51 protein-coding genes (2 of these 51 running past the window's edge) are annotated in these 57,671 nt (G+C 62.5%); 32 read left to right on the top strand and 19 right to left on the bottom strand.

What is annotated here, in order from left to right; all coding sequences use genetic code 11:
* On the bottom strand, positions 1–892 hold the 5' portion of the coding sequence (locus NN662_RS19070) for a LysR substrate-binding domain-containing protein (protein WP_261931782.1). It extends 38 nt beyond the left edge of the window; 892 of the gene's 930 nt are visible here — the first part of the coding sequence; it begins with the start codon at positions 890–892; the stop codon falls past the left edge of the window.
* 122 nt (positions 893–1,014) lie between these two features.
* On the opposite strand from NN662_RS19070, the gene NN662_RS19065 reads away from it, so the two are divergent.
* The 3 genes from NN662_RS19065 to NN662_RS19055 are packed head-to-tail and all read left to right on the top strand — an operon-like array spanning position 1,015 to position 4,570.
* Positions 1,015–2,055, top strand: coding sequence for an aromatic ring-hydroxylating dioxygenase subunit alpha (locus NN662_RS19065; RefSeq protein WP_261931781.1), 1,041 nt, complete (start codon positions 1,015–1,017; stop codon positions 2,053–2,055).
* Positions 2,052–3,131 carry a 2Fe-2S iron-sulfur cluster-binding protein gene (locus NN662_RS19060; protein WP_261931780.1) on the top strand — a complete coding sequence of 360 codons (1,080 nt, stop codon included), beginning with the start codon at positions 2,052–2,054 and terminating at the stop codon, positions 3,129–3,131. The genes NN662_RS19065 and NN662_RS19060 overlap by 4 nt, the downstream gene beginning before the upstream one ends.
* A 23-nt stretch (positions 3,132–3,154) precedes the next feature.
* Positions 3,155–4,570 carry an FAD-binding oxidoreductase gene (locus NN662_RS19055; RefSeq protein WP_261931779.1) on the top strand — a complete coding sequence of 472 codons (1,416 nt, stop codon included), beginning with the start codon at positions 3,155–3,157 and terminating at the stop codon, positions 4,568–4,570.
* A 10-nt stretch (positions 4,571–4,580) separates the two neighbouring features.
* On the opposite strand, the gene NN662_RS19050 is transcribed toward NN662_RS19055, so the two are convergent.
* The 8 genes from NN662_RS19050 to NN662_RS19015 all read right to left on the bottom strand — a co-directional run bounded on the left by NN662_RS19050 (position 4,581) and on the right by NN662_RS19015 (position 11,199).
* The gene (locus tag NN662_RS19050; RefSeq protein ID WP_261931778.1) at positions 4,581–5,273 is read right to left on the bottom strand and encodes an amino acid ABC transporter permease; all 693 of its coding nucleotides are present in this window, start codon (positions 5,271–5,273) and stop codon (positions 4,581–4,583) included.
* 15 nt (positions 5,274–5,288) lie between these two features.
* A complete protein-coding gene (locus NN662_RS19045) occupies positions 5,289–5,996 on the bottom strand; it encodes an amino acid ABC transporter permease (RefSeq protein ID WP_261931777.1) in 708 nt (235 codons plus the stop codon).
* A gap of 67 nt (positions 5,997–6,063) precedes the next feature.
* On the bottom strand, positions 6,064–6,891 hold the full coding sequence (locus NN662_RS19040; protein WP_261931776.1) for a transporter substrate-binding domain-containing protein: 828 nt from the start codon (positions 6,889–6,891) through the stop codon (positions 6,064–6,066).
* A gap of 15 nt (positions 6,892–6,906) precedes the next feature.
* A complete protein-coding gene (locus NN662_RS19035; RefSeq protein ID WP_261931775.1) occupies positions 6,907–7,647 on the bottom strand; it encodes an amino acid ABC transporter ATP-binding protein in 741 nt (246 codons plus the stop codon).
* 72 nt (positions 7,648–7,719) lie between these two features.
* Positions 7,720–8,283 (bottom strand): peroxidase-related enzyme, encoded by a 564-nt coding sequence (locus NN662_RS19030; RefSeq protein WP_261931774.1) that lies wholly within the window; start codon positions 8,281–8,283, stop codon positions 7,720–7,722.
* Positions 8,283–8,765, bottom strand: a complete 483-nt coding sequence (locus NN662_RS19025; RefSeq protein ID WP_261931773.1) for a CMD domain-containing protein — start codon at positions 8,763–8,765, stop codon at positions 8,283–8,285. Before NN662_RS19025 ends, NN662_RS19030 begins: the two co-directional genes overlap by 1 nt.
* Positions 8,762–10,231, bottom strand: coding sequence for an NAD(P)-binding domain-containing protein (locus tag NN662_RS19020; RefSeq protein WP_261931772.1), 1,470 nt, complete (start codon positions 10,229–10,231; stop codon positions 8,762–8,764). Before NN662_RS19020 ends, NN662_RS19025 begins: the two co-directional genes overlap by 4 nt.
* The gene (locus tag NN662_RS19015; protein WP_261931771.1) at positions 10,228–11,199 is read right to left on the bottom strand and encodes a LysR family transcriptional regulator; all 972 of its coding nucleotides are present in this window, start codon (positions 11,197–11,199) and stop codon (positions 10,228–10,230) included. Before NN662_RS19015 ends, NN662_RS19020 begins: the two co-directional genes overlap by 4 nt.
* A 224-nt stretch (positions 11,200–11,423) precedes the next feature.
* Here NN662_RS19015 and NN662_RS19010 point away from each other — a divergent pair, with 224 nt between their 5' ends.
* The 3 genes from NN662_RS19010 to NN662_RS19000 are packed head-to-tail and all read left to right on the top strand — an operon-like array spanning position 11,424 to position 14,163.
* Positions 11,424–12,416: a sugar phosphate isomerase/epimerase family protein gene (locus NN662_RS19010; RefSeq protein ID WP_261931770.1), complete on the top strand. Its 993-nt coding sequence runs from the start codon at positions 11,424–11,426 to the stop codon at positions 12,414–12,416.
* Positions 12,413–13,288, top strand: coding sequence for a MurR/RpiR family transcriptional regulator (locus NN662_RS19005; protein WP_261931769.1), 876 nt, complete (start codon positions 12,413–12,415; stop codon positions 13,286–13,288). The genes NN662_RS19010 and NN662_RS19005 overlap by 4 nt, the downstream gene beginning before the upstream one ends.
* The gene (locus NN662_RS19000; protein WP_261931768.1) at positions 13,285–14,163 is read left to right on the top strand and encodes a ribokinase; all 879 of its coding nucleotides are present in this window, start codon (positions 13,285–13,287) and stop codon (positions 14,161–14,163) included. The genes NN662_RS19005 and NN662_RS19000 overlap by 4 nt, the downstream gene beginning before the upstream one ends.
* Before the next feature lie 28 nt (positions 14,164–14,191).
* Here NN662_RS19000 and NN662_RS18995 read toward each other — a convergent pair whose 3' ends face one another.
* Positions 14,192–15,034, bottom strand: coding sequence for an AraC family transcriptional regulator (locus tag NN662_RS18995; protein ID WP_315972614.1), 843 nt, complete (start codon positions 15,032–15,034; stop codon positions 14,192–14,194).
* 205 nt (positions 15,035–15,239) lie between these two features.
* Here NN662_RS18995 and NN662_RS18990 point away from each other — a divergent pair, with 205 nt between their 5' ends.
* The 6 genes from NN662_RS18990 (at position 15,240) to NN662_RS18965 (ending at position 24,186) form a co-directional block, all read left to right on the top strand.
* A complete protein-coding gene (locus NN662_RS18990; RefSeq protein WP_261931766.1) occupies positions 15,240–16,700 on the top strand; it encodes an alpha-glucosidase/alpha-galactosidase in 1,461 nt (486 codons plus the stop codon).
* A gap of 148 nt (positions 16,701–16,848) precedes the next feature.
* Positions 16,849–18,894, top strand: coding sequence for an ABC transporter substrate-binding protein (locus tag NN662_RS18985; RefSeq protein ID WP_261932037.1), 2,046 nt, complete (start codon positions 16,849–16,851; stop codon positions 18,892–18,894).
* A gap of 116 nt (positions 18,895–19,010) precedes the next feature.
* A complete protein-coding gene (locus tag NN662_RS18980; protein WP_261931765.1) occupies positions 19,011–20,018 on the top strand; it encodes an ABC transporter permease in 1,008 nt (335 codons plus the stop codon).
* On the top strand, positions 20,018–21,139 hold the full coding sequence (locus NN662_RS18975) for an ABC transporter permease (RefSeq protein ID WP_261931764.1): 1,122 nt from the start codon (positions 20,018–20,020) through the stop codon (positions 21,137–21,139). The genes NN662_RS18980 and NN662_RS18975 overlap by 1 nt, the downstream gene beginning before the upstream one ends.
* A gap of 19 nt (positions 21,140–21,158) precedes the next feature.
* The gene (locus NN662_RS18970; protein WP_261931763.1) at positions 21,159–22,817 is read left to right on the top strand and encodes an ABC transporter ATP-binding protein; all 1,659 of its coding nucleotides are present in this window, start codon (positions 21,159–21,161) and stop codon (positions 22,815–22,817) included.
* Between the two features lie 16 nt (positions 22,818–22,833).
* Positions 22,834–24,186 (top strand): alpha-glucosidase/alpha-galactosidase, encoded by a 1,353-nt coding sequence (locus NN662_RS18965; RefSeq protein ID WP_261931762.1) that lies wholly within the window; start codon positions 22,834–22,836, stop codon positions 24,184–24,186.
* Between the two features lie 87 nt (positions 24,187–24,273).
* Here NN662_RS18965 and NN662_RS18960 read toward each other — a convergent pair whose 3' ends face one another.
* Genes NN662_RS18960 through NN662_RS18940 form a run of 5 tightly spaced genes read right to left on the bottom strand, consistent with a single transcriptional unit; the run spans position 24,274 to position 28,570 of the window.
* Positions 24,274–25,215 (bottom strand): FAD:protein FMN transferase, encoded by a 942-nt coding sequence (locus tag NN662_RS18960; protein ID WP_261931761.1) that lies wholly within the window; start codon positions 25,213–25,215, stop codon positions 24,274–24,276.
* Positions 25,196–27,394, bottom strand: a complete 2,199-nt coding sequence (locus NN662_RS18955) for a PepSY domain-containing protein (RefSeq protein ID WP_261931760.1) — start codon at positions 27,392–27,394, stop codon at positions 25,196–25,198. The genes NN662_RS18960 and NN662_RS18955 overlap by 20 nt, the downstream gene beginning before the upstream one ends.
* 18 nt (positions 27,395–27,412) lie before the next feature.
* Positions 27,413–27,883, bottom strand: coding sequence for a DUF2271 domain-containing protein (locus NN662_RS18950; RefSeq protein ID WP_261932036.1), 471 nt, complete (start codon positions 27,881–27,883; stop codon positions 27,413–27,415).
* 32 nt (positions 27,884–27,915) lie between these two features.
* Positions 27,916–28,251, bottom strand: coding sequence for a hypothetical protein (locus tag NN662_RS18945; protein WP_261931759.1), 336 nt, complete (start codon positions 28,249–28,251; stop codon positions 27,916–27,918).
* Positions 28,252–28,291: 40 nt separating this feature from the next.
* Entirely contained in the window at positions 28,292–28,570 is a 279-nt protein-coding gene (locus NN662_RS18940; RefSeq protein WP_261931758.1) for a PepSY domain-containing protein, read from the bottom strand.
* Between the two features lie 137 nt (positions 28,571–28,707).
* On the opposite strand from NN662_RS18940, the gene NN662_RS18935 reads away from it, so the two are divergent.
* From NN662_RS18935 to NN662_RS18915, 5 genes are all read left to right on the top strand, one after another.
* Positions 28,708–29,367 (top strand): response regulator transcription factor, encoded by a 660-nt coding sequence (locus tag NN662_RS18935; protein ID WP_261931757.1) that lies wholly within the window; start codon positions 28,708–28,710, stop codon positions 29,365–29,367.
* A complete protein-coding gene (locus NN662_RS18930) occupies positions 29,364–30,725 on the top strand; it encodes a sensor histidine kinase (RefSeq protein ID WP_261931756.1) in 1,362 nt (453 codons plus the stop codon). Before NN662_RS18935 ends, NN662_RS18930 begins: the two co-directional genes overlap by 4 nt.
* Before the next feature lie 92 nt (positions 30,726–30,817).
* Positions 30,818–31,876: a LacI family DNA-binding transcriptional regulator gene (locus NN662_RS18925; RefSeq protein ID WP_261931755.1), complete on the top strand. Its 1,059-nt coding sequence runs from the start codon at positions 30,818–30,820 to the stop codon at positions 31,874–31,876.
* Between the two features lie 225 nt (positions 31,877–32,101).
* Positions 32,102–34,597 (top strand): hypothetical protein, encoded by a 2,496-nt coding sequence (locus tag NN662_RS18920; protein WP_261931754.1) that lies wholly within the window; start codon positions 32,102–32,104, stop codon positions 34,595–34,597.
* 26 nt (positions 34,598–34,623) lie between these two features.
* A complete protein-coding gene (locus NN662_RS18915) occupies positions 34,624–35,712 on the top strand; it encodes a glycoside hydrolase family 105 protein (RefSeq protein ID WP_261931753.1) in 1,089 nt (362 codons plus the stop codon).
* 3 nt (positions 35,713–35,715) lie between these two features.
* On the opposite strand, the gene NN662_RS18910 is transcribed toward NN662_RS18915, so the two are convergent.
* Positions 35,716–36,783 carry a LacI family DNA-binding transcriptional regulator gene (locus NN662_RS18910; protein WP_261931752.1) on the bottom strand — a complete coding sequence of 356 codons (1,068 nt, stop codon included), beginning with the start codon at positions 36,781–36,783 and terminating at the stop codon, positions 35,716–35,718.
* Between the two features lie 245 nt (positions 36,784–37,028).
* Between NN662_RS18910 and NN662_RS18905 the strand changes: the two genes are divergently transcribed.
* The 10 genes from NN662_RS18905 (at position 37,029) to NN662_RS18855 (ending at position 48,334) form a co-directional block, all read left to right on the top strand.
* A complete protein-coding gene (locus NN662_RS18905; RefSeq protein ID WP_410010952.1) occupies positions 37,029–37,862 on the top strand; it encodes an ABC transporter substrate-binding protein in 834 nt (277 codons plus the stop codon).
* Between the two features lie 88 nt (positions 37,863–37,950).
* Complete coding sequence (locus tag NN662_RS21470; RefSeq protein WP_315972604.1) at positions 37,951–39,468, top strand: amino acid ABC transporter permease/ATP-binding protein; 1,518 nt, start codon at positions 37,951–37,953, stop codon at positions 39,466–39,468.
* Positions 39,469–39,522: 54 nt separating this feature from the next.
* Positions 39,523–40,653, top strand: coding sequence for an NAD(P)/FAD-dependent oxidoreductase (locus NN662_RS18890; RefSeq protein WP_261931751.1), 1,131 nt, complete (start codon positions 39,523–39,525; stop codon positions 40,651–40,653).
* A gap of 184 nt (positions 40,654–40,837) precedes the next feature.
* On the top strand, positions 40,838–41,866 hold the full coding sequence (locus tag NN662_RS18885; protein WP_261931750.1) for a substrate-binding domain-containing protein: 1,029 nt from the start codon (positions 40,838–40,840) through the stop codon (positions 41,864–41,866).
* 188 nt (positions 41,867–42,054) lie between these two features.
* Entirely contained in the window at positions 42,055–43,329 is a 1,275-nt protein-coding gene (locus tag NN662_RS18880; protein ID WP_261932033.1) for an ABC transporter substrate-binding protein, read from the top strand.
* 223 nt (positions 43,330–43,552) lie between these two features.
* Entirely contained in the window at positions 43,553–44,431 is an 879-nt protein-coding gene (locus NN662_RS18875) for a carbohydrate ABC transporter permease (protein ID WP_410010989.1), read from the top strand.
* A complete protein-coding gene (locus tag NN662_RS18870) occupies positions 44,428–45,258 on the top strand; it encodes a carbohydrate ABC transporter permease (RefSeq protein WP_261931748.1) in 831 nt (276 codons plus the stop codon). Before NN662_RS18875 ends, NN662_RS18870 begins: the two co-directional genes overlap by 4 nt.
* A gap of 18 nt (positions 45,259–45,276) precedes the next feature.
* Complete coding sequence (locus NN662_RS18865) at positions 45,277–46,281, top strand: ABC transporter ATP-binding protein (RefSeq protein ID WP_261931747.1); 1,005 nt, start codon at positions 45,277–45,279, stop codon at positions 46,279–46,281.
* An 82-nt stretch (positions 46,282–46,363) separates the two neighbouring features.
* Positions 46,364–47,149, top strand: a complete 786-nt coding sequence (locus NN662_RS18860; protein ID WP_261931746.1) for a ThuA domain-containing protein — start codon at positions 46,364–46,366, stop codon at positions 47,147–47,149.
* A gap of 42 nt (positions 47,150–47,191) precedes the next feature.
* On the top strand, positions 47,192–48,334 hold the full coding sequence (locus NN662_RS18855; RefSeq protein ID WP_261931745.1) for a Gfo/Idh/MocA family protein: 1,143 nt from the start codon (positions 47,192–47,194) through the stop codon (positions 48,332–48,334).
* Positions 48,335–48,419: 85 nt separating this feature from the next.
* Here NN662_RS18855 and NN662_RS18850 read toward each other — a convergent pair whose 3' ends face one another.
* The 3 genes from NN662_RS18850 to NN662_RS18840 all read right to left on the bottom strand — a co-directional run bounded on the left by NN662_RS18850 (position 48,420) and on the right by NN662_RS18840 (position 52,038).
* On the bottom strand, positions 48,420–49,364 hold the full coding sequence (locus NN662_RS18850) for a substrate-binding domain-containing protein (RefSeq protein ID WP_261931744.1): 945 nt from the start codon (positions 49,362–49,364) through the stop codon (positions 48,420–48,422).
* 72 nt (positions 49,365–49,436) lie between these two features.
* Entirely contained in the window at positions 49,437–50,447 is a 1,011-nt protein-coding gene (locus tag NN662_RS18845) for an ABC transporter permease (RefSeq protein ID WP_261932032.1), read from the bottom strand.
* A 67-nt stretch (positions 50,448–50,514) separates the two neighbouring features.
* The gene (locus NN662_RS18840; protein WP_261931743.1) at positions 50,515–52,038 is read right to left on the bottom strand and encodes a sugar ABC transporter ATP-binding protein; all 1,524 of its coding nucleotides are present in this window, start codon (positions 52,036–52,038) and stop codon (positions 50,515–50,517) included.
* Between the two features lie 164 nt (positions 52,039–52,202).
* Between NN662_RS18840 and NN662_RS18835 the strand changes: the two genes are divergently transcribed.
* The 5 genes from NN662_RS18835 to NN662_RS18815 all read left to right on the top strand — a co-directional run.
* The gene (locus NN662_RS18835; RefSeq protein WP_261931742.1) at positions 52,203–53,258 is read left to right on the top strand and encodes a LacI family DNA-binding transcriptional regulator; all 1,056 of its coding nucleotides are present in this window, start codon (positions 52,203–52,205) and stop codon (positions 53,256–53,258) included.
* Between the two features lie 91 nt (positions 53,259–53,349).
* Positions 53,350–54,831 (top strand): protein adenylyltransferase SelO, encoded by a 1,482-nt coding sequence (locus NN662_RS18830; RefSeq protein WP_261931741.1) that lies wholly within the window; start codon positions 53,350–53,352, stop codon positions 54,829–54,831.
* Positions 54,832–54,922: 91 nt separating this feature from the next.
* Positions 54,923–55,951 carry an agmatinase gene (gene speB, locus NN662_RS18825; protein WP_261931740.1) on the top strand — a complete coding sequence of 343 codons (1,029 nt, stop codon included), beginning with the start codon at positions 54,923–54,925 and terminating at the stop codon, positions 55,949–55,951.
* 673 nt (positions 55,952–56,624) lie between these two features.
* Positions 56,625–57,140 carry a response regulator transcription factor gene (locus NN662_RS18820; protein WP_261931739.1) on the top strand — a complete coding sequence of 172 codons (516 nt, stop codon included), beginning with the start codon at positions 56,625–56,627 and terminating at the stop codon, positions 57,138–57,140.
* 263 nt (positions 57,141–57,403) lie between these two features.
* Positions 57,404–57,671: the beginning of a nucleotide sugar dehydrogenase gene (locus NN662_RS18815; protein ID WP_261931738.1), read on the top strand. Its footprint extends 1,052 nt past the window's final position; only the first 268 of its 1,320 coding nucleotides appear in the window; its start codon is at positions 57,404–57,406; its stop codon lies off the right edge, out of view.

Below are 57,671 nucleotides of genomic sequence, written 5' to 3'. Positions count from 1 at the left end.
CGCGTGAAATGGCGATGAGCCAGGTCTTGAAGGCCGCTGCATGCGGCTTTTGAAGAGCGGCGCGGTCCCAGGCGAGCCAGTAGCTTTCGGTCAGCTTCAGGCGGATGTCGAAGGGAATGACCAGGCTTTTTGTCGCCAGCTCGTCGGTGATCATCGAGACCTGGGCAAGCACGATGCCGCGTCCGGCGACGGCTGCATCTATGGCGCCGCTGGACAGTGTGAAGGAGAGCCCGCTGTCCGTCCGGGTGAAGGGAGCTGAGATCAGGGACGCCCAGTCGGCCCATCGCGGCTGCGGCTTGTATCGCTGGTCCCAGGATATGAAGAGAAGCGGCAGCGAGAAGAGGTCTTCGGGACGTTCGAGCGTCTGGCCGGCCAGAAGCTTTGGCGAGCAGACCGGCACGGCCCAATCGGTGAAAAGTTCGACGAAATGCTCGTGGTTCGCGATGGACTCCCCATAGGTTATGCGGAAGTCCGCGACATCGCGGCCGAGACGGGGTTCGCTGCCTGTTCCGACGACCTTGATGTTCGAGTCCGGATGCTGTTCATGCCAGTCGAATATCCGCTGGCCGATCCATCGAGAGGCGACGGAAGGCAGCGCACTCAGGATGATCGCGTCGGCATTGCGGGCACGATCGATGACGTCCTGCGCGCCGCGGATTTGTGAAAATCCCTTGGCGATTTCCTCATAATAGAGCTTTCCCCAGGAGGTCAGCTCCACCGTCCGACCGCGCCGTTCGATCAGCTTCACTCCCAGATTTTCCTCGATCAGATGCACGTGCTGGCTGATCGCGCCGGGCGATACGCCGAGGTCGCGGGCCGCCGCCGTCACGCCGCCGCAGCGACCGATCGCTTCGAATGCCTGAAGGTTTCTGAGCGAGATCTGTTCTGACATGGGTCTCGTGGCGGATTTTCGATCAGTTTAGCTCAACTAAAATTAAAAGCAATTCAGATTGCTTGTCTCCAAGGCCGATCGCGATGAACATCGACGAGAGATAACGAATGAAAGAGGGTGACATGTTTTTGAAGAACGCCTGGTACGCCGCCGCCTGGGATAACGAGGTTGGTCGGCAGTTGACCCCGATGAAAATCCTCGGCGAGCCGATTGTGCTCTATCGCACCGCGGACGGACGCCCGGTGGCGCTCGAAGATGCCTGTCCGCACAGAAAGCTGCCGCTCTCGATGGGGCGGTTGAAGGGTGACGACGTCGAATGCGGCTATCACGGCCTGACGTTCGACTGTTCCGGCGCCTGCACCCGCGTGCCGGGTGCGGAGCGCATTCCGCATGTGGCGCGGGTACGGTCCTATCCTGTAGAGGAGCGTTACGGCCTCATCTGGATCTGGATGGGCGAGGCCGAGAAGGCCAATCCCGACGACATCTTCGAGGTCGAGCACTTTGACGACCCGACATGGGGCATCAATCGTGGCGACTCCATGCAGCTTGCCGCCAACTATCTTTATCTCACCGACAACCTGCTCGACCCCTCGCACGTCGCCTGGGTGCACCAGAGCTCGTTTGCGAGTTCCGCATGCGAGGAAACGCCGCTCCAGACGACGATCAAGGATGATGGTGTCGTCGTATGGCGGTGGATGCTCGACAGCGAGCCGGCACCCTTCTACGCGCCATTCCTGCAGTTTTCCGGCAATTGCGACCGCAAGCAGCATTACGAAGTGCGCTATCCGTCGAATGCCATCATCAAGGCCATTTTCACGCCGGTTGGCACCGGTGGTGACGAGACCAACCTGCCGGCAAATGCCTTCTGGATGGACAGCTACAATTTCATGACGCCGGTCGACGAGAACAGCACCCGGTACTTCTGGTTCCAGATGCGCAATTTCGCACCCGACGACCCGGATGTCTCGGCCCGCTTCGCCAAGTCGGTCCGCGGCGCCTTCGAAGAGGACAAGGCCGTGCTCGAAGCCGTCCATCATGGAATGGCCAACAAGCACACACCGAACCTCGACCTCAAGATCGACGTCGGCCCGCTGCGCTTCCGCCGACGCCTGGCGCAGATGATCGAGGCGGAAAACGCAGTGACGGCTGAAGCGGCGGAATGAGCGGCTTTCGCAAATTCACCGTCGTCGAGAAGGTAAGGGAAAGCGCGGTCATCACGTCTTTCCTTCTCGAGCCGTCAAAGGAAGGAGACTGGCTGCCTTTCAAGGCAGGCCAGTTCCTGACCGTCAACATTCCCGTACCCATGGGCGAAGCGGGCAGGACACTGCGCCGAACCTATACGGTGTCCTCGCCGCCGAGCCTTCAGGGACGTTACCGGATCACGGTCAAGCGCGAGAGCGCTCCCGGCACCGAGCACGCCTCGGCGCTGCTGCATGACACGGTCAATCCGGGCGACGTGCTCGAAATCGCGGGGCCGTCGGGTGATTTCACGCTCGACGCATGCAGCACGCGCGCCGTCCTCCTCTTGAGCGGAGGCGTCGGGCTGACGCCGATGATCTCGATGCTGCACGAGCTGGCGCACCAGAGCGACCGTCCGGTCTATTTCCTGCACGCCTGCGAGAATGGCGAGGTGCAGGCCCTCGGCGACGAGGTGCGTGCGCTGCAAGCCGTCAGACCCGGCATCCACAGCCACATCTGTTACCGCACGCCGACGGATGAAGACCACGCCGCGGTCCGTTTCCAGACGGCGGGTACGATCACGCGCGAGGTCCTGCAGGGCTTTCTGCCGCTTGACGATTACGACGTCTACATGTGCGGACCCGAGCCATTCATGCAGGCCATGTTCGGACTCCTGACCGGACTTGGAGTTCGCGAAGAGCGGATCGCCTACGAGTTCTTCACCAACGGGAAAAAGCTCGGCGCGCAAACTGCAGCACCGGTCCGGAAGGTGGAAGCGCCTGTACCATCGGCCGATGTGTCTTCCGGTTTGGCCATTCGTCTCTCGAAGTCGGAAAAGGACCTGATCTGGGATCCGTCCGCCTCCTCATTGCTTTCCTTCCTCGAGGACCAGGGCCTGTCGCCCGAGTTCAGCTGCCGTGCCGGAATTTGCGGGTCATGTAAGTGCAGAGTGACGGAAGGAAAGGTGGAATATTTCGAGGAGCCGCTTGACGAGCTGGACGAGAACGATGTTTTGCTTTGCTGCTCCAGGCCGCTGCAGCCAATGGTGCTGGACCTGTAACACCCCAAAGAAAGACAACCACCGTGAATGCGATCGATAACAGTGCCGTCCTGCCCGCGGGCTTCCTCTCGTCACTTGAAGAGGCGGTCGGGCCGAGGAACGTGAAGACCGGCGCGGATGTGTTGGGCGCAGATCCGGGCTGGCATCCGGACAACCTGCGCTGCGGGGTGGTCGTCTATCCGGGCTCCACCGACCAGGTCGCCGCCGTCGTCCGGCTCTGCCGGGAACACCGCATCGCCATCGTGCCGCACGGCGGCAAGACGGGGCTCGTGGGCGGCGGCATCTCGAAGGCCGGCGAGATCGTCGTCAGCCTGGAACGCATGAACCGGATCGAGCGTCTCGACCCCGTCGAGCAGGTTGCGGTCGTCGAGGCAGGCGCCATATTGCAGACCTTGCAGGAAGCCGCTGCCGTGGACGGGCTGTCGCCGGGCATCGATCTCGCCGCGCGCGGGTCGGCGACGATCGGCGGGTTGGTATCGACCAATGCCGGTGGCATCATGGCCTTCCGCAACGGCGTCATGCGGCATCGCGTTCTCGGTCTTGAGGCCGTTCTCGCAGATGGCAGCGTGTTTTCGGATCTGACCCGGGTCGTCAAGAACTCCGCCGGCTACGATCTCAAGCATCTCTTCATCGGCGCGGAAGGAACGCTCGGAATCGTGACCCGCGTCGCCGTCAAGCTGGAGCCGCTGGTGCCGGAAGGCGCAACCGCGCTCTTCGGACTTCCCTCACTTGCCGCCGTCTTCGCGCTCCTGACAGAGGCGCGTACGCTGAAGTCCGGTCAGCTTGCCGCCGCCGAAGCCATGTGGAGCGGCTTTTTCGGCTTTTCGGCCGGCAATCACGGCTGGAGCGCGCCCGGTTATCGAAATGACAATCCGGTCAATCTTCTCCTGTCGTTTGCCGGACACGACGAAGTGCGCCTCGCCGAGGATATCGCCGTGCTCTACGAGACGATGCTCGAGCGCTTCCCGGAAACCGAGGCGGTGCTTGCAAGTTCGCTCGCCCAGCGCGATGCGCTCTGGCGTCTGCGGGAAGACACCGAGCAGGTCTATCATGCCTTCCCGGCAGCCCCGTCCTACGATGTGTCGGTTCCGCTCTCCGAGACCGAAGCCTATGTGGCGCGCCTCGAAGAAGGCCTGCAGGCGGTCGATCCGGACCTGAAGCCCCTCATCTTCGGCCATATCGCCGATGGCAACCTGCACATCATCCTGAACCGGCGCGGCGGCGAGATGCCCGCCGAAACGCTCGCTGCGGCGGAAGCCGCCCTCTACAAGGATATCCGCTTCCTCGGCGGCTCGTTTTCGGCGGAACACGGCGTGGGTTCCAAACGTATCCACTCGCTTACCGAAACCGCTGACCCGGTGAAGCTGCGCTGGATCGGCGAAATGAAGCGGTTCCTCGATCCGGACAATCTCTTCAATCCCGGCAAGCTGGTCGGCTAAGTTGCCGCTATCAGCTGCGCAGCCTCAGGGCCCGTTCCGTCCGGTCGGCAATCTGGGTGACGAGGTAGGCGATCACCATGTAGATGACCACGGCGACGAGGAAGGCTTCGAGATAGTAGAAGTTCAACGCGGCGGTCAGCTGTGACTGGGCGAAGATGTCGACGACTTCGATCGCAAATCCGAGCGACAGCGCCTTCATGATCACCATGAACGAATTGGCGAGGTCCGGAATGGCGGCGACGGTGACCTGCGGCAGAAGGATGCGGCGAAACATCTGCGTGCCCCGATAGCCGAGCGAATAGGCCGCGTCGGCCTGTCCGGTGTCGAACGAGTTCAGAGCACCCTTCACGACTTCGGCCTGGAACGCCGCCACGCAGGCGGTGAGCGCGACGATGAGCGTCACCCAGTTCGGTGTCGTGTGGCCGTTGAAGTCGATGCCGAGTGTTGCGGCCAGGAAGTGCAGTGTCGCCGGCAGGCCGTAATAGGCGAGAAAGACGACGACGACCATCGGTACGCCCTTGAAGGCGATCTTGTAGGCGATGACCAGGTGCCTGAGGATCGGGATGCGGCGATATTCCGCGAGCGCGAACAGGCTGCCGATGAGGGTCGACAGGATGAAGATCGCCACCGCCATGACGAGCGTGCGCGGCACTGCGCTCATGATGCTGACGAAATCCGGCCAGAGGACGCTGATGTCGAACATGGATCTTGTCTCCGGTCAGACGCTGGGCATGGCGACGAGTTTTACCTGCGCGCCCTTGACGGTGTATTTGGCGGAACGCTGCTCGAAGAAGCGCACGATGAGCCAGGTGATCAGGCAGAGGATGGAGTAGATCACCGCCAGAATGAGATAGGTCTCGAACTGGTACTGGTTGTAATCTCGCTCCATGACGAGATGCGCCGTCGCCATGACGTCAGCCGCGCCGATGTACATGACCAGGGCGACGTTGTGGATCAGGTAGATGATCGAGTTGCCATAGCCCGGAAGCGCGATATGCACGGCCTGCGGGCCGACGATCCGGGTCACCTTCTGCCGGAAGGTGTATCCCAGGCTGTCGGCGGCATCGTGCTGGCCGCGGTCGACGGCAAGATAGGCCGGCCGCATGACCTCCGACAGATAGCCGCCGTGATAGAGGCTGAGGCCGACCATGGCTGCGACGTTGGCCGAGAAAAAGTCCTCGATGCCCATCAGGCCGACCACGAGGGGCAGACCGTAGAAGGCGACGAACAGCTGCAGGACGACCGGCACGCTGCGCGCATAGGAGACATAGAGGTCGGCTAGCTGGCTCAGGATCGGGATCCTGCGGACCCTGAGCGTCGTCGCGAGGAGCGCCAGGCAGAAGCCGGCGGCCATCGCGACGAACATGATTGCCAGCGTCAGCGGCAGTGCCGAGAGCAACTCGGGAATCATCTCGGATAGATTCACGTTGAAACACTCCTTGGTGTGTCTTCAGCCTGCCGCTGACGATATCTCAGGAAATCCGGAAGCCGGATTACTTCATGTACTCGCTGATTTCTTCGCCGAACCACTTCTGGGACAGCTTGTCGATCGTGCCGTCCTCCCGCAGTTCGCCGAGCGCCGTGTTGATGTCCTCGGCAAGCTTCTCGTTTTCCGCCGACTTGTGGATGAGGATGTAGGTGTTGTTGATCACCACCGGCTCGGAGGCCTGGATGTCGAGCTTCTGATTGTCGATCACGGTTTGCTCGCCGAGGTTGGAAGGCAGCACGAGCGCGTCGTACTTGCCGTTCTGAACCTCCTTCAGGCGGTCCGGATAGGGAATGCCGGCGCTCGAGGTCGAAACGTCGATCTTGTAGTCGGGGTTCGCTTCCTGCCACTTGGTGACGAAACGATAGACGCCGCCACCGGCCGTGACCGGCACGATCTTCTTGCCGACGAGATCCTTCATCTCCTGGATGCCGCTGTCCTTGCGGCTGTAGATCTTCATCATGCTCGCCCCTTCCGGGTTCTTCGGGATGAGGAACTGCTTCGCGCGGGCGTCGGACCAGTAATAGCCACCGGTCGCCATGTCATACTTGCCGGTCACGAGGCCGGTTTCCTGGGCGATGTCGGCAGCGCCTTCCATCTCGAACTTGTATTGCGGCAGCTTGGCGTTGATGGCCTTCAGCAGTTCGGGCTCATAGCCCTGCGGCTCCTCGCCGAGCGCACCCCAGGAGAGCGGCTTGGATTCGGCCGCCGTGGCGATCTTGATGGTACGGACGTCCTCGGCGCGGGCAGCGCCGCAGAGCGTGAGGGCCGTGAAAATACCTCCGGCTACGGCGATGCCGAGCTGGCGACGGGTCATGGAATGGATGATGGACATGTCTAAGTTCCCTTCTTATTGAAACGAGTATTCAGACTGCAGGAATTGCGCGAGGCGTGGCGTGGAGGGCTCGTCGAAGATTGCGTCCGGGCTGCCGTCGGCTGCGACGACACCGCCGTCCATGAAGACGATCCGGTTGGAAATGCTGCGCGCAAATTTCATCTCATGGGTGACGAGAAGCGACGTCATGCCGGACGACGCGACATCGCGGATCACCTTGAGGACTTCGCCGACCAGTTCGGGGTCGAGCGATGATGTGGGCTCGTCGAAGAGCATCACGTCGGGCTTGACGGCAAGCGCTCGGGCGATCCCGGTACGCTGAAGCTGGCCGCCCGAAAGCTGCGAGGGATAGTGGTTGAGCTTGTCTGAAAGACCAACGCGATCCAGCTCCTGCAGTGCGATTTCGCGCGCTTCCTCCTTGGATTTGCGCTGCACCACGACAAGCGGGTCCATGACGTTTTCGATGACCGTCATGTTCTTGAACACGTTGAACTGCTGGAACACCATTGCCGTGCGCAGCCGGATCGCCCGGATGGCGGCCTTGTCGGCGCGTTCGTAGTCCATGTGGATCTGGTCGAAGGTGATCGTGCCCGATGCCGGCTTGGCGAGGTAGTTGATGCATTTGAGCAGCGTCGTCTTGCCGGTGCCGCTGGGGCCGATGATCGAGACGACGTCACCGCGCTTTACCGACAGGTCGACACCGTTCAGGATCCGGGAGCTTCCGTAGGACAGCTTCAGGTCTTTGATTTCGAGCATTTCTGGTTGGTGTCCCCTTGGTTCGTGGCGATGGCGATCGTGTCCGGCGTGGCGATATCGGTGCCGGCACCGCTATTTTTCATTGTCGGCATAGCCGAGCACATGCATCAGGCGGTTGGCCCAGCCGAAGATCGAGATGGCATGGATGAGGTCGATGATCTCGACGTCGTTCATGCCGACCTCCCTCAGTGCCGCGATGTCCTCTGCCGTCGCCTCGGAAGGCGCCGCCGACAGACGGCTGGCAAAGGCGTGGATCGCCGCATCGCGGGGCCCGAGCTCCTCCGGCTTGTTGAGATAGAGAGCCGTGACGACGTCGTCGTTCTTCGTCAGCTCGGCGTGCCGACGGGCATGGACGACGGCGCAATACTTGCAGCCATTGACGATCGATGCGCCAAGCGCACCAAGCTCGCGGTCAGGGCGGGCAAGGCCGCCCTCGACATACATGATGGCGTTGAAGAGCACGGTGCGGGCGACATAGCTCTCCGGATCGTGCGCCAGCGTCAGCACATAGTTCGACACCTTCTTGGCGGACGGTGTCACCTTCATGGCATCCAACTGCTCGGGCGTTGCCTCCGCGAGGGCGACCGGCTCGATGTAGGGGTGCCAGTTCAGGGGCTTCAGACGGATCGAAGACATTATGCCGACCTCAGCAGTCTGAGACCTGCGGCAACACGGGTCTGGAAATTGACGAAGGCGATCAGTTCGGACAGCGCGACGATCTGGGGATTGGTCAGTCCCGCCAATTCGAGCCGTTCGATGTCGCTCCTGGCCGCCTTGCTTGGCGTCATGGTGACGAGATCGGTATGACGGGCAATCGTTGCCAGCGGCTCTTCGAGATCGGTATCGCCATGGGCGAGGGTCAGCTGTGCGGGTGTCGGTCCAAGAGAGGCAAGCTCGGCGTCATAGCCCTCGACCAGAACCTGATCCTTGTTGAGCGCGGCCATGCGGCGGGCGAGCGCCAGGCGAAGCACCGGCGGCAGGCCCTGATCGGTCTTGGGGGCCAGCACCGACAGACGGCAGAGCTCCGCGCCCTCGACGAATTCGGGGCGAAACCGCCTTGCGCCGAAAACGGCGTCGTCTGGCGAAAGGCCGGCGGCCTTGTCCATGGCGTCGATCACAATGCGGTCTCCTTCTGCAAGAGAGGGGTTGAATCGGTCCATTCGTCGCCGACCAGTTCGGGGACGTCATAGGCAACGAGATTGGCGTAATGGGTTTCGATATCCTCGGCGAAGAGCGAGGCGGCGATCCCGCGAACAAGCCTGTCCGCGCCAGCGCTGACGGCGGGAATATCGCCGGAGACCTTGCCGTGGGTCAGCATGGCTGCGTCGTTGAAGCAGTGAATGTGCCTGAGCTGCGGGCACTCCCCCGGCACCTTTTCCCGGAATTCGAAAACGGGCCCGAGATCCGGCGCCTCGACCAGCGACTCGCGCGGCGGCCCCATGTCCGGCTTGTATCTGCCGTCTGACCATTTGCGGATATGCGGCGCGATTGTCGCAAATTCCGGCCGGCCGTCGAAATTGTTGGTAAAGCCGGTCGCGGCGATCAGATAATCGTAGCGCAACCGCCCCTGTGTCGTCTCGATCAGCAGTTCCTTGCCGTCCTCGGCAACGGAGACGATGCCGCAGTCGAGGAGGAACCGGGCGTTCTCGTGGCGCGAGACGCGCAGCGTCGAGGAATGCGGCGGTGGTGTCTGCGTGGCGGCGGAATAATCGAAGAACTTCCACTTCCAGTGATCGGCAAGCGGCAGCATGCCGTGCACCATGCCTTGGCTGCCGACGCCGGTCATCTTGTTGATGCGCGGCATTTCCTTGCGCCGGATCAAAAGATCGACAGCCCCCGCGCCAGCCTCTAGCGCCGTCGCCGCATTGTCCATGGAAGAGGCGCCGGCGCCGATCACGGCAATCCTCTTGCCCTTCAGGGCATCGAAATCGATATCGTCGGCAGAATGCGCCCAGAGCGTTCGGTCGATGCCCTGGAGGAAGTCCGGGACGGCGAAGCCGCCCAGGCCGGAGCGGCCGGTGGCGAGCACGAGGCGGCGGGTGTAGACGCGGCCGGTCTCCGCGCCCTCGAGATCGATACCGATCAGGTCGCCTTCAAAGGAAATGCCGGTCATCTTCACGCCGTTGCGCACCGGCAGGTTGAGGACGTTGCGATACCAGATCAGGTAGTCCATCCACTGCGTGCGGGGGATCTTGTCCAGCGACTGCCATGCCTCCGCCCCCCATTGCGCGGTGAACCAGGCGCGAAAGGTAAGTTGCGGCAAACCGAGTGCAGGGCCGGTCAGCGACTTCGGCGAGCGGAGCGTCTCCATGCGCGCGAAGGTGACCCAGGGACCTTCGAGGCCTTCCGGCGCGGCGTCATAGGCGACAACATTGGTGATGCCGGTCAGAACCAGCTTGGCGGTCGCGGCCAGCCCGCACATGCCGGCACCGATGACGACGACGTCCCGCACGCGCTTGCCGTCCGAACAATGTTCCGGCACCCACGGCTTGGCTGGCAGTTCGAGATAGTCGAAATCCCGCGCGAGCTGCGCCTCGAGCGCGGCAAGACCTTCGGGATTAGGCACTGTTGTGGTGTCGCTCATGCGTCATTTCCGTGGTTTGTGGCCGATGTCGGGCCTGTCACCAATTGGCCGGCAAGCGCCGGGTCGAGCTTTTTGAAACCGGCGATCGAGCGTTCGGCGACGGCTTCCACCGCTTCCATCAGCGCTTCGGCCAGCGGACGGAGCGGTCGCCTTTCGGCGGCGATAACGCCCCAGTAGAACGGGACCGTCACATCGATGGGCCGGATGACGACGCCCGGCAGGCTGAGCCCATAGGCCGACACAGGCTCGATGACCGCCACGACCCCGGTCTCGCGCACCAGCTGCAGGGCGCCGTAGGAGATGTTCGTGCGGATGACCGGACCGGTCTCGATGCCCTTGGAGGCGAGCGCGCGCGCCACATGCAGCTGGAAGCGCAAGGGGTTGAGCATGGTTGCGATCCGGCGTCCGGCCAATGCGGAAAGAGGCACGACGTCAAGCGCTGCAAGCGGGTCGTCCTCACGTAGCGCCACGACGTCCGGTGCCGAGTACAGCCGCAGGACATCGAGCCCTGGCGTATCGAGCGGCAGGCTGGAAAAGCCGATCTCCGCCCGGCCGCTGCGCACTTCCTGGGCGACGACCGACGGCAGGAACTGGCCCAGATGGGTCTCGTGCGGCAAAGCCACGTTCCTGAGCTCTGCAAGTGCCGTTGGGATGAGAGCGGTGCCGATTGCCGATGTCGTTGCGATCTGCAGGATGCGGCCCTTGCCGGCAGCGATCGTCTTGGCGCGGGCGGCCAGTTCGGTAAAGGACATCAGCAGGCGCCGGGCTTCCTCTTCGAAGGCGACGCCCTCTTCGGATAGCTGCACGCGGCGTCCCACCCGCTGCAAAAGTGCAAAGCCGAGTTCCGCTTCGAGATCCTGGATGGTGCGCGTGACCGATGGCTGCGAACGCCCGAGGGCTTCGGCAGCCTTGGTTATGCTGCCGCTTTCAGCCACGGCCAGAAAGGTCTGTAGATCACGCGTTTCCATAGGGCCTTAATGCAAAATTTGTATCAGTCAAATCATTTCATCCAATTTTAGCATATGTCAATACGTCGCAGATGGCGCATGTACGATTTTTGTGCGTGCCCAATTTCTGGGCGCGAGCATCCTCGAAACCGCAGGACCGCAAGCGGCTTCCAAATCTTCTTACTTTACAAATAAAGAAAATGCTGTGAAGAAAGGGCATGAAGATATCGAAGGGATGATAGCTGATGTCCGGTCTGCGTTTTACCACGCGTTTGAACTCCTTTGCCTCGAACCCCGCCGGTGAATGGCCGGATCTGAAGGGCAAGCCGTCCATGCTGCAGATGGCGGCGCGGGCGGCAAAGGTGAAAGGGCTGACGGACCTGGATCTCAATTATCCCGATCACGTCGCCGAGAAGCCATCCGATCTACGCATCAAGCTTGATGATCTCGGCCTGCACATCAACGGCTTTGCCATGCGGTATTACACCAATCCGGCCTTCAAGCTCGGTGCCTTCACCCATCCGGATGCCGGTGTCCGTCGTGAGGCGATCGACCTCACCAAGGCAGGCATTGATGCAGCCCGCGAGGCAGGCGCAAACCTGATGACCATCTGGCTTGGTCAGGACGGGTTCGATTATGCCTTCCAGGCGGATTATGATCGCCTTTGGCAACACGAGATAGATGGAATTCGTGAAGTTTGTGCGCATGATCCCGACTGCCTGATCTCGATCGAGTACAAACCGAACGAGCCGCGCAGCTACAGTCTGCTGCCGGATTGCGCGACAACCCTGCTGGCGATCCGCGAGGTGGGCGCAGAAAATCTCGGTGTGACGCTGGATTTCGCGCATGTGCTCTATGCCGACGAACAGCCGGCCTTCGCGGCCGCGATGATCGCCCGCCACAGCCGTCTCCTCGGTGTCCATCTCAATGACGGTTACGCCAAGCGCGACGACGGATTGATGGTCGGTGCGGTCCATTCGCTGCAGACGATCGAACTGCTGCGGCAGATCCGCCGCGACGGTTACGACGGCGCCATCTATTTCGACACCTTCCCGGACATGACGGGCCTCGATCCGGTGCGCGAATGCGAGGTCAACATCGAAACGGTCAAGCGCATGCTACAGGTGGTCGACCGGATGGAGCGGGACAACCGGCTCGGCGATGCGATCGAGCGCCAGGATGCAGTGGCTGCGCAGGCCATCGTTCAGGAGCTCATGTTTGGCGGAGCCGGACGGTGAGCGCTGATCTATCCGACATCAGGAGCGTCGGGCCGCGCATCCGCATGCGCATGCCGCAGCTGACGCCGCTGGAGGCAAGCGTCGTCGAGACGGTCCTGTCGCTGCGAGACTTCAACGACGCGACGGCGCTGAAGGATATTGCCACCCAGACGGGAGTTTCGGAAGCGATGGTGGTCAAGATCACCAAGAAGCTCGGTTTTGCCGGCTATCGCGAGTTCCGGTCAGCCCTTGCGCAGTACAGGCAACTGCCGACCACGGAGATGCACCAGGAGCTTTCCCCGGGCGACACCTCCGAGCAGATCATCCGCAAGGTCTTCCAGACCGCGACGCAGGCCTTGGAGGAGACGCTGTCGATCATCGACATCGGTGCCTTCGACCGTGCCGCCGATCTCATCCATCACGCCTGGCAACGCGATTTCTACGGGATTGGCGGTTCTGCGCAGATCGCCCGCGATGTCGCGCACAAGTTCCTGAGGATCGGCGTGCGCACGAGCGTTCATGACGATGCCCACATGATGCTGATGTCGGCGGCGCTGCTTGGCGAAGGCGATGTGGCGATCGCCTTCTCGCATTCCGGCAACACGGTTGCCGTCATCGAGGCGCTTCAGCTCGCACGGCGCAATGGTGCCGGCACCATCGCCGTGACCAATTACAACAGTTCGCCGCTGGCCCAGCATGCCGACGTCGTGCTCTGCTCGACCGCTCAAGGGTCGCCGCTGATGGGCGAGAACGCCGCCGCCCGCATCGCCCAGCTCAATATATTGGATGCCGTCTTCGTTGCCGTCGCCCAGCGCGATTACGAGGCTGCGGAAGCGAACCTGCAAAAGACCATGAGTGCCGTCACGTCAAAGCGGAAGGACAAGTTTTCATGAGCGACCTCCGCCCGGCCGTCGTCGTCTTCGGCAGCCTGCATTACGATATCATCGTCAAGGGCCCCGGACGGCCGCGCAAGGGCGAGACCGTGACGGGCACCTCGTGGCACCCGGCCTGCGGTGGAAAGGGCGGCAACCAGGCGGTCGCCGCTGTCAGGCAGGGCGTTGCCTCGGCGATGATCGGCGCGGTGGCGGATGACGCGTTCGGCCACGCGCTTCTCGACCATCTCGACCGCCATGGCGTCGATCGCAGCCATGTCCGCGTGCTGGTGGGCGAGGGGTCCGGCATGAGCGTCGCCATCTTCGATGCCGAGGGCGACTATGGGGCGGTCATCGTGTCGGGCAGCAATCTGAAGCTTGGCGAGGACGACGTCGAAGCCGCATCGGCGCTGTTCGCCGCAGACAATATCCTCGTCCTGCAGAACGAGGTGCCGGATGGCGCCAATGTGCTCGCGGCCAAGGCGATGAAGAAGGCCGGAGGGCGGGTCGTTCTGAATGCCGCTCCGGCACGGGCGCTCTCTCCGGAGCTGGCGGCGCTGGTCGATATCCTCGTTGTCAACGCCCTCGAAGCGCAGGCAATTGCCGGCGGGCCGGACATCGGGACGCTCGATGAGACGCTGGCTTCCGCAAGGGTCCTGGCAGGCTCATTTCCGGTGGCCGTCGTCACTGCCGGTGGAAGCGGCGTGGCCTTCGCCAGCCGGGAGGGGCTCAGCGGCACCGTCCCGCCGATCGAGGTTGAAGTCGTCAGCACGCATGGCGCCGGCGACGAGTTCATCGGCGTCATGACCGCGCGGCTGCTGCAGGGCGACGAGATCGAAGGCGCCCTGATTGCCGCCAACAAGGCCGCCGCCGACCTCGTCGGCCGGGTCCGCTGAAGAGGCAGGGTTCAGGTCGCGCCCAGGCTCATTTGTCGGCCGAGGCATACATGCCGTTGGTGCGGAATTCGGTGGGGCTGATGCCGTAGGCCTTGCGAAAGACCTTCGAGAAGTAGTTGTTCTCCGGCATGCCGCACAGCGCCGCGATTTCCTTGATGCTCATCTCGCGGTTGGCGGTAAGCAACCGCGCGGCGCGGCGCATGCGCCGCTGCTGCACGTATTCGGCAGGCGGCAGGCCCGTCATCGACGCGAAGCTGCGGGAGAAATGCGCCCGGCTCAGCCCCGCGACCGAGGCGAGTACATCGACGCTGAGGTCGGCGCCGAGATTGGCGGCGATGTGTTCCATCGTCCGGGTGATCGAGTTCTGCTCCTTCAGCACCCGGTCCGAGGGGCCGAAGACGTCGTCGTGCAGATGCATCGCCGCTTCGTAGGCAATCGCCGAGGCGGCACCCGGCGTCTCGGCTTCGCCCTTGAGAAGCCGCAGCGTGCAGTTGGCGAGGCGATCGATCGTCTTCGACTTCAGCTTCAGAACCGGACCGTGGGCATTGAGAACGGTTTCGTGAATGCGAAGGGCATCGATGCCGTTCATCGATATCCAGAAATATTCCCACCGGTCGCCCTTCTCGAGCCAGTAGCGGTGATTGTGGGGAATGATGACCAGAAGCGTCTCACCCGCATGAATCTTTATGTCGCGGTTCTCGTAGCGCAGCGATCCGCGACCGCTGATTGTGTGCTGGAGAACGGTAAAGGGGGTGTTGCCGCGCAACCGTCCGTCCCAGGAATAGTTAGTATTTTCACGCACTTCATAGCCTGCACTGGTCGGCATGGTATGAAGATTGACGCGCGACCTGACGACGGAAAGACTCCGCATGTCCTCGCCGTGGGCGATCAATTCCTGCAGCACAATTTTACCCTCAATAGCATAATGCTCCTCTTTTCATCTCATCAAATCTTGGCATATTCAACGGCGAAGAACGAGGAGTTGCCGACAATCTGGCTCTTGAGAACCGCGTGCCGGATAGCTGGCGCCGGCGGGAGAGGCTTTGCTTTGTCGGGCTTAGAGGATGGAGAGCCCCATGAGTTTCAAGATCGCGATCATCGGCGCCGGCAGCGTCGAGTTCACGCGCAAGCTGTTTTCGGACATTTTGTCCGTTCCTGAATTTCAGGACGTCGAATTCGCGCTCACCGACATATCCGAGCATAATCTCTCCCTCATCGAGAAGGTGCTGAACACGATCAAGGAGGCGAGTGGCCTGAAGGTGCGCATCAGCGCAACGACGGACCGCCGCAAGGCGATCGAAGGCGCGCGCTATATCGTATCCTGCGTGCGTGTCGGCGGGCTTGAGGCCTATGCGGACGATATCCGCATTCCGCTGAAATACGGCATCGACCAGTGCGTCGGAGATACCATCTGCGCGGGTGGCATCCTGTACGGTCAGCGCAACATCCCGGTCATCCTCGATTTCTGCAAGGACATCCGCGAAGTCGCCGAGCCGGGCGCCCGCTTCCTGAATTACGCAAACCCGATGGTCATGAACACCTGGGCTGCGATCGAATACGGCAAGGTCGATACGATCGGCCTCTGCCACGGCGTGCAGCACGGCGGCGAGCAGATCGCCGAAGTGCTCGGCGTCAGCCATGACGATCTCGACTTCATCTGCTCGGGCATCAACCATCAGACCTGGTTCGTCGACGTTCGCGTCAAGGGTCGCAAGGTCGGCAAGGACGAACTGGTCGCGGCCTTCGAGCGCCATCCGGTGATCAGCCAGCAGGAGAAGGTCCGCATCGACGTGCTGAAGCGCTTCGGCGTCTATTCGACCGAAAGCAACGGCCATCTGTCGGAATACCTTCCGTGGTATCGCAAGCGCCCGGACGAGATCGCCAAATGGATTGACATGTCCGACTGGATTCACGGCGAGACCGGCGGCTACCTGCGTTACACGACGGAGAACCGCAACTGGTTCGAAACCGAGTTCCCGAGCGTTCTGGAAGGCGCCAAGCGTCCTTTCAGCCAGTACAAGCGTTCCAACGAGCATGCCAGCTACATTCTCGAGGCCCTGGAGACGGGCCGGGTCTATCGCGGCCACTTCAACCAGAAGAACAAAGGCGTCATCACCAACCTGCCGTCCGATGCGATCATCGAGTCGCCGGGCTTCGTCGACCGCTTCGGGATCAACATGGCGGCCGGCATCACGCTGCCCGAAGCCGCCGCCGCCACCTGCATGGCCTCGATCAATGTTCAGCGCATGTCGGTTCACGCGGCCGTCACCGGCGATGTCGAACTGCTGAAGCAAGCCGTTCTTCATGATCCGCTGGTCGGCGCGATCTGCACGCCGGAAGAGGTCTGGCAGATGGTGGACGAGATGCTCGTCGCCCAGGCGCGCTGGCTACCGCAATTTGCCGATGCCATTCCGGCGGCAAAGGAACGTTTGTCGAAGGCGACCGTGAAGACACGCGACTGGCAGGGCTCTGCCCGCCGCGAGGTGCGCTCGATCGAGGAACTGCGCGCCGCAAGGCAGGAACGCAAGGCCGGCTAGGCCGCAAAGGGATGGGCGGTTGGAGGAACCGCCCAGGCCTTCCGTTGACAATGGAAGCGCCGAACACTTGGCGACGGCAAGACCGTCAACGTCAAACAGGGGAGTGAAGATGAATAGCCGATATCTCAAGCTGACCGCGGCACTGCTTATGAGCGCCGCCGCCCTTACAGTCCAGGTTCGGGCCTCCGATCTGCAGCCAGTTCCGGCCGCGCCGGATTTCCCGGCGCAGACGAAGGTCCAGTATGTGGGCATCAATGACATCCTGGAGTTCAAGGCGCTGCCGGAATATCACGAGCCCGCATGGATGACGAAGGATTTCGTCGACACGGGCAAGCTGCCGCCGGTCAAGGATCGTCTGCCGAAGGAGCCGATGGTCTACAAGACCGGCAACATGCCGGACGGTATCGGCGTTTATGGCGGCACGCTCCGCCACGTCATCGGCGGCCGGCCTGAGGGTTGGAACTACAGCGCCGGCCAGAACCAGGGCTGGGGCGGCATCGATATCGGCATGTACGAGTGCCTGACGCGCACCGGCCCGCTGTTTGAGGTCAAGGCCGACGAACTGGAGCCGCTGCCGAACCTTGCCAAGAGCTGGGAATGGTCGTCCGACGGCCACAAGCTGACCATGCACCTGATCGAAGGGGCCAAGTGGTCGGACGGTGTCGATTTCACCTCCGATGACGTGATGTTCTACTGGAACGACAACGTTCTCGATCCGAACGTCTATCCGCTGAACGGTGCGACGCAGGAAACCTTCGGCCAGGGCACGACCCTGAAGGCGATCGACAAGTACACGATCGAGTGGACCTTCAAGGACGCCTTCCCGAAACAGTTCCTCTACAACATGGCCTACGGCACCTTCTGCCCCGGCCCGGCACACATGCTGCAGCCGCAGCATCCGAAATATTCGAAGAACACCTACGAGCAGTACAAGAACGCCTTCCCGCCGGATTACATGAACTTCCCGGTCATGGGCGCATGGGTTCCCGTCGAATACCGGCCGGACGACATCATCGTGCTGCGTCGCAACCCCTACTACTGGAAGGTCGACGAGAAGGGCAATCAGCTGCCGTATCTCGACGAGGTCCACTACAAGCTGTCGACCTGGGCGGACCGCGACGTGCAGGCCGTTGCCGGCTCGGCCGACCTGTCGAACCTCGAACAGCCGGAAAACTTCGTCTCCTCGCTGAAACGTGCGGCCGAGCCGAACGCTCCGGCGCGTCTCGCCTTCGGTCCCCGTCTCATCGGCTACAATCTGATGATGAACTTCTCGGGCAATGGCTGGGGTGATCCGGACGAGCGCGAGCAGGCCGTCCGCGAACTGAACCGCAACGAGCATTTCCGCAAGGCCGTCACCATGGCGATGGATCGCAAGAAGCTCGGCGAGGCACTGGTGAAAGGACCGTTCGTCGCCACCTATCCTGGCGGCATCCTGTCCGGCTCTAACTTCTACGACCGCGAGTCGACCATGTACTACCCCTTCGATCTCGAAGGCGCCAAGAAGGAGCTGGCGGAAGCCGGCCTGAAGGACACGGACGGCAACGGTATCGTCAACTTCCCGGCCGGTACTGCCGGCGGCAAGGACGTCGAGATCTCGCTTCTGGTCAACAACACCTACGGCACGGACAAGAACCTCGCCGAAGGCGTGATCGGCCAGATGGAGAAGCTCGGGATTCGGGTCGTTCTGAATTCCCAGGACGGCAAGAACCGCGATCAGGCAAATTATGGCGGCAAGTTCGACTGGATGGTGCTGCGCACCAATGCCGAACTGGCCTCCGTCGTCCAGAACACGCCGCAGCTGGCACCAACCGGCCCGCGTACCAGCTGGTTCCACCGTGCCAACGGCAAGGACGAGCTTGACCTGATGCCGTTCGAAAAGCAGCTGGTCGACATCGTCAACAAGTTCATCGCCTCCAGCGATCCGGAGGAGAAGGCGACGTTGATGAAGGAATACCAGAAGGTCTACACGACCAACGTCAACACCGTTGGCCTGGTCGAGTATCCCGGTGCCCTGATCATCAACAAGCGGTTCGCCAATATCCCGAACGGAGCGCCGATCTTCATGTTCAACTGGGCGGAAGGCGCGATCATGCGCGAGCGGCTCTATGTGCCGACCGACAAGCAGGGCGGCTACGAACTGCACAAGGATGCGCTTCCGGGCAAGCCCGGCGGTGCAGGCGCAATCACCGAGTAACCACTACCTCCCAGCGCCGCATCCTTTCCCGCTCCGGCGGGGAGGGGTGCGGATTGCGCAACCAGGGCGACACGATCCTTGACCATGGACAGCACCCTTCTTGCAGGAGCGCATGAATGATCCGATTTCTTATCCTCCGCATCCTGTCGGCGATACCGGTCCTCTTTGTCCTGAGCGTCGTGACGTTTGCGATCATTCAGGCCCCACCCGGCGACTACAGCGACTACATCCGCTCGCAGCTGATCAATCTCGGCGGTGCTTCCTTCGAGCAGGCGGACGCACAGGCCAAGGCCTATGCCGTCGAGCACGGCCTCGACAAGCCGATGGCGGTGCAGTACGTCAACTGGATCAAGGGCATCGTCACCCATGGCGATTTCGGTACCAGCCTCTACTACAACAAGCCGGTGGCGGACGTCGTCGCCGAGCGCCTGCCGCGCACGTTGCTGCTGGCGCTGACCTGCCACATCTTCGCATCCATCCTCGGCATCAGTTTCGGCATCATGGCCGCCACGCGCCAGTACAGCTGGGTCGACACGCTTTTGTCCGGCGTCGCCTTCCTCGGTATGACCGTGCCGCGCTTCCTGATGGCGCTGATCATGGTCTATGTCCTGGTCTTCCATTTCAATGTCAGCGAGATCGGCAGCTTCTTCTCGCCCCGCTACGGCGGCGCGCCATGGTCATGGGGAAAATTCGTCGATCTCGTCAGCCACATCTGGCCGGTGGTCGCGATCGCCACCTTTGGCGGCCTCGCCTACAACATGCGCGTCATGCGCGGCAATCTGCTCGACACGCTGAATGCGCAATATGTCGAGACGGCGCGCGCCAAGGGCCTTCGGGAAAGCGCGGTCATCATGCGCCACGCGGTTCCCAATGCCCTGCATCCGCTGGTCATGTATCAGGGCGTCGTTCTGCCCTACATGCTGACCGGCGAAATCGAGGTCGCGATCATCTTCGCCCTGCCGACCGTCGGACCGGCCATCGTCGGTTCCATGTATGTCGGCGACGTCTATGTCACGGCGACCTTCATGCTCGTTCTGTCGGCAACTCTGATCGTCGGCAACATCATCGCCGACATGTTGCTCGCCGCCCTTGATCCGCGCGTCAGACTGGGAGGCGCACGCTGATGCTCACACCCGCCGAATCCACCCTCGACAACGACGTGCCTGAGGAAGCCGGCCGCAGCGAGAGCTACGCCGCGCTCGTCTGGCGCCGTTTGCGCCATTCGCTGACCGGCATGCTCGGCCTCATCCTCGTGGCGCTGCTTCTGTTCATGGCCGTCTTTGCCGGCTTCCTGTCTCCCGTCGATCCGAAGCTGACCGACAGCGCCTACATGCCGCCGGAATCGATTGCGATCCACGACAAGGACGGCAATCTCGTCTCCCCGCGCGTCTATCCGATCGTCGATGGTGACGAGCTGGACCCGGTCACCTTCCAGCCGATCAGCGGCCCCGATTACGACAATCCGCGCATGCTCGGCTTCTTCGTTTCGGGCTTCGAATACCAGCTGCTCGGCATCATTCCGATGAAGACCCATCTCTTCGGCTCGGTCGGCGGCAAGCCTATCCATATTCTCGGCACCGACAAGTTCGGCCGCGACGTGCTGTCGCGCGCCATGTACGGCTCGCGCATCTCGCTGATGATCGCGCTGACGGTGGTTTTCGTGGTCACGGTCGTCGGCACGACGATCGGCATGATTTCCGGCTATTTCGGCGGCGCCGTCGATGCCTGGATTCAGCGCTTCGTCGAACTGGTTCTCGCCTTCCCGCAGCTGCCGCTTTACCTGGCGCTCACCTCGCTCATTCCGGTCACCGCGCCGACCAACGTGTTCCTCGCCTTCGTCATCATCGTCATGTCGGCGCTCGGCTGGGCGCAGATGTCGCGCGAGGTGCGCGGCAAGACGCTGGCGCTCGCCCGCATCGAATATGTGAAGGCGGCGATGGCGATCGGCGCGACCGACAGACGGATCATCTTCCAGCACATCTTCCCGAATGTCATGAGCCATGTGATCGTTGCCGTGACGCTCGCCATCCCGACGGTCGTGCTGCTGGAATCCTTCCTCGGTTTCCTCGGCTTTGCCGTGAAACCACCGCTCATTTCCTGGGGCCTCATGCTGCAGGATACCGCCAACTATTCGGTCATCGGCTCCTACCCATGGATCCTGACACCGGTCGGCTTCGTGCTCGTCACCGTCTTTGCGTTCAACGCGCTTGGCGATGGTCTGCGCGACGCGATCGATCCCTATTGAGCCGGAAGGAGGACGAGCCATGACCGAAGATCTGATCCCGGCAATACGTTTCGATGCGGACGAAAAAGGCGACAAGCCGATCATCGACGTGCGTAATGCGGGCGTTACATTCAAGACAGAACACGGCTCTGTGGAAGCCGTGCGTGACATATCTCTGCAGCTCTATCGCGGCGAGACGGTGGCCGTCGTCGGCGAATCCGGCTCCGGAAAGTCGGTGACGGCGCGGATGATCATGGGCCTGCTGACAAAGCGCGCGACGGTCAACCCGAATGCCTCCGTGCTTCTCGATGGCCAGAACATCCTGAAGTTTTCGAGCGAGAAGCGGCGCGCGCTTCGTGGCGGCCGCATTGCCATGATCTTCCAGGAACCGATGAGTTCGCTCAACCCGATTTACACGATCGGCAGCCAGATCGCCGAGGCCATCCGTGCGCATCAGAAAATGAGCAAGTCGGCCGCGCGCAAGCGGGTCGTCGAGCTGCTTGCCGAAGTGCAGATCCCGCAGCCGGAACTGCGTGTCGACCAGTACCCGCACCAGCTTTCCGGCGGCCAGCGCCAGCGCGTGATGATCGCCATGGCGCTCGCCAACAATCCGGACGTGCTGATAGCCGACGAGCCGACGACTGCGCTCGACGTGACCGTGCAGGCGCAGATCCTCAACCTCTTGCGCGACCTCCAGAAGAAGCACGGCATGGCGGTGATCCTGATCACCCACGACCTGACCGTGGTGCGGAAGTTCTCCGACTATGTCTATGTCATGCAGAAGGGCGAGCTGAAGGAGCACAACAGGACGGCGACGCTGTTTGAAAATCCGCGTCATGCCTACACCCGCCATCTGCTCGGCTCCGAGCCGACCGGCAAGGCCAAGCCGCTTGAGGCAGGCCAGCCAATCATCCTCGAAGGACGCGACGTCCGGGTCGCCTTCACGCTGAGGGGCGGCGGCATCTTCAAGCCGACGACGCATGACCTGATTGCCGTCAACAGCCTGTCGCTGACGCTTCGCCGCCACGAGACGCTCGGCCTCGTCGGTGAATCCGGCTCCGGCAAGACCACCTTCGGCCAGGCGCTGACCCGGTTGATCGAGAATGACGGCGGCGAAATCTTCTTCGACGGACAGCCGATCCATCAGCGCAACCGCGATGAGATGCGGCCGTTGCGCTCGCGCATGCAGATCGTCTTCCAGGATCCGTTCTCCTCGCTCAACCCGCGCATGACCATCGGCCAGATCATCGGCGAGGGCCTCGTGGTCAACAATATCGGTACGAGCCGAAAGGAGCGGCAGGACCGGGTGCGCGAGGCGCTGATCGCCTCGGGGCTGCCGGACAACATCACCAGCCGTTTCCCGCATGAATTCTCCGGCGGCCAGCGCCAGCGCATCGCGATCGCGCGTGCCATCGCGCTGGAGCCGGAATTCGTTCTCCTCGATGAACCAACCTCGGCACTCGACCTGTCGGTGCAGGCGCAGATCATCGAGCTTTTGAGAAAACTTCAGGACGAAAGAGGCTTGAGCTACCTCTTCATTTCCCACGACCTGAAGGTCGTCCGGGCGCTTTGCCACAGGGTCATTGTCATGCAGCATGGCAGGATCATGGAGGAAGGCCCGGTCGATGAAGTTCTGACCAATCCGAAAACCGAATACACAGAAAAACTCGTCAGGGCAGCCTTCGACATTGCTGCCTGATCCCGTGGAGACCCGTATGTCTAGACAACCCAAGATCACGTTCATCGGTGCCGGCTCGACGGTGTTCATGAAGAACATCATCGGCGACCTCCTGCATCGCCCGGCGCTTTCCGGCGCGACGATCGCGCTGATGGACATCAACCCGCAGCGGCTGGCCGAAAGCGAGATCGTCGCCGGCAAGCTGGCGAAGACGCTCAACACCCAGGCGAAGGTCGAGACCTATTCCGACCAGCGCAAGGCGCTTGAGGGCGCCGATTTCGTTGTCGTCGCCTTCCAGATCGGCGGCTACGAGCCCTGCACCGTCACCGATTTCGAAGTGCCGAAGAAATACGGCCTGCGCCAGACGATCGCCGATACGCTCGGCGTCGGCGGCATCATGCGCGGCCTGCGCACCGTCCCGCATCTCTGGAAGATCTGCGAAGACATGCTGGCGGTCTGCCCCGAAGCCATCATGCTGCAATACGTCAACCCGATGGCGATCAACACCTGGGCGATCGCCGAGAAATATCCGACGATAAAGCAGGTCGGCCTCTGCCACTCGGTACAGGGCACGGCCTACGAACTCGCCCGCGATCTCGACATCCCGCTCGACGAGATCCGTTACCGCGCCGCCGGCATCAATCACATGGCCTTCTATCTGAAGTTCGAGCACCGCCAGCCGGACGGTAGCTACAAGAACCTCTATCCGGACCTGCTGAAGGGCTATCGCGAAGGCCGCTTCCCGAAGCCCAGCCATTGGAACCCGCGTTGCCCCAACAAGGTGCGCTACGAGATGCTGACGCGCCTCGGCTATTTCGTCACCGAAAGCTCCGAGCATTTCGCCGAGTACACGCCATACTTCATCAAGGAGGGCCGCGAAGACCTGATCGAGAAGTTCGGCATCCCGCTCGACGAATATCCGAAGCGCTGCATCGAGCAGATCGAGCGCTGGAAATCCCAGGCGCAGGAATACAAGGATGCGGACACGATCGATGTGAAGCCGAGCCATGAATATGCCTCGTCGATCATCAACTCGGTCTGGACCGGCGAACCTTCGGTCATCTACGGCAATGTCCGCAACAATGGCTGCATCACCTCGCTGCCGGCAAACTGCGCCGCCGAAGTGCCCTGCCTGGTGGACGCGAGCGGCATCCAGCCGACCTATATCGGCGCGCTGCCGCCGCAGCTGACCGCGCTGATCCGCACCAACATCAACGTCCAGGAACTCACCGTCCAGGCGCTGATGACGGAGAACCGCGAGCATATCTACCACGCCGCGATGATGGACCCGCACACCGCCGCCGAGCTTGATCTCGACCAGATCTGGTCGCTTACGAACGATCTCCTCAAGGCGCACGGCGAATGGCTTCCGGCCTGGGCCCGCGGCTGAGCAAAGCAAAGGGAGGAGCCGGTTGCGGCTCCTCCCGATCCCGGCCCGTCACCGGAATTCCGTAAGTGAAATCTTACGAATAACGCGTCAGGCTGCGAACGCGCCGCACCCTCTGCCCTCCACCTGATCGCGATGCAGAAACAGCACCGAAAGGCCAAGCCGTTCGGCCAGTTCCCGTCCATCCTTTTCGCCGAGCACCATCATGACCGTCGCCCAGGCGTCGGCGCTCATGCAGTCCCGGGCAATCACCGTCGCGGAGGCGGGCGCGCCGGTCAGAGGCATGCCGAGGCGCGGGTCCATCGTATGCGAAAGCCGACGGTCGCCGACCTCAACCCAGTGGCGATAGTCGCCGGAGGTGGCGATTGCCGCATCGTCGAGTTCGACGATGGAGTGGGGCGTCCGCTGGCCAAGGTCGGGCCTCTCCACCGCGACCGTCCAGGGCGAGCCGTCCGGCTGAGCGCCGCGGCCGACGAGTTCGCCGTCGATGGCGAACAGGCCCGCAGTGATTCCAAGCCGGGCAGCCGCTGCCGCCAGCCGGTCGGCGCCGTACCCCTTGGCGATACCGTTGAGGTCGAAGCGCATCGGAGCGTGCTTGCGCACCTTCGCGTTTGGGATATCGAGTTCCAGTATCTCATGTGCTGAATGCCTTTCCGCAAGCCGGGCACTGCGGATCGCAGCCTCGCTTGCCCCCTCTGGCCCGAACCCCCAAGCGGTCACAGCATCGCCCATGCCGATGTCGAACGCGCCGCCGGAGGCGTGGCCGATCGCAAGGCCAGCGGCCAGAACCTCCATCATGTCTGCCGGCATTTCCAGCCAGTCGCCTGTTGGTGCCGCATTGAGCCGGTTGATGTCGCTCTCCGGCTTCCAGGTGGACATCTGCCGATCGACCGCGTTCACGGCGTCCGCCATCGCCCGTTCGGCCTCTCTGGCGTCGAAGCCGTTCGGCGTGTGGAAGAGTGCGGACCAGCGCGTTCCCATGGTCGGGCCGTTCAGCGCGTACCGGGTGAAATCAGTAAACGTCTTCGCCATAACGGCCCTCCGCCTTCAATGTCACGAGGCTCACGCCGTGCGGGGTCAGGATGTCTGCAAGAGCCGCGGCGACGCCGGCGGCCATCTCGCGGCCGCCACAGACCAGCACCTGTCCGCCGGCAGCAATCAGCTTGCCGATCCTGGCGGCGTCCCTGCGGATGAGGTCCTGCACATAGGCCGGGCTGGCCGTCCGCGAGAATGCGGTGGAAACGCCCGTCAGCCGGCCATCTTTCTGCCAGTCGGCAAGCTCTTCCTCATAAAGAGCGTCGCTCGACGGATGCCTGGTGCCGAAATAAAGGAACATCGGCTTGTGGGTGTTGTTGGCGCGGGCAAACCCGGCCAGCGGTCCGATGCCGGTGCCGGCGCCGATCAGGATGACCGGCTTGCGATTGGCTGCAGGACGGAAGCCCGGATTGGGCCGGACGAAGGCGGAGACCGTGTCGCCGGGCTCCAGCGCGGTGAGCTGTCCGGAGCAGAGGCCGCCTGGCTGTTTTCTGACGCAGATTTCCAGGAAGCCGTCCCGAGATGCGGATGCCAGCGAATAGAAGCGTGGAATGGCCGATCCCTCCGGCACGATGCCGACCAGATCGCCAGCCTCGAAATCGGGTGCGGCATTGCCGGTCAGCCGCTGCCAGAAGGAGACCTTCGGCAGATCGAAGCGTAGGATCGCCGTTGTTGCCTGGACGCTGGCGCCATAGTCACGGCGGGATGCAAGTTGAAGCCCCCAGGTCTTAGGAACCTCCGGCTGGTGATTGAGTTCGAAGTCGAGATCGAGCGCCTCCGAGAGCTGCCGGCCCCAGCGGGCGAAATCCTGCTGCGATTGCCGGTCAACCGTCTCATAGGGAATGAGCGCCGGCCAGCCATTTTCCTCCGCCGCCTCGGCGACGGTCTTCGCGTAACCGCAGAAGTGGTAGAAGCTCCGGTCGCCAAAGCCGAGAACGGCAAGCGGCAGGTGCTGCGCGGCTGGCATTGCCCGGAAGCGGTCGAGAAATCCCTTCGCGGATGCCGGTGCTTCGCCATCTCCGTAAGTGGCGGCGAACAGGATAAGGCGTTCCGCCTTGTGCCAGCGCGCCGGGTTGAAGTGCGACATGGAGCCGACATGCACCTGGCGACCGTCCCTCGTCAGTGCTTCTCTCAGCGTTTCGGCAAAGCTCCAGGTCGATCCACCTTCGCTTCCGACGAGAATGATCGTATCCGCGTGGCCGGCCGCGACTGAACTCGGACGACGCTTGGTACGCCCCCGCAGCCAGACGGCAATACCGGTCCAGCTCAGCAGCGGAACGGAGAGCGCCGACAGGCCGAGAAGCAGCCCGAGCGAGGCGAGACCCCGGCCGGTGTGCAGCATCATGACGAGCGCACTTGCCCGATCGATGAAGCTTGCGTCCTGCCAGCCGAGCAGGGCGCCGTTGCCCTGGTCGATATAGCCTTCGCCCGCATCCGTGGTCAGAGTGTAGACATCGGTCGCATCGCCGTTGGCGGGAAAGTTCAGCGATACGAGCGCATCGACAGGCGTTTCCTGCAGCCGCGCGATCGACCCGACCGGTATTCCGGTCTTGCCGCTGACATCGGCCGGGAAGGGCGGTCCGTCCGCGCCTTCCGGCAGGAGGCCGAAGGTTGCGGCCGACATCCAGAGCGCCGTCAGGGAGGAGAGCAATAGGCCGGGGAGCGCGGCGCGCGAGACGATCGCATGCAGCCTGCCATCGCCGTGCCCTTTGGCGGGCTTCAAGATATGCCGCCACCCGCCGGAGCGCCGGGCGAGAACGAACAGGCCCGAAACGGTCAGCAGCAGCATGGCGATGGCGCCAACCGCGGTCGCGATCCGTCCGTTGTCGCCGAGGAACAGCGAACGGTGCAGATTGACGAGCCAGCGCTCGACGGAAGACTGGTCCGCATTGCCGGCCGGCTGGCCGGTTGCCGGATCGATGACCGAGGAGACCGGCTGGTCACCGTTGAAATAATAGGCTGTCACGCGGCCCGAGGGTGCGCGCTTGATCTGCTCCACCGAAGGCTCAGCCGACTGGACCCGCGCCGCAAGCTCGGCGACGCTGATCTGTTGCGCGGCAGGGGTGGTGAGCGCCTCGGAGGCGGGGAAGATTGACAGCACGGCGCCGCTCGTCGCGATGACGACGAGCAGCACGGCGGCGATCAGCCCAAACCAGCGGTGGAGCGACCGGATCATGGCAATAGTCCTTCAATATCAATGCGTATACGTGAAATCGGAAATGTAGCGGGTGCCGGAAATGGCCTTGCCCGCGCCGGCGGAGGTCAGCGGCACGACAATCTCGTTGGGGCTCTCGCGCATGTCTTCGGCAGCGGCATCGATGTGCAGCTTGTAGCCGGCATCGAACAGGGCGTCGCTCAGATCGAGCGAGATCTTCAACGACTGTCCGGAACCGACGCTGGCGCCGGTGATGCCGTTGATCTCGGCCGTGTTGCCACCGGTCGCACGGTACCAGCCGCTCAAGTGCTGGTAATAGCGCGACCGGCCACCGGCCATCCAGAGACTGCCGGCATAGTTGCCCTGCGGGTCGGTCAGGTAATAGGCGAGATAGGCGCCGTTGCCGCCGTAGTCGCGCAGGTTCGTCGTCAGGGTGACCTGGCCGGCAGACGCGATGCCGGGCAGGGTGAGCGCGGTCGTGACGGCCAGAGCGGCCAGTAGCGATTTCAATCTCATTCCAGTCTCCTTCGTCTGTCGCCGGATCAGTTGATCTGCACGCGCGGCTTGCTGCCCGGCGTGAACAGGCCGTTGGCCGGCGGGTTTGCCGGCTGCATCATCGGCGTGCCCGGATTGCCGCAACCGCCGTCGCCATCGTCGTCGTCCTCGTCGCCCTCGTCGCCCTGGTAGCGGCAGTCGTTTGCCGCGTAATGATCATCGTCGCCGTCGTGATGACGGCGCCCATCGTGATCCTCCGCTTGCCAGAGGCCGGTGCGCATGCCGAGATGCTTCCATCCGTCGAAGGATTGCGCCTGGCTGGCAAAGAGGGCGATGATTCCCGCGCCGGCGAGGCCGGCAAGAACAAGTTTGGTGTGTTTCATGATCTGGTCCTCGGTGTTGAACAGGTGCCGGAAGGCGCGGTCAGCGATGACCGTGGCCTTCCTCGATTTCGATAACCTCGAGCGTGACGGGATCGATCTTCGCTTCGAAGCGGCGGCCGTCTTCATCCTGGCCGTAGACCTCGTAGCAGCCGTCATCGATCTTGATGCGCCTCAGCAGCCAGCCGCGTTCTTCCGCCAGCGCACGAACGGCGTCGCGGCCCTTCCAGTCGCGGGTCGGCTGCTCGCAATCGTCCCTTGCCTGTGCGGATGTTGCTGCCATGATCGCCATGGCGACGGCGGGCAGGATGCCGGTTTTCATCAATCACGTCCTCTCGTTGTCGGGATGATCAATCGCCGGTCAGCCTGACAGGCACCTGACGGTCGCCAACGCATTGCTTCAGCTTCCCGTAAGGTGGCGAGTGGACTAGAAAGGACGGCAAAAGGAGAAAGCGGGCGATGAGGGTTCTGTTGATCGAAGACGATGCGGCGCTGGGTGCGGCCATCCGCGACCAGATTGCGGCCGACGGTCATTCCGTCGACTGGATGACGCGTCTTGATCAGGCCCGCGATGCGCTGGCCGCCGCGACCTACGATCTCGTGCTTCTCGACCTGATGCTGCCCGACGGCCTGGGCATTCCGTTCCTGAAGACGCTGAGGGCGCGCGGCGACGTGACGCCGGTCATCATTCTGACGGCGCTGGATCAGGTCACGGACCGCATTGCCGGGCTGAATGCCGGCGCGGACGACTACATGGTCAAGCCGTTCGATCTGGCCGAACTCTCCGCCCGAATCGGCTCGGTCGCGCGCCGTTACACCGGCAATCCCAATCCCATCATTGCCCTTGGACCGATCACCATCGATCTCGCCGGTCGCAGCGTGCGGGTCGACGGCAAGCCGGTCGTGCTGACCGCGCGCGAATGGGTCCTGTTCGAAGCCTTCGTCCAGCGCCCCGGTCAGCTGCTGTCGAAAGCGCAGCTGGAGGAGCGGCTCTATTCCTTCGACGCGGAGGTGGAAAGCAATGCGATCGAGGTGCATGTCAGCCGCCTGCGCAAGAAGCTCGGCGCAAGCGTCATCGAGACCGAACGCGGTCTCGGCTACCGGCTGGGCCGCCCATGAGGCTGGTCTCGTCGCTTCAGGCCCGGTTGGCGATCGTCATCGGCATCTGCGTCACCTTGCTGTGGCTCGCCGCCGCGGCGGTCACGGCCCATCGTCTCAACGAGGAGATGGAGACGGTCTATGACGACGGGCTGAAGGCCACCGCCGAGCGCATCCTTCCGATCGCCCGCCACGACCTGCGCGAAGGGCATGCGAAGAAGTACGTGAGCGGAGACGATGATGACGGCGACGACGAGGGCGATCTGCGGGGCGCCCGCGAAGCCCGCTACGGCGAGGACGTCACCTTCGTCGTCGAGGACCGGTCGGGCCAGGTCCTGATCGCTTCGAAAGGCGCCGACCCCTCGATCTTTCCGCCGATGTCGGCGGTCGGATTCGCCAGCACCCGAACCCATCGCCTCTATTACGACGTGACCTCGGATGGCAGGCTGACGATCGCGGTTGCGGAACCGCTGGACCATCGCCGCGACCTGTCCCACCGCATGCTGATCGGCTTGCTGCTGCCGCTGCTGGTCGTCATTCCCCTGAGCCTTCTCGCGATCCTGTTTGCGGTCCGCTACTCCTTGAAGCCGGTTCGTGCCCTCCGTCAAGGTTTGGCGAGCCGCGGCGCGCAGGACCTCTCGCCCTTGCCTGACCACGGTCTGCCGACGGAACTCCTGCCGATCTCGGCCAGTGTCAACCAGCTGATGGACAGGCTGTCGGCAGCCTTCAACGCCGAGCGCGCCTTTGCCGCCAATGCCGCGCACGAGCTTCGCACGCCCGTCGCCGGCGCGATCGCCCAGGCGCAACGCATTCGCTCGGAGACGAAGGAAGAACTGACGGCGAGGCGGGTCAACGAGATCGAGACGACGCTGAAGCGCCTGATGCGGATGTCGGAAAAGCTGATGCAGCTCGCCCGCGCCGAAGGCGGGCGGCTGCGGGCGGACGAACCGTCGGACCTGCGGACGGTCGTCGCGATGATCGTCGAGGACTTCCAGCGCATGGGAGAAACGCGCATAGACCTCACCCTGCCGGAGACCCCTGTGCTCTCGCCGCTCGATCCGGACGCGGTCGGAATCCTGTCGCGCAATCTCGTGGAAAACGCATTGAAGCATGGTGCGGCGGATCGCCCGGTGGAAGTGACACTGGATACCAACGGCTTGCTGACCTTCGCCAATGACGGCGCCCCCCTGCCGCCGGAAGCGATGGACAGGCTGATGCGCCGCTTCGAGCGCGGCAATATCAGGATCGGCGGCACCGGTCTCGGGCTTGCCATCGTCAAGGCCATCGCCGACCGCGTCGGGGCGACGCTGGAGGTGATCTCGCCACGATCCGTCGGCGACGGTGGCGTGGAGGTCAAGGTCAGGCTCCCCCTCGCTTGATCGATGCCTTCATGAAATATGGCCTGTTGGTGTCTTCCCGCTTTCTCTATGATATGCAGCCGAAACTGAAGTGACGCGAGGAAACAGCGGACGTGCCATCCGAGAAACGACAGCCGCGCAAAGTCGGCATCAAGGACGTATCGCGAGAGGCAGGGGTTGCCGTCAGCACCGTCTCGCATGTCCTGAATGGCACGGCGCCGATTTCGCAGGAGGTGCGCGCCCGCGTTCTGGAGGCCGCCCGAGCGCTCGGCTACCTGGCGAAGCGCCAGCAGAAGGGCGCCATTGCCTCCCTGAGCACGCTCTATCTTGCGGTGCCGCCGGGCAATCTTCCCCACAACGACATCAATCTCGTCTCCTGGACCCTGTTGACGGCGCTTTCGCGCGAGTGCGAGGCGCGCGGCATTCGGGTCGTCGCCCATAACGGCTCGCCGCAACTCGATGCCGCGGAAATCATCGCGGGCGCTCGGGCGGCCGGTGCGGAAGGCATCGTCGTCGTCTACGATGACAGTCCGAAGCTTTTGAAAGGGCTGACGGCCAGCGAAATGGCCGTGGCGCTCCTCAACGGCGAGGATCCGTCGATGAAGGTCGATACCGTCGCCCCGGCCAACCGTTACGGTGCGAGGCTTGCCACCGAATGGCTGATCGAGCGTGGCCATCGCCGCATCCTGCACCTGACATGGCGGGGCCGCAGCACCATTCTCCGCCGCGAGGATGGCTTTCGCGATGCATTCGCGGAGAACGGATTGCCGCCCGACCAGGGCCGCGTTCTCTATACCGACGGCTATGAGCCGGCGCATGCCCGGCAGACATTGCGGGCGTTCGTCGCCGAGCATGGCGGGCTCGACGGGTTCACGGCAGTCTTCTGTGCCGCCGACAATCTGGCGATCGGCGCGCTTGGCGAATTGCAGGCGCTCGGCTTCAGCATTCCGGCAGACGTTGCCGTCGTCGGCTTCGATGGCGTTGCGCCCGTAGACCTGACCCAGCCCTCGCTCACCACCATCCGTGTGCCACTCGATGAACTGGCGGCCGCCACGATGCAGGTCCTTGAACAGCGCCTGTCGAGCGCCGGCGGCGTCAAGCCGGCCACGCGTATCGAACTCGGCTGCCGTCTTGTCGAACGGGAAAGTGCGGGCGCCCTGCATCGCGCCTGATCGAGTGAAAATAATTTTTAGTTTGCAATTCAGATTGCGATGACCAATTGTCCATCGCGAAGTATTTTCGCGTCCTTATGGTGCATTTCCCCGCGTGCATGACTTCGGCATGACGCATGTGTGAATAGAAATATTTTCACGAAGGGAGAGTGCGGCTTGGTCGGCGCGTCTTCATTCAACTGATCCAGTATCGCCGATAGAGACTTTTTCATGCCCGAGCCCCAGATGACGAAATTCGCAAAGCAAGACGCCGGTTTCGAGGTAAGCCGCGGCGAGACTGTCACGGCCTGGGCCATGTCGGCGATCGACGCATGGTATTATCCCGGCCAGCCGGCGCTTGCCGAGGATCGCGTCAATTATCGCTTCATCAACGGCTTCATCGACGTCGGCGACCTGCCGTGCCGGATTGCCCTGTGGCAGGATATCAAGACCCGCAAGGTCGAACCCAACGTCGATTTTCCCGTCGACAGCCTCTATCTCCCCGGGTTCAACCGTCGGGTCGATTTTTCAGGGTTCTGGCACAGGCCGACACGGCTGGCGCGCTGGCTGAAGACGACGATCGTTCCCGAGAAAGCCGGGGATCACGCTTTCCGGCTGGCGACCTGCGGCGGCGTGCGGATCTGGGTGGATGGCGCCGAATGCGCCGTGTTCGAGCCATTTCAGCGCAACCGCGAATCCGAAACCGTCATCCATCTGCCGTTGAAGGCGGGCGGGTCGGAGGTCCTGGTGCTGACCGAGGAGCTCGCCGAGCGTGACGCGCTCTGGTATTTCGAGCTGACCTCGCTCGAGGCGGACAGGCTGATTGTCCGCTTGCCTGTCGCGGTCTCTGGCGACACCATCGCCTTGCTGAAGGATCTCGCGACCGACGTTCATCCGGAGCCGATGCATGTGACCGACGGTCGCCTGCGGTTGAAGGTCGGTCGCCCGGCTGCCGTCGACGTGACGGTTCATGCCAAGGTTCTGCCGAGCGTGCATATGCGGCACACGCCGCCGCTTCTCGATTCGAGCGGCGTTCTGAACGCCGGCGCCACGCATGTGGACCTGCCGGGCGCCGAAGCGCTGCCGGACGGCTATCATCCGCTCGATCTGACATTTTCCGTCGGTGAATGCCGGGTGGCCCGCCACATCGCCTTTGCGACCTTCACCGAACCCTTCCTCGACATGTCGGAGCGCCCGCTTGCCGAGCGCAAGCAGGCGGCACTTCGTCACGCGGCGGCGAAAGGCGAAGCGCGGATCGGCCGGGCGCTGGCGATGATGTCGCTTGGCCAGCCGGTGGATGACGTCTTCCGAAACATTCTCGCCGATACGATTGCCGGCATCGACGAGCGGCGCGATTGCTCCGACTTTGTCATGGTCCCGCTCCTCTGGCTCTACGCGGACCACGGTCAGGTCCTGCCGCAAGATCTTCAGGACAAGGTCCGCCGTGCCATCCTCGACTACCGCTACTGGGTCGATGAACCGGGCAACGACGTCATGTGGTTCTGGAGCGAGAACCACGTGCTCTGCTTCCACGTCTCGCAATATCTTGCCGGCCGGCTTCTGCCGGACGAGACGTTCCGCTGCTCGGGCAGAAGCGGGGCCGAGCAGGCACGGCTCGGCGAGGAACGCCTCGGCAAGTGGTTCGATTCCGTCGAGCGCCACGGCCTCGCCGAATGGAACTCCGCCGCCTATTACCCGATCGATTTCATCGGCCTTCTGGCGCTGCAGCACATGGCCGGCGGCTCGATCAAGGCGCGCGCCGAAGCGCTGCTGGACCGGTTGATGGTGATGATCGGCCTTCATACGCTTGCAGGCGTGCCCGCCGGCACGATGGGACGCGCCTATGACAAGGAGCTGCGGGCCGGTCCGCTGACCGAGCTCGCCCCGTTTGCCACCGTTGCCTTCGGCAAGGGCTGGCTGAACGACGGCGTTGCCGCCTTGCCGATGTTCTGCGCCGGAGCCTACGAGCCGCCGGAGGCGGCCCTGAACGTCGTTGAACCCGATCCCGGCAAGGCGCTGACGGCGCATTACGTGCAGGGCCATGACGAGGCGGCGCGGCTGGCGCTCTACAAGTCCGCCGCCGTGCAGCTTTCGTCGATGATGGACGGCAAGCCCGGCGGACGAGGCCATCAGCAGCACATCGTCGACTTGCGCTTTGCATCCAATCCCTTCGCGCGCGCCTGGATCAACCATCCGGGCGAGGACGATCCATGGGGCGGCCAACGTCCGTCCTACTGGGCCGGCAACGGCTCGATGCCGCGCGCCGCGCAATACGAGAATGCCGCTCTTCTCCTCTTCGACCTCGGCGACGACGCCCGCCAGACCTTCACGCATGCCTATGTCGAGGCCAACGGCTTCGACAGGGTAGAGCGTCACGGCAACTGGATCGTGCTCAAGGGCGGCCGCGGCTTTGCCGCGATTGCGGCGACTGCGCCGATCGAGGCGGTCACGCAGGGTCCGGGCGCCGGCATCGAATTCCGCGCTGCCGGCCGTCGCTGCGGCTGGGTCGCGCTGATGGGCGAGGGTGACAGCGAGGCCGGCTACGCCGCCTTCATCGATCATCTGGCCGGCGTGACGCTTTCCCTGAATCAAGCCGGAAACAGCCTCGTCCTTGAGCGAAAAGGTCAGGAGAAACTTACGCTTGACTGGAGCGCCGGCCTTTCGCGCGGCGCGACGCCATACATCTTTCCCAACAGAAGCCTCGATCCCGCCGTCCGGCAGATCGACGCCTTCTCGTTTTGACCAAGTGCTTGCTGACAGGACTGCCGATGCCGATCGACCGAGACACTCTATCCGAAACCCTTTCCCGCGTGGCGACGGGCCTTGCCCGCCTGAAGGGCATGAACGAAACCGCCGCCATCGACGAGGGCATGTATGAACTGCAGTTCGATGAATGGGACTGGGAAGTCGGCGTCGGCATCTATGGCCTGATCCGGCATGCAGAAGCGGTCAAGGACAAGTCGCTGATGGCGGCGATCGCCCGCTGGTATGACTGGCAGATCGGCCGCGGCCTGCCGCCGCGCCAGGTCAACTCCTCCTCGCCGATGCTGGCGCTTTCCGTGCTGATCGACCATGTCGACCGTCCCGACTGGGAGGCTCTGGTCAAGGATTGGGCCGATTGGCTGGTCAACAGTCTCGCCCGAACCGAAGACGGCGGCTTCCAGCACGTCGTCAAGGAACGCATGAATGACGGCGAACTCTGGGACGACACGCTGTTCATGACCTGCCTGTTTCTCGCCCGCGCCGGCGAGCGCTTTGGCCGGCAGGACTGGATCGAGGAAGCCTTCTACCAGTTCATCGTCCATGAGCGCTATCTGGCCGATCCGGTGACCGGGCTCTGGTATCACGGCTGGACCTTCAATGGCCGGCACAATTTCGCCAACGCCTTCTGGGCGCGCGGCAATTCGTGGATCACCGTCGCCATTCCGGAACTCTTCAGCCTTGTGTCGAAAATACCGGATCATCTGCGCCGCCATCTCACCTTCATCCTCGCCTCCCAGGTCAGGACGCTGGTCGCCAACCAGCGCGACAACGGCATGTTCTGCACGCTGGTCTGCGATCCGGATTCCCCCCCGGAAACATCGGCCACGGCGGCGATCGCCTACGGCATCCTGCGCGGCATCGACCTCGGTCTCCTCGATGAAAGCTTCCGGCCGGCGGCCGACAAGGCGCTCGACGCCGTACTCGCCCGCATCGACGACAACGGCATCGTGCTCGAGGTTTCCGACGGCACGCCGATGGGCCATTCGCTCGACTTCTACCGACAGATCCCCAATGTTCCCGCACCCTACGGCCAGGCCTTGGTCATGCTGCTTCTGGTCCGGGTGATGATGGAAACGGAGATGGCCGGCGTCTAAACGTCAGCGTAGCGCGGCGATCGAGCTGCGCTCGATCAGCTGCGTCGGGATGATCACCCGTTTTGCCGGGCCGGTCTCACCCTTCAAGCGTTCGACGAGCAGCTCGGCTACGGTCTTTCCCAGTTCGTATACCGGCTGGTTGATGACAGTGACGGGCGGCGTCGTCACGCTCGTCCAGTCGGCGTCGTGGAAGGTGATCAGCGACAGATCATCGGGGATCGATAGTCCCATGGCTCGGGTCGCCTTGAAGACCTCCAGCGCAATCAGGCTGTCGGACGCTAGAATTGCCGTCGGCCGATCTGGGGCGCTCAGCAGTTCCTTTGCAAGCCGTCCTGCGTCTTCAGGGCCTTTGGCGCCGAGGCGGACGAGACGTTCGGGCGACGAAATGCCGAAGCCTCTGCAGGCATTCATGAAACCGGTGATACGGTCGCGGACGGACGCCGTGAAAATGTCGCTCGTCTCGTCGTAGATCCGCTCCGGCGTATCACAGGCCGTCATGTAGACGACGCGCCTGTGGCCATTTTTGAGCAGCAGTTCCGTGGCGTTCCCGGCGGCTTCGCGATCGTCGACCGTCACCGTGTCGACATCGAGTTCCGGTACGGCGCGATCGAGAAGCGCCAGCGGCCGGCCGGTGCGGACGATGTCGTTCAGATGGTCTATCTCGCTGCGGCGCGACGGCGTCACGATGAAGCCGTCGACGCGCTTGGCCAGAAGCGTTCGGACGGCTGCCTTCTCCGCTTCGATCTTCTCGCTGGAATTTGCCAGGATCACCGTGAAACCTGCAGCGCGCGCGACGTCGGCAATGCCACGCACCGCCGACGAGAAGAACGGGTTCTCGATATCGGCGACGACCACGCCTATGGCGCCGGAGCGTCCTGTCGTCATGCTACGTGCCAACTCGTTCGGCCGATAGTCGAGCTTCGCCGCCGCCTGCAGCACCTTTTGCCGTACTGCGTCGCTGACCACCCCGTACTTTCCGAGCACGCGCGCGGCGGTCGCCTTCGAGACGCCGGCCATGACGGCGACATCGGCGACGGTAACGGAAGGTTTGGCAGCGGTTTCTTCGTTCATAATACCAGCTTTACAAGACATGTTGACGACCGGTCAATCTGAATATAACAATTATCAAATCGTAATGAGACCGGTCTCAATTGGTAAAGAGACCGGTCTCACGATCAAAAAATAAAGAAACCGGTAGGCGCGGATGTGTCGGTCGGGCGGGTGGTCTCATCCGTCTTCCGATGGGCGAAGCTTTGTCTCGACGACAGCCGTCAAACCGGATCAGCAATCATGCCAACAGAGCGGAGAACGCCACAATGACAATGCAGAACGCCACGAAAGCATTTCTCAATCGATGCCGGACCATTGCTGCCGCAACGGTTCTTGCCCTTACCGGATTTGCCGCGCCCCTGGCGGCGGCCGACAACCCGTACAACCTGATCGACCCGGGTCAGATCAGCGTCGGGACGATGGGTGACGCCAAGCCCTATGCGTTCGTCACCGCCGACGGACAGTTCACCGGTTTCGACATCGAGTTTTTCCTCAATGTCGTCGAGCGCCTGGGCTTCAAGAAGGACCAGGTCGTTTTCACGGGCCAGGATTTCGCGGCGCTCATGCCGTCCGTCGCCAATAGCCGCTTCGACGTCGCCGTCGCCGCAATCGGCACGACCGCCAAGCGCAAGGAAACGGTCGACTTCTCCGATGGTTACCTTGCCGGATATCTATCCGTCCTGACGTCCGACACCGCCATCAAGGATGCCGCGACCCTGAAGGGCAAGCGCCTCGGCGTCGTCCAGGGCACGCTGCAGGAAATCTATGCAACGAAGAACTTCCCCGGCACGGACCTCGTCAAGTTCCCCGACAACAACTCCGCCATTGTCGCCCTGAACAACGGCACGATCGATGCCCACTTCCTCGATTACGAGGCGGCCAAGGATTATGCGGGCCGCTACAAGAACCTGAACATCGCCGTCAACATCCCGAGCTTCGATGCGCCGGCTGGTTTTGTGATCCGCAAGGGCAATGACGCCTTCCGCGAGGCTCTGAACAAGGGCATCCACGAGGCCATGCAGGACGGCACCTGGAAGACGCTTTACGAAAAGTGGTTCCCGGGGTCTCCGATGCCCGAAGAGTATCTTCCCAAGAAGTAAGCAGCCGACCGCCTGCGGGAAGGAGTGATCCAGCAGGCGGAACGCCTCGCCCGGAGACCGGGCATTTGACTGGGAAGGACAGTTCTAAATGACATTTCTTGAAAGCCTGCAGCGCACGTTCCTTGATTGGGACGCGATGGCAGAAGTCTTGCCGACCATGTTCGCCGTCGGCCTGAAAAACACGCTGATACTGGCCGTTGCCTCGACGATCCTCGGCGTCATCATCGGCATGGTGCTGGCAGTCATGGGCATTTCGCGGTCGCCGTGGCTGCGCATTCCGGCCCGCATCTATACCGACATCTTTCGCGGACTGCCGGCCATTCTGACGATCCTGCTCGTCGGCCAGGGCTTTGCCCGCTTCGGTCGCGAACTCTTCGGCCCGTCGCCCTTTCCGCTCGGCATCATGGCGCTGAGCCTGATCGCCGGCGCCTATATCGGCGAAATCTTCCGCGCCGGCATCCAGAGCGTCGAACGGGGACAGATGGAAGCCTGCCGTGCGCTCAGCATGAGCTACGGGCAGGGCATGCGGCTGATCGTCGTGCCGCAGGGCATCCGCCGCGTGCTCCCGGCGCTGGTCAACCAGTTCATCGGCAATGTGAAGGATTCGAGCCTCGTCTACTTTCTCGGTCTGCTGGCCTCCGAGCGCGAGATCTTCCGCGTCGGCCAGGATCAGGCGGTGGTCACCGGCAATCTCTCGCCCCTGCTGCTGGCCGGCATATTCTACCTCTCGATCACCGTGCCGTTGACGCACGTCGTCAACTACATCGACGATCGCCTGAGGAAGGGAAAGAACACGCCGACCGCCGTCACCAGCGGACTTGAGGAGATCAGCGAGCTGGACACGCCGGCCGCGCGAGGGGCCAGCGAGGCCGCTCGTTTCAAGGGCGGAAGCCTCGAGACCGACAATCTCGGCATGGCCTATGGCGCACTGCAGGTGCTGAAGGACGTGAACCTGACCATTCCGCCGGGTACCGTGACCTGCATCATCGGTCCGTCCGGCTCGGGCAAATCCACGCTTCTGCGCTGCCTCAACCGGCTGGTCGAGCCGGCCGCGGGTGACATTCGGCTCGATGGCGACAGCATCCTGAAGATGAAGCCGGAGCGGCTTCGCCGCCGGGTCGGCATGGTGTTCCAGCACTTCAATCTCTTCCCGGATCACACCGCGCTCGAGAACGTCATGCTGTCGCTGACGAAGATCAAGGGCCTGCCGAGGGAGGAGGCGCGCGCGATTGCCGCCGCAAGGTTGACCGATGTGGGTCTGGCGAACCGTCAGCATCAGCGTCCCGGCAGGCTCTCCGGCGGCCAGCAGCAGCGTGTCGCGATCGCCCGTGCTCTGGCCATGGAACCGGAAGTCATCCTGTTCGACGAGGTCACCAGTGCGCTCGATCCCGAACTGGTCAAGGGCGTCCTCAATCTGATGGCCGACCTCGGCTCGAGGGGCATGACCATGGTCGTCGTCACCCACGAGATGGGCTTTGCCCGCAGGGTCGCCGACCAGGTCGTGTTCATGGATGAAGGCCGGATCGTCGAGATCGGCGCCCCGGATGACCTCTTCGACAATCCGCAAAGCCCGCGCCTGAAGCGGTTCCTGGCCGAGGTGCTGTGAATATCTCCGTAAGCGGAGAAGAACGTGAAGATGAAAATCAGGAAAGCAGAAACAATGAAAGAGAATAAAATTGCCAGTGCAGTCGTCATCGGTGGCGGCATTTTCGGCGTGTCAACCGCGGTTCAACTCGTGAGCCGCGGCGTTAAGGTTACGCTGGTCAATGACGGGCCGGTATCCAATGGCGCGTCGGGCCGCTCGCTGTCCTGGCTGAATTCCTCACGCATGCGGTCGGATGCCTATCACAGGCTTCGCATGGCCGGCATCGACCGGTATCGCACGCTTGCAGCCCGTTTTCCCGACGCAAATTGGCTTCGCTTCGACGGCGGCCTCACCTGGGATGCGGATGACGACAGGAACGAAATCGCCAAGGCCTATGACCATGAAGTGACGCTCGGCTACGATGCAACCCATCTCGCCGCAGGCGACATTGCAGCGGTGACCCCGGGCGTCGATCCGGCAACCGTCACGCCGCAGGGTGCGATCTTCAACGCCGGCGAAGGCTGGGTCGATCTGCCCTGCCTGATCGCGGTGCTGCTTGAAGAGTTTCGCGAGCGCGGCGGCAACCTCGTCACCGATGCCGGCAAGGCGAAGCTTACCATCGAGGCCGGCCGCACGATCGGCGCCGAAATGGCCGACGGCCGGCAGATCAGGGCAGATGTGGTGCTGATGGCTACAGGCCCCTGGGTTCCGGCGATGGCCGCCAAACTTGGCCAGACAATCGGCGACGCAACGCCGATCTCGCTCCTAGTGACGACGAAGCCGACCGCGCATCCCTTAAAGGCCGTGCTCAACACGCCGCGGGTGGCGATCAGGCCGACACCGGACAATGCCTTCGCCCTTGATTCCGCCTGGTCGGAAGAAGAGGTCGAGCAACAGGCGGACGGCTCCATCAAGGTGCGGCAGGAAACGCTGGACGGACTTCTGGCCGAGGCCTCGCGCGTGCTCGAAGGAAATCCGAAGCTGGAACTGGCGGGTTATGGTGTCGGGCGCAAGCCCATCCCCGGCGATGGCGAGCCGGTCTTCGGCGAGTTCGCCGCAATTCCCGGGTGCTTTGTGGCCTTCTCTCACAGCGGCGCCACCCTCGGGCTGATTGCCGGAGAGCTTCTGTCATACGAGATGGCAACCGGCCGGCGCCACCCGATGCTTGAGCCATTCCGGCCCGAGCGCTTCAGCGCAGCCGGATGAGACACCTTTTGTTATTGTTGAGAATGGGGCCGGCCGCAGGTGATCTGCGGCCGGCCTCGTGTTTTGGATGGACGAAGGTTAGAAACATTCCAAAACGTTTCGGGGTATTTTTACGGAAACGCTTTGGACAATGGCCCCATCTGTGTAAATTGCCTCACGAAATGGGTGAGGAAGGACTTTTACAATGGCGACCTTGAAGGACATCAGCCGACATCTGAATTTGTCGGTTACGCAAGTCAGTCGCGCATTGAACGGCTATTCGGACGTTAACGAGAACACCCGAAAGCGTGTCCTGGATGCCGCCAAGGAATTGAATTATCATCCGAATATTGCAGCGCAAAAGCTCGTCTCCGGTCGCTCGGGCATGGTCGCTCTGGTGTTGCCCAAGCACCCGCAATTGTCGTCCGACAACAATTTCCTCGAGGTGGTCAGCGGTCTGTCGCAGGTCTTTTCCGGCCGCGACATGCAGTTCGTGTTGCACATCGCGCGCGAGGACGACGAGATCATTTCCGTCTACCGCAAGCTGATCGATCGCGGCGCGCTCGACGGTTTCGTGGTAGTCGAGCCGCTTCTCGATGATCCGCGCATCAACTTCCTGCGCGACCGCGGCGTTCCCTTCGTCGTGCACGGCCGCACCCGGACCCAGACCGATTACCCGTATTACGATATAGACAATGATGGCGTGGGCTATGCTCTGACCCGCCATCTCATCGACGAGGGACACAGGCGGATCGCCTTCATCAACGGCCTGGAGAAGCGCAACTATTCGCTCGCCAGAACCGATGGATATCGCAAGGCGCTGGAAGAGGCGGGCATAGAGTTCGATCCCGATCTCATCCGCTACGGTCGCATGAACGACGCGCTCGGCATGATCTCGACGGTCCAGTTCTTCACCGGCGCGACACGGAGGCCGACGGCGGTCATTTGCGGTAACACATTGGTTGCACGGGGAGTTTATGCCACCTTGAAGTCGCTGGGCCTTGCCGTTCCGGATGATGTTTCGGTGGTTGCCCATGACGACGTGCTGCCGGATGTGCGGGGCTCCGCCTTCTATCCGGCATTGACGGTAACCAAGGCGGCGCTGCGCAACAGCTGGGCGCCGATGGCGGCATTCCTGGTCGGTGCGATCAATGGCGAACCGGTGGAAGAGTTGCAGGAAGTTGCCGCCTCCGAGTTCATCGAGCGGGCTTCCGTCGCGCCTCCCAAGCGCTGAACCCCGACGTTTATACAACCTGAGATATATTCGAAACTCTGACGTATTGACAGCCGTATAGACCGGTGCTAGCGTTCCGAAACGTTTCGGATTTTCGGTCTCGCTTGAAGGACGTCCGGAGCGCTAGAAGTCGCAACGGGCGTGGGAGTGCCCGTTACGCAATTCAACGGGAGGAAATTGGCATGGATATGCAGGGAATTTGCCGCGTTCTGCGTGGCACGGCGGCGACGCTCGCCTTTGTTTCGGTAGCCGGTCTGGCGCAGGCGGAGGAGATCACCTACGTCTCCGGCGCCGTCGGCAACGCGGTTCAGGATTTCAAGACGATCGTCGCGCCCTGGGAAAAGGAAACCGGCAACAAGGTCACCCTGGTGCCGATGCCCGCTTCGACGAGCGACCAGTTCGGCCAGTACCGCCTGTGGCTTGCCGCCGGTAATGCCGACATCGACCTCTACCAGACGGACGTCATCTGGGCGCCGCAGCTGGCCGACCAGTTCGTCGACCTGACGGAGGCGGCCAAGGATCTCGTTCCGCAGCATTTTCCGTCGATCATCGAGTCGCAGACGGTGGACGGCAAGCTTGTAGCTTTGCCGATCTTCACCGATGCGCCGGCGCTGTTCTACCGCAAGGACCTGCTGGAAAAATACGGCATGGACGTGCCGAAGACCTGGGAAGAGCTGACCGAGACGGCCAAGAAGATCCAGGACGGCGAGCGCGCCGCCGGCAACAAGGACATGTGGGGCTATGTCTGGCAGGGCAATGCCTATGAGGGTCTCACCTGCGATGCGCTGGAATGGGTGAAATCCTTCGGTGGCGGCCAGATCGTCGAGCCCGACGGCACGATCTCGATCAACAATCCGAAGGCGGTCGCCGCCCTCGAACTCGCCAAGACCTGGCCCGGCAACATCTCGCCGGAAGGCGTGCTCGCCTACCAGGAAGAGGAATCCCGCGGCGTCTGGCAGACGGGCAATGCCGTCTTCATGCGCAACTGGCCTTATGCCTATACGCTCGGCAATGGCGACGACAGTGCGGTCAAGGGCAAGTTCGACGTGACGACACTGCCGACCGGCGGCGACAACAAGACGTCGGCCGCAACACTTGGCGGCTGGAATGTCGCGGTGTCCAAGTATTCCAAGCACAAGGATGCGGCGATTTCGCTGGCGCTTTACCTCGCCGGCCCGGAAGCGCAGAAGACCCGCGCCCTGATCGCCTCAAACCTGCCGACCATCGTCAGCCTTTACGACGACGCCGACATCAAGGCCAAGCAGCCCTTCATGCCGGCTTGGAAGAACGTCTTCCTGCAGGCCGTTCCGCGTCCGTCCGCGCCGACCAAGGGCAAGTACAACGAGGTGTCGTCGAAGTTCTGGTCCGCGGTTCACAACACGCTCTCCGGCGATGGAAGCGCTGCGGACAATCTCGAAATCCTTGAGGCCGATCTCGAAGACCTCAAGGGGTCCGGCTGGTAGCCTCCGGCCAGCCGCAGGCAGGATGGGGCCGTCTCAGACTGCCCCGTCCGCTGCGCCCGTCATTCCCGGGTTGCGCCTCTGATGGCGGCAACGAATTGCGACACAGGCATTGGAGCCCGTCATGTCGAGCATTCAGATCGAGACATATGCATCCCCGGCGGCCGACAGGGGGCCGAGCCTGCAGCAGCAGCGCGCCCGCGCCGCCTTCTGGTTCCTGGCGCCGATGCTGTTCGCACTTGTGTGCGTCGCCGCCTGGCCGCTGTTCCGGACGATCTATTTTTCCTTCACCGACACCTCGCTGACCAATCTCTACGGCGGCAAATGGGTCGGCTTCGACAACTACCTTTCCTTCCGGCAGCTGAGCTCCGGCCGCATACTCTGGCGCGGCACGCTGGTCGATCCGGCCTGGTGGAATGCAGTCTGGAACACGGTGCGCTTCTCGATGGTCTCGGTCGCGTTCGAAACGGTCCTCGGCCTCATGGTCGCGCTGGTTCTGAATGCCCAGTTCGTCGGCCGCGGCATCGTGCGTGCCGCAATCCTCATCCCCTGGGCGATCCCGACGATCGTCTCGGCGCGGCTTTGGGGCTGGATGCTGAACGACCAGTTCGGCATCATTAATGACATCCTGCTCAATCTCGGCATCATCGACCACAAGATCGCCTGGACGGCAAATGTCGACACCGCCATGTTCGCGGTCCTGATCGTCGACATCTGGAAGACGACGCCCTTCATGGCGCTCCTTTGCCTCGCCGGCCTGCAGATGATCCCGCGGGATATCTACGAGGCCGCAAGGGTCGATGGCGTCCATCCGGTCAAGGTCTTCTTCAAGGTGACGCTGCCGCTGGTGCGACCGGCCCTCATGGTTGCGGTCATCTTCCGGGCGCTCGATGCGCTGCGCATCTTCGACCTCGTCTACGTGCTGACGCCGAATTCCAAGGCAACCAAGACCATGTCGATCATCAGCCGCGAAAACCTCATCGACTTCGACAAGTTCGCCTACGGCTCTGCCCAGTCGACGCTGCTGTTCGCCATCATCGCCATCTTCGTGTCGCTCTACATCTGGATTGGCAAGGTCAATCTGAGCGGGGAGGGCGAACGATGACCATGGATATCGTCAAGAAGACAGCCTTCTACGCCGTCGTCGTGCTGATCGTCGTCATTTCGGTGTTCCCGTTCTATTACGCGATCCTGACCAGCTTCAAGACCGGGACTGCGCTGTTTCAAGTCAACTACTTCCCGACGAGCTTCGATCTCGGCAACTACAAGTCCGTGCTGTCGGCGCGCAATTTCACCCGCAGTATCCTGAATTCGGTGTTCATCGCCGGGGTCACGGTCATGTTCTCGCTGTTCTTGGCGGTGACGGCGTCCTACGCCCTTGCACGTGTCCGGTTCCGCGGCCGCGCGCTGCTCCTGATGACGATCCTCGCCGTCTCGATGTTCCCGCAGATCGCCGTGCTCGCCGGGCTGTTCGAGCTCGTCCGCTACATCGGCATCTACAATACGCCATGGGCGATGATCCTCAGCTACACGATCTTCACGCTCCCGTTCACGGTATGGGTGTTGACCACCTTCATGCGCGACCTGCCGGTGGAGATCGAGGAGGCGGCGATCGTCGACGGGGCGACACCCTGGGTCGTCATCACCCAGGTGTTCCTGCCGCTACTGTGGCCGGCGCTGGTCACCACCGGACTGCTCGCCTTCATCGGGGCGTGGAACGAGTTCCTGTTCGCCCTGACATTCACCTCATCGGAAACGGAGCGCACGGTGCCGGTCGCCATCGCCCTTCTCTCCGGCGCTTCGGAATTCGAAACGCCCTGGGGCAACATCATGGCGGCGTCCGTCATCGTCACCGTTCCACTGATCATTCTCGTTCTCATCTTCCAGCGCAAGATCGTGGCCGGCCTCACCGCCGGTGGCGTCAAAGGCTAGGTTTGGAGGCTCTCGCACATGGCCCAGATCAATCTCAAGAATGTCCGCAAGAGCTTCGGCGCGCTGGAAGTCATCAAGGGTATCGACCTTGATATCAGGAGCGGCGAGTTCATGGTCTTCGTCGGTCCGTCCGGCTGCGGCAAGTCCACCCTGTTGCGGATGATTTCCGGTTTGGAGGACATCACCTCCGGCGACCTCCTGTTCGATGGCGAGCGGGTCAACAACGTTATTCCGTCGAAGCGCGGCATTGCCATGGTCTTCCAGTCCTACGCGCTCTATCCGCACATGAAGGTCTACGACAACATGGCCTTCGGCATGAAGCTCGCCAACGCCACCAAGGCGGAAATGGACGAGCGGGTGCGGAAAGCCGCTGACATGCTGCAGATTGGCCATCTTCTCGATCGCCTGCCCAAGCAGCTCTCCGGCGGCCAGCGCCAGCGTGTCGCCATCGGCCGCGCCATTGTCCGCGATCCGCGCGTCTTCCTGTTCGACGAACCATTGTCCAACCTCGATGCGGCCCTACGTGTGGCAACACGTCTCGAGATCGCCAAGCTGCATCATGGCATGGAAAACGCCACGATGATCTATGTCACGCACGACCAGGTGGAAGCGATGACGCTTGCCGATCGCATCTGCGTGCTGCGCGACGGCCGGGTGGAGCAGGTGGGTACCCCCGCCGAACTCTATGAGCGCCCCGCTTCCATCTTCGTTGCCGGCTTCATCGGCTCGCCGAAGATGAACTTCCTGACCGGCGACATTGCCAGGTCCTTCGGATGCGAAACGCTCGGTATCCGTTCCGAGCATATCGACATCGTCGAAAGCGAGGGGCTGTGGTCCGGCGAGGTCGTCCATGCCGAAGACCTCGGCTCGGACAACTACCTCTTTGTCGACATCGGCGTCGGCGAACCCGTGCTGGTCCGCCAGCCCGGAAAACTGAAGATAACATACGGATCGAGGATCAACCTCCGGCCGCAGGAACAGCACTTCCATCGTTTCGACGCAAACGGGAAGCCTATCAGCTGATTGAACCCCCGCCGTCAGGCACGGCGGATCCCAAGTCCATTTTCAATCCGGCGACGCCTGGAGCCGGATGCTGGAGTTATTCATGAAGATCAGAACCGTCGTGTGGGGCGAAAACGTCCACGAACAGAAGAACAAGATTGTCGCCGATCTCTATCCCAAGGGCATGCATACCTGCATTGCTGACGCGCTGAACAAAAACGACGACATCGAAGCGACCACGGCGACCCTGCAGCAGCCGGAGCACGGCCTGACGCAGGAACGCCTCGCAAAGACCGACGTGCTGATCTGGTGGGGACACGCCGCCCATGGCGACGTGTCCGATGCGGTCGTCGAGCGCGTCTGCGAGGCGGTCTGGTCCGGCATGGGCCTGATCCTGCTGCACTCGGCCCACTTTTCCAAGCCGTTCAAGCGGCTGATGGGCACGCCGTGCAACTTGACCTGGCGCGAGGCCGGCGAGCGCGAGCGTCTGTGGGTTACCAGCCGCAACCACCCGATCACCAGGGATCTGCCGGACCATTTCGAACTCGAGAACGAGGAAATGTACGGCGAGCCATTCGGCGTGCCGGAACCGCTGGAAACCGTCTTCGTCAGCTGGTTCCAAGGCGGCGAAGTCTTCCGTTCGGGCCTCACCTACAAGCGCGGCGCCGGCAACGTCTTCTATTTCCGCCCGGGCCACGAGACCTACCCGACCTATCATGACGGCAACGTGCAGACCGTCTTGCGCAACGCCGTTCGCTGGGCCCATAACCCGATGACCCGGCTGCAGGATGTCAATGCCGCGCCGAACGTGCCGGTCGAGACTGCACCCGAGAAGATCGAGGAACGCGGCCCGAAACTGCACCAGGCCGGCGAGGAAGGCTATCGCTGAGCCCAGGAAGCTCCAGCGTCTTCAAAGATCAGGAACAGGACAATGAAACAGGCCAACTCTCCCCTTCGGGTGCTGATCCTCGGCACCGGCGGCATGGCGCGCGTCCATGCCGAATCCTTCAAGAAGATCCCCGGCGTCGAGGTCGTCGCCGGGGTTGACATGCGCGCCGATGCGCTGGACGTCTTCTGCGACACTCACGGCATCGAGCACCGCTTCACCTCGCTCGAGGCGGCAATCGAGTGGGGCGAATTCGATGCCGCCTCCAACGTCACGCCGGACTCCGTCCACTACGCCACGACGCTAACCTTGCTTGCTGCCGGCAAGCATGTGCTTTGCGAGAAGCCGTTGTCGACCGATTTCGGCCGTGCCAGTGAAATGGCAGACGCCGCCAGGGCCGCCGGCGTCGTCAACATGGTCAATCTCAGCTACCGTAACTTCGCCGCCACGCAGAAAGCGGCGGAAATGATCCGGGCCGGCGCGCTCGGTCCGATCCGCCATTTCGAGGCCAATTACCTGCAGAGCTGGCTGACCCAGTCCAAATGGGGTGACTGGCGCACCGAGCCGAAATGGCTTTGGCGCCTGTCGAAGCGTCACGGTTCCAAAGGCGTGCTCGGCGATGTCGGCATTCACATCATCGATTTCGCCACCTACATAGCCGAAAGTCTGCCGATCGAGGTGTCGAGCAGGTTGAAGACCTTCAGCAAGGCGCCGGGTGATCGTATCGATGAGTATGATCTCGATGCCAATGACAGCTTCGTCATGCATGCCGAACTCGCCAATGGCGCGATCGGCACCGTCACGGCCACCCGCTTCGCATCGGGTCACCATAACGATCTGACGCTGCGCATTCACGGCGATCTCGGGGGTATGGAAGTGGCGCTCGTCAAGGACAAGGGCTATCTGCGTGTCTGCCTTGGTGAGGATATGCTGACCGAAGAATGGCGCGACGTACCGCTCGACCCCGTGCTCAACATGTATGAGCGCTTCGCGGCCGCCTGCATGGGCAAGGGCTCCATGGAGCCGGATTTCGGCCGTGGCGCCGCACTCCAGCGCATCCTTGATCTCGCCGAGGATTCCAGTGTTGCCGGCGGGCTTTCCCTGAAGGTCGGAGACCAGGCTCTGGCGATGGATGGCGATGCCGTCGCGCCGGCGGCCGCCGAGCCCTACTCCGTGCAGACCGGCTGAGAGTTCAACGCCGTCAAAAAGCAACGCCCGCCCGGATGTGTTTAAGCCATCCGGGCGGGCGTCTTCACTGAGAGCGGAGGCGCTGTCAGAAGGGCGAATCCGGGAAGTAGTAGTTCGCGGCATTGTCCTTGGTCACCAGCGTCGCATCGAGCGTGTAGGTGCCGTGGACCGGGATCTTGTCATAAAGAGCCGCGACGGTCAGTTCGATCGCCGTGCCGACCATTGCCGGCGGATAGAGGATATCGACCGGGATCATCTTGTCGCCATCCATGACCTTCTTGATCATGTCCTTCGAGCCGGCGCCGGCCACGACATACTTGATGTCGGTGCGCTTGGCCTGCTCGATGGCCTGCAGTACGCCGACAGCCATGTCGTCGTCCTGGCACCAGACCACGTCGATCTGCGGATACTTGGTGAGGTAGTCCTGCATGACCTTGAAGGCGTCGTCGCGGTTCCAGTTGCCGAACTGGCGATCGAGAACCTCGACGTTGGAGCCCTTGATGCCTTCGTCAAAGCCGTCCTGGCGCTGCTGGTCGATCGGGATTGGCAGGCCGCGGATCACGACGACCTTGGCGTCGGGCGTGTTGTCCTTGATGTATTCACCAGCCACACGGCCGAGCGCCGGATTGTTGCCGGCGACATAGAGATCGCGAACCGTGCTGTCGTTGACGCTCGGCGCGCGGTCGACGATCGTGACGAACGTGCCCTTGTCCTTCACCTGCTTGATGGCGTTGACCAGCGGATCCGGATCGGTCGGCAGGATCACCAGCGCGTCGAGCCCCTGCACGGCGAGGTCCTGGATGGCGTTTGCCTGGCTTGCCGGATCCGGCGACGTCTTCACGATCACCTTGGCGTCCGGATATTCCTTCTGCACGAGCGCTGCCACGCGCTCGGCATGATAGACGACACCGGCGGTCCAGCCGTGGTCGGCGGCGGGGATCGATACCCCGATCGTCTTCGCCTCCTGGGCGTAGGCGGTGCCCGTCAATGCGGCGGCGACAAATGCGACGCCCATAAGCTTCTTCAACATGTCTCTCTCCCTGATGCGTGTCGGGGTCTTCTCCTCCTCTAGACCGGGTGCCCCGAGCCCCGGCCGGTTCGGTCACACCTTGCGCGTCAGCGAACGCTGCACGAGCATGGCGATGATGATGATCGACCCCTGGATGGTGGCGATCAGATATTCGCTGATGAAGTTCGACAGCAGCATGATGTTGCCGACGAGTTCGAGAATGAAGGCGCCGCAGATCGTGCCCCAGACGCGGCCGGCACCACCCTTCAGTGCCGTTCCGCCGACGACGACTGCGGTGATCGCCTGGAGTTCCCAGAGAATGCCGGTGGTTGCTGAGGTCGAGCCAAGGCGTGGCACGTAGAGCAGCACCGCGACGGCGACGCAGAGCCCCTGGATCATGAAGGCGATGGTGCGCACGCGGTTGACGGCGATGCCGGAATAGCGCGCCACGTCGCTGTTCGAACCGACGGCGACCACATGGCGGCCGTAGCGCGTGCGATAGAGCACGAAGGCGGCAATCAGCGTGACGGCAAGGATGACGACGATCGGCACCGGTATGCCGAGGATCGAGCCGAAATAGGCTGGACCGTAGATCTGCTGGATTTCCGGCGACTTGAGGGTGATGGCGCCGCCCTGCGACAGCCAGATCGTCAGGCCGCGATAGATACCCATGGTGCCGAGCGTGGCGATGAACGGCTCGATTCTTCCGACCGTTGTGATCAGCCCGTTAGCGAGCCCGCAGAGCGCGCCGACGACCATTGCCATCACCACGGCCGCCGTCAGCATCAGTGCCGGATCGGCGATCGCGCCGGAATTCATGAACAGGATCATAAGGCTGGCGACGAAGGCCAGCATCGAACCGACCGAGAGGTCGAGATCGCCGGCCGAGATCACGAAGGTCGCGCCGACGGCGATGATGGCGATGAAGGCGCTGCGCGTCGCGACATTGGCGAGGTTGTTGAGCCCGATGAAGTTCGGATTGGCGAGCGCGCCGAGAACGAGCAGCAAGATGAGAGCCACGAAAGGAGCAACCGCCCGCAGGTCGATATCCGACCAGAACGGCGCCTTGCGATCCTTTTCCGGTTCGTTGCCTTCAGCACTCATGTCCAAGTTCAGCCTCCCACTGTTTCGGCCCCGTTGTCCCCGGCCGTTTGTCTTTGTTCCGCTTGCGTCAGCCGGCCATTTTCTTCAGGCCGGCCGAGTAGCGCATGATTTCCTGTTCGGTGATCTCGCCGCCTTCCAGCCAGCCGACGATCCGGCCCTCGCGCATGACGGCCACCCGGCTGCACAGGCCGATGATCTCCTGCATTTCGGACGACACGACGATGATCGACTTGCCGTCGCGCGCCAGCGCCGAGATGAAATGGTAGATCTGCTGCTTCGTGCCGACGTCGATACCGCGCGTCGGCTCGTCGATGATGATGATGTCCGGCTCGGTTTCCATCACCTTGGCGAGCAGCAGCTTCTGCTGGTTGCCGCCCGACATGCGTCCGGCAACGACATTGCTGTCGCGCACGCGGATGTCGAAGCGGCGGCGTGCCCTGGCGAGGGCCCCGGCCTCGCTTTTCGGATGCAGGTAGCCGTAGCGGCTGTGCTGTTCCAGCGACTGCAGGGTCAGGTTGACGCCCATGCCCGAGCCGAGCAGCAGGCCTTTCGACTTGCGATCCTTGGTCATGTAGGCAAGCCCGGCGCGGATGGCGCCCCGCGAATCCCCAGAAGCGATCACCTGTCCCTGGATGACCACCTCGCCCTCGATCCGCGGGCGCAGGCCGGCCACGGCCTCCATCAGTTCCGTGCGGCCGGAGCCGATCAGGCCGGAAAAGCCGATGATCTCGCCCTTGCGCACCTCGAAGCTCGCATCGCGCACGAAGCCGGTCGTCAGGTTTTTCACGCTGACCGCCATCGTCTCATCGACATCCGGCTCGCGCTTGGTCGGATAAAGGCTGGACAGCTCGCGGCCGACCATCAGCTGGGCGATGGATTCACCGTCGAGAAGCTCGGTCGGCGCCGTCTTCACCCATTGGCCGTCACGCAGGACCGTCACCCGGTCCGTCAATTCCAGAACCTCGTCGAGCTTGTGGGACACGAAGACGAAGCTGGTGCCGTTTGCCCGGAGTTTGCGCACTTGTTCGAACAGGACCCTGGTCTCCTCCTGCGACAACACCGCCGTCGGCTCGTCCATGAACACGACGCGGGCGTCCTTGCTGATCGCTTTGGCGATTTCCACCATCTGCTTATCGGCAACCGGCAGCGAACTGATCAGCGCGGTCTCGTCGATATGCGAGCCGAGCATGTCGAGCACGCGCCGGGCTTCTGCCCGCATGCGCTTGCGATCAAGAACGCCGAAGCGGGTCAGTTCCCGGCCGAGAAACAGGCTCTCGGTCACTGTCAGATGTTCGGCGAGATTGAATTCCTGATGAATGATGACGATGCCGAGCGCTTCCGCCGCTCCGTTTGCAGGCAGGGTGACAGGCTTGCCGTCGAGCAGGATTTCACCGGCCGACGGCTGTTCGAAGCCGGACATGATTTTCACGAAGGTCGACTTGCCAGCCCCATTCTCGCCGACCAGCGCATGGATCTCTCCCGCCTTCAGCTCGAAATTGACGCTGAACAGCACCTGTACGCCGCTGAATGATTTGGAGATTCGTCGCGCGGCGAGGACGATGTCGCCCGCCTCGGCAGTCTCGAAACGCATTGATTCCTCCCGCGGCTCCCATCCGCAGGCACATATGTAAACCTTTACATAAGTCGTGTAAAGGTTTACATTATGGAGAAATATCGAATTTTGTGGCGCGGGATTTGACCTTTGCGCTGCCCGATGTAGTGTCGCGTCGAAAATCAGACCCGAGGCAGGCCGGCGTGTCGAATTCCACCTCCGCAACCATCGAAGACGTCGCCCGGATTGCGGAGGTCTCCATCGCCACGGTGTCGCGCGCCATCCATACGCCGGAAAAAGTTGCCAATTCCACGCTGCACAAGGTCAACCATGCCATCGCGGTCACCGGCTACACGGCCAACGCCATGGCGCGCAGCCTGCGGCTCGGCCGCTCCAACATCATTCTGGTCGTCGCCCCGGACATCGGCGACCCGAACTTTTCCAACATTCTTGTCGGTCTCGAAAACGAGGCGCGGTCGCATGGCTATGGCATCCTGATCGGCCATACGCAGAACGACCCGCAGCGCGGCGTCGAATATCTGAAATTCCTCAATTCGAACCAGGCGACTGGGCTCATCCTCTTCACCGGCGTCCTGCCTTTCGGCCATCAGGCGATGACGGCGCGTCTGCCGCCGACGGTCGGCGTGTTCGAGCCGGTCTATAATGGCGGCATTCCCTATGTCGGTGTGGACGACGTGGTCGGGGCCCGCAAGGTCGCCGATCTGCTTCTCGCCGAGGGTCACCGCAGGATCGCCTTCATAGGCGATTCCCGTACCCGGCTGTCCTACAGCCGTCGTCGCCAGGGTTACGACGAGGGGATGGAAGCCGCCGGAGTTCCGCCCGACCAGCGCATGGTGATCGAGGGCGACGGAACGATCGAGAGCGGCCGCCTGGCGCTCGAGCAGCTGTTCATGCGCAACACCTTGCCGACGGCCTTCATGTGCGTCAACGACCAGACGGCGGTCGGCGTCATGCTGGGCCTCAGCGCGCGCGGCTACGACATGCCGCGCGACTTCTCCGTCACCGGCTTCGACGACGTGCCGCAGGCGGGCTTCATGTCGCCGCCGCTCACCACCATCCGCCAGCCGCGCACCGCGATCGGCAAGCAGGCGATGGCGTTGCTCCTCAACATGCTGTCGGGTGCCAAGGCGCCGGAAGAGGAAATCCTGCTGATGCCGGATCTGGTGATCCGCAACTCGGTGGCGCCGCCGCGCAAAACCCAGCCCTTGCCGACACGGGTGCCCGCCGGCAGCGATTGATCGGCCGTTCGTGATCGCGCGTCCTAACAGGACGGACTTGGAATTGGCTTCCATCTGCCCCATCTTCGGGTCTTGAAGAGAAGGGCTAGAGATGGACGCGTCCCCGCCGATCCGATTTGACAATTCCTATACGCTGCTGCCGCCGCGGTTCTATGCGGAGGCCCGCCCTGCGCATGCCAGCGAGCCGCGGCTCTTTGCCTTCAACCATGCGCTGGCCGAGGAACTGGGGCTCGATGCAAACTATCTGGCTGCGCATGGCGCTGATGTCTTTTCCGGCAATGAGCAACTGCCGGGCGCGGCCATGGTCGCCCAGGTGTATGCCGGTCACCAGTTCGGCCATTTCGTTCCGCGCCTCGGCGATGGCCGCGCCATGCTTGTGGGCGAGGTTGTCGACCGCAAGGGCAACCGCCGCGACATCCATTTGAAGGGGGGCGGTCCAACGGCCTGGTCGCGCAACGGCGACGGACGGGCCGCACTCGGACCTGTCATGCGGGAATATATCGTGTCGGAGGCCATGCATGCGCTCGGCATTCCGACGACCAGAGCGCTGGCGGCCGTCACCACCGGCGACACGGTCTACCGCGAGACGAAGCTTCCCGGCGCAGTCTTCACCCGCGTTGCCGCCAGCCATATCCGTGTCGGCACCTTCCAGTATTTCGCCGCCCGCCAGGACGAAGAGGCCCTGCGGCTACTCGCCGACCACGTGATTGCCCGCCACTATCCGGAACTGGAGGGTGAGGAAGACCGCTACGCCCTGATGATCGAGGCGGTCTGCCGACGCCAGGCGTCGCTGATTGCCGAATGGATGCGTGTCGGCTTCATCCATGGCGTCATGAACACCGACAATATGGCGGTCTCCGGCGAGACTATCGATTTCGGTCCCTGCGCCTTCATAGACGCCTTCAGCTTCAACAAGGTGTTTTCCTCGATCGACGCTCATGGCCGCTACGCCTATGCCAACCAGCCGACGATCGGCCAGTGGAATCTCGTGCGCTTCGCCGAGGCCGTCCTGCCGCTGCTGAATACCGATATGGACAAGGCCGTCGAACGCGCCAATCAAGCCATCAAGGTGTTCGGCGACAGCTTCAACGACCGATGGCTGGAGGTGTTGCGCGCCAAGATCGGCATCGTGACGCCGGGCGAAGGCGATTTCGATCTGGCGCAGAAGCTCCTGAAGCTGATGGAAGATGGCCGCGCCGATTTCACCCGCACATTCCGAGCACTTGCCGCCAGCGCCGTGTCTCCAGTCGCGGATGCCGGTTTTGCTGCCGAGTTCATCGACCGCGAGGCGGCAATGGCCTGGCTTGCCGAATGGCGCGCCTATGTCGATGGCGACGGAATTGCGCCGCAAGACCGCGCCGCCGCCATGCGCCAGGTCAACCCCGCCTTCATTCCCCGCAATCACCGCATTGAGCAGGCGATCGTCGCTGCACGGGAGGAGGGGGATTTCTCCCTGTTCGAGGCCCTGATGCGCGTTCTGGCCAACCCTTACGAGGATCAGCGGGACTTCGCCCGCTACGCCATGCCGCCGATGCCGGACGAAGAGGTCGCGCGCACATTCTGCGGCACCTGACCCGCAATCGCATTTGATTCTCAGGTAGGCGTTGCCTTTTCCCCTGCCGCTCGCGATAAATTCGTCGACCGTGCCGCAGAAGGGGAAGACCATGTCCGACGATCATCTCGATTATCTCAAGGCTCGCTATACCGGCGAGAACGAAAAGGCCATTCACGACGAGCATTTTAGCAAGATCGTCGGCAAGGTGATCGACAAGAACGGCAAGCGGGCCGCCCCCTATACCGGCCTGCCGACCTTCCTCGATGCGCCCTATCGGCCGATCGACTGGGCCGATCCGGATTTCTCCGGGCTGGACGTCGCGATCATCGGCATGCCGATGGATCTGGCGATATCCAACCGCAACGGCTGCCGCTTCGGACCACGCGCCCTGCGCGCGATCGAGCGCATCGGGCCGTATAACCATGTGCTGAAAGTTGCCCCGACGTTCGAACTGAAGGTCGCCGACGTCGGCGACGTCAGCTTCCGCAGCCGCTACGACCTGATCGGCTGTCACCAGGATATCGAAAAGGCGATCGATGCGATCATCGCCGGCGGGGCTCGGCCGCTCTCGGTTGGAGGCGATCATTCCATCTCATTGCCCATCCTCCGCGCGGTGGCCAAGAAGCATGGGCCGGTCGCCATGATCCACATCGACGCCCATTGCGATACTGGCGGGCCGTATGAGGAATGCCGTTTCCACCATGGCGGCCCTTTCCGTCATGCGGTGCTCGAAGGCGCACTTGATCCGCGCCATACCATCCAGATCGGCATCCGCGGCTCGTCCGAGATGCTGTGGGAGTTCTCCTATGATTCCGGCATGACGGTTATCCATGCGGAAGAACTCAACACCCTTGGCCTCGATACGGTGATCGCCCGGGCCCGGGATCTGGTCGGCGACCGGCCGGTCTACGTCTCCTTCGACGTCGACAGTCTCGATCCGGCCTTTGCGCCAGGCACCGGAACACCGGAGATCGGCGGTATTACGACGCGCGAAGCGCAGGCACTGCTGCGCGGATTTGCCGGCCTGAACATCGTCGGCGGTGACGTGGTCGAGGTCGCGCCACAATACGACGCGACAACCAACACCGCCCACGCGGGTGCCCAGATGCTGTTCGAGATCCTGTCGCTGATGTGCTGAGCGACGATTCGCGTCGGCAACAATTCAGCAAATTGCAAATGTGATCGGGTGCCCAATTTGGTCGCGCATTTCGTGTTTTGATAAGTGTTCGCGAGATTGTTCGCGCCTTTGTGGCATACCGGAGGTCATGCAGTCGGCGACGGAGACAAATTTCCGGCGCCGACCTCACCGATACCGGCAATTTTAGCTAAAGGTTTTAAACGATTTGCATAATGCGAAATTCGTGCCGGGTTGCAGCATTGCCGCCTTGCGCGGCCTGATAGGCTTTAGGCCCATCTGGATGCGGCGGCGGTCCGGACGCGAATCGCACTGCCTTACACTTGACATATTGCACCGCAATATTTTTCGGACCAGTTTTCTGGTGCCTGTCGTTATGACACGGCTTCATATCGTCAAGCATAATCGGAAAGGCATATCAGCAGACTTTTGATCTGAGCATTGAACCCTTTGGGGAAGGTCTCTTGCGGTCGAAGCGCGCGCCTAACGCGCCAAACCCCGGATTACCTGCGTGAGAGGGAATAATATGGATAATTCCGAATTCATTCGTGTGTTGATTTTGGACGAAAACCCGGTCTTGGCGGACGGGTTGGCATCACTCCTCAACTCAACCAAGAACTTGAGGGCCGTAAGGCCGTTTGACACGATCGATGACATATCGATCCAGGTAACAAGGTTGCGTCCCGACGTGCTCGTGACGGATCCCGAGTTTCTCGAACGATCCGTTCCCGATGGCCTTGACGCCGTCAGGGACGCCTGTGTTCAGACGCGTGCGCTCGCCTATTGCTCGGCAATGGACCCGCATTCGTCACGCCACTACATGAAGCTCGGCTATGCCGGGGTTCTGCCCAAGACCGCGTCGGTCCAGAAAATCCTGAAAGCCATAAACGTCCTCGGTCACGGAGGGCTGCTTGAGCCGCCCGAAGTGGCCGAGCCGATCACCTATCGTGCAGAGAGCACCGGGTTGACGGAGGCCGTGGCGGCCAGTTCTCCACGCGGTCCGTTGACCGACCGGGAAGAAGCGGTCCTGCGATATGTGGCGATGGGGCTGGCGACCAAGGAAATTGCGGCCGATATCAGCCTCAGCCAGAAGACGGTTGAGACCTACAAGTCCAGGGCGGTCAAGAAGCTCTCATTGTCGAGCCGCTCTGAAATTGTGCAATACGCCATCAGGAACGGCTGGCTGGGTTAACCAAAAGCATTCCGACACATAGCGACGCCGCTGACGGTCACGAACCGACAGTGGCCATTTTGCGTTGCACAATTATTAGGCTAAATGATTGATTTTTTTGCCTAATTATCGTCAAAAAATTTCGGGTTTTCCTGACAAGCATCAAGCTATTCCTGACTTCCTCCCTACAAATCGAGGCGCTTATCTAAGAGCAGACTGAAGCTCTGTTAACCAAGATGCGCGGCGCCTCGATAGCGTCCGCAGCAGCTGAGAGGTGGATGGCGATGGCCAGAATAAGCGTGTTCGGAATCGGTTATGTCGGTGCGGTGTCGGCGGCATGCCTAGCCAATGACGGCCATCAGGTCGTGGCGTGCGACGTGGATCCCGAAAAGGTGAGGGCCATCAATTCCGGTAGGACGCCGATCGTCGAGCGCGGGCTCGGCGAGATGATAGAGAAGGCGGTCGCTGAAGGGCGGCTGACGGCGACCACTGACACGGCCGAAGCGGTGGCTGACACCGATATCTCCTTCGTCTGTGTGGGAACGCCGAGCG

Origin of the sequence: Rhizobium sp. NRK18 (assembly GCF_024385575.1) — a bacterium.
In the GTDB taxonomy this organism is placed as follows: domain Bacteria; phylum Pseudomonadota; class Alphaproteobacteria; order Rhizobiales; family Rhizobiaceae; genus JANFMV01.
The sequence above is the reverse complement of the archived record's forward strand: the minus strand, read 5'-3'. Positions and strand labels throughout refer to the sequence as shown.

What these genes read in the sequence shown, in the direction of transcription:
- NN662_RS18990 (WP_261931766.1), top strand. Translation starts at nt 15,240, where the DNA reads ATGAGTTTCAAGATCGCGATCATCGGCGCCGGCAGCGTCGAGTTCACG.
- NN662_RS19010 (WP_261931770.1), top strand. Translation starts at nt 11,424, where the DNA reads ATGTCCGGTCTGCGTTTTACCACGCGTTTGAACTCCTTTGCCTCGAAC.
- NN662_RS21470 (WP_315972604.1), top strand. Translation starts at nt 37,951, where the DNA reads ATGACATTTCTTGAAAGCCTGCAGCGCACGTTCCTTGATTGGGACGCG.
- NN662_RS18960 (WP_261931761.1), bottom strand. Translation starts at nt 25,215, where the DNA reads ATGGCGAAGACGTTTACTGATTTCACCCGGTACGCGCTGAACGGCCCG.
- NN662_RS18865 (WP_261931747.1), top strand. Translation starts at nt 45,277, where the DNA reads ATGGCCCAGATCAATCTCAAGAATGTCCGCAAGAGCTTCGGCGCGCTG.
- NN662_RS19040 (WP_261931776.1), bottom strand. Translation starts at nt 6,891, where the DNA reads ATGTCCATCATCCATTCCATGACCCGTCGCCAGCTCGGCATCGCCGTA.
- NN662_RS18830 (WP_261931741.1), top strand. Translation starts at nt 53,350, where the DNA reads ATGGACGCGTCCCCGCCGATCCGATTTGACAATTCCTATACGCTGCTG.
- NN662_RS18915 (WP_261931753.1), top strand. Translation starts at nt 34,624, where the DNA reads ATGCCGATCGACCGAGACACTCTATCCGAAACCCTTTCCCGCGTGGCG.
- NN662_RS19020 (WP_261931772.1), bottom strand. Translation starts at nt 10,231, where the DNA reads ATGAGCGACACCACAACAGTGCCTAATCCCGAAGGTCTTGCCGCGCTC.
- NN662_RS18955 (WP_261931760.1), bottom strand. Translation starts at nt 27,394, where the DNA reads ATGATCCGGTCGCTCCACCGCTGGTTTGGGCTGATCGCCGCCGTGCTG.
- NN662_RS18905 (WP_410010952.1), top strand. Translation starts at nt 37,029, where the DNA reads ATGACAATGCAGAACGCCACGAAAGCATTTCTCAATCGATGCCGGACC.
- NN662_RS19030 (WP_261931774.1), bottom strand. Translation starts at nt 8,283, where the DNA reads ATGTCTTCGATCCGTCTGAAGCCCCTGAACTGGCACCCCTACATCGAG.
- NN662_RS18860 (WP_261931746.1), top strand. Translation starts at nt 46,364, where the DNA reads ATGAAGATCAGAACCGTCGTGTGGGGCGAAAACGTCCACGAACAGAAG.
- NN662_RS19035 (WP_261931775.1), bottom strand. Translation starts at nt 7,647, where the DNA reads ATGCTCGAAATCAAAGACCTGAAGCTGTCCTACGGAAGCTCCCGGATC.
- NN662_RS18945 (WP_261931759.1), bottom strand. Translation starts at nt 28,251, where the DNA reads ATGAAACACACCAAACTTGTTCTTGCCGGCCTCGCCGGCGCGGGAATC.
- speB (WP_261931740.1), top strand. Translation starts at nt 54,923, where the DNA reads ATGTCCGACGATCATCTCGATTATCTCAAGGCTCGCTATACCGGCGAG.
- NN662_RS18985 (WP_261932037.1), top strand. Translation starts at nt 16,849, where the DNA reads ATGAGCGCCGCCGCCCTTACAGTCCAGGTTCGGGCCTCCGATCTGCAG.
- NN662_RS18970 (WP_261931763.1), top strand. Translation starts at nt 21,159, where the DNA reads ATGACCGAAGATCTGATCCCGGCAATACGTTTCGATGCGGACGAAAAA.
- NN662_RS18885 (WP_261931750.1), top strand. Translation starts at nt 40,838, where the DNA reads ATGGCGACCTTGAAGGACATCAGCCGACATCTGAATTTGTCGGTTACG.
- NN662_RS19065 (WP_261931781.1), top strand. Translation starts at nt 1,015, where the DNA reads ATGTTTTTGAAGAACGCCTGGTACGCCGCCGCCTGGGATAACGAGGTT.
- NN662_RS18880 (WP_261932033.1), top strand. Translation starts at nt 42,055, where the DNA reads ATGCAGGGAATTTGCCGCGTTCTGCGTGGCACGGCGGCGACGCTCGCC.
- NN662_RS18850 (WP_261931744.1), bottom strand. Translation starts at nt 49,364, where the DNA reads ATGTTGAAGAAGCTTATGGGCGTCGCATTTGTCGCCGCCGCATTGACG.
- NN662_RS18930 (WP_261931756.1), top strand. Translation starts at nt 29,364, where the DNA reads ATGAGGCTGGTCTCGTCGCTTCAGGCCCGGTTGGCGATCGTCATCGGC.
- NN662_RS18870 (WP_261931748.1), top strand. Translation starts at nt 44,428, where the DNA reads ATGACCATGGATATCGTCAAGAAGACAGCCTTCTACGCCGTCGTCGTG.
- NN662_RS18875 (WP_410010989.1), top strand. Translation starts at nt 43,553, where the DNA reads ATGCTGTTCGCACTTGTGTGCGTCGCCGCCTGGCCGCTGTTCCGGACG.
- NN662_RS18995 (WP_315972614.1), bottom strand. Translation starts at nt 15,034, where the DNA reads ATGCGGAGTCTTTCCGTCGTCAGGTCGCGCGTCAATCTTCATACCATG.
- NN662_RS19000 (WP_261931768.1), top strand. Translation starts at nt 13,285, where the DNA reads ATGAGCGACCTCCGCCCGGCCGTCGTCGTCTTCGGCAGCCTGCATTAC.
- NN662_RS18965 (WP_261931762.1), top strand. Translation starts at nt 22,834, where the DNA reads ATGTCTAGACAACCCAAGATCACGTTCATCGGTGCCGGCTCGACGGTG.
- NN662_RS18920 (WP_261931754.1), top strand. Translation starts at nt 32,102, where the DNA reads ATGACGAAATTCGCAAAGCAAGACGCCGGTTTCGAGGTAAGCCGCGGC.
- NN662_RS19015 (WP_261931771.1), bottom strand. Translation starts at nt 11,199, where the DNA reads ATGGAAACGCGTGATCTACAGACCTTTCTGGCCGTGGCTGAAAGCGGC.
- NN662_RS19050 (WP_261931778.1), bottom strand. Translation starts at nt 5,273, where the DNA reads ATGTTCGACATCAGCGTCCTCTGGCCGGATTTCGTCAGCATCATGAGC.
- NN662_RS18855 (WP_261931745.1), top strand. Translation starts at nt 47,192, where the DNA reads ATGAAACAGGCCAACTCTCCCCTTCGGGTGCTGATCCTCGGCACCGGC.
- NN662_RS18975 (WP_261931764.1), top strand. Translation starts at nt 20,018, where the DNA reads ATGCTCACACCCGCCGAATCCACCCTCGACAACGACGTGCCTGAGGAA.
- NN662_RS18910 (WP_261931752.1), bottom strand. Translation starts at nt 36,783, where the DNA reads ATGAACGAAGAAACCGCTGCCAAACCTTCCGTTACCGTCGCCGATGTC.
- NN662_RS18940 (WP_261931758.1), bottom strand. Translation starts at nt 28,570, where the DNA reads ATGAAAACCGGCATCCTGCCCGCCGTCGCCATGGCGATCATGGCAGCA.
- NN662_RS18890 (WP_261931751.1), top strand. Translation starts at nt 39,523, where the DNA reads ATGAAAGAGAATAAAATTGCCAGTGCAGTCGTCATCGGTGGCGGCATT.
- NN662_RS18845 (WP_261932032.1), bottom strand. Translation starts at nt 50,447, where the DNA reads ATGAGTGCTGAAGGCAACGAACCGGAAAAGGATCGCAAGGCGCCGTTC.
- NN662_RS18980 (WP_261931765.1), top strand. Translation starts at nt 19,011, where the DNA reads ATGATCCGATTTCTTATCCTCCGCATCCTGTCGGCGATACCGGTCCTC.
- NN662_RS18840 (WP_261931743.1), bottom strand. Translation starts at nt 52,038, where the DNA reads ATGCGTTTCGAGACTGCCGAGGCGGGCGACATCGTCCTCGCCGCGCGA.
- NN662_RS18935 (WP_261931757.1), top strand. Translation starts at nt 28,708, where the DNA reads ATGAGGGTTCTGTTGATCGAAGACGATGCGGCGCTGGGTGCGGCCATC.
- NN662_RS19060 (WP_261931780.1), top strand. Translation starts at nt 2,052, where the DNA reads ATGAGCGGCTTTCGCAAATTCACCGTCGTCGAGAAGGTAAGGGAAAGC.